Genomic DNA, 57,671 nt, shown 5'->3' with positions numbered 1-57,671 from the left:
GGGTCTCGCGGAACTTGCGCTCGACGTCGTACTCTTCCGCGAAGCCGAAGCCGCCGAAGGTCTGGATGCAGGCATTGGCCGCCTCGAACGAGGCGTCGGCGGCGAGCATCTTGGCCATGTTGGCCTCCGCCCCCGGATTGGCCCCGGCCTCGTAGAGGCGCAAGCCCTCCTGCACCATCAACTCGGCGGCACGCATGTTGGCGTAGGCCTTGGCGATCGGGAACTGGATGCCCTGGTTCTGGCCGATCGGCCGGCCGAACACCTGGCGCTCGCGGGCGTAAGCGGAGGCCTTGGCGATGAACCACTTGGCGTCGCCGATGCATTCGGCGGCGATCAGCAGCCGCTCGGCATTCATGCCCGACAGGATGTAGCGGAAGCCCTTGCCCTCCTCGCCGACCAGGTTCTCGGCCGGAACCTCCATGTTGTCGAAGAAGACCTCGCAGGAATTGTGGTTCATCATCGTGCGGATCGGTCGGATGGTCAGGCCGCGGCCGAGCACCGTCCGCATGTCGACGATGAAGGTCGAGAGCCCGTCGGTCTTCTTCGCCACCTGGTCGCGCGGCGTGGTGCGGGCAAGCAGCAACATCAGGTCGGAATGCTCGGCCCGGCTGGTCCAGATCTTCTGGCCGTTGACGATGAACTTGTCGCCTTCGCGGCGGGCCGTGGTGCGCAGGGCCGTGGTGTCGGTACCGCTCGTCGGCTCGGTGACGCCGAAGGCCTGGAGGCGCAGCCGGCCGGCGGCGATCTCCGGCAGGTAGCGCTCCTTCTGCGCCTGGGTGCCGTGCCGCAGGACCGTGCCCATCGTGTACATCTGGGCGTGGCAGGCCGCGCCGTTGCAGCCCGAGCGCTGCACCTCCTCGAGGATGGCGGCGGCGGCCGAGAGCGGCAGGCCGGAGCCGCCATATTCCTCAGGGATCAGCACCGAGAGATAGCCGGATTCGGTGAGCGCGTTGACGAAGTCGGTCGGGTAGGCGCGCTCGGCGTCGAGGCGGCGCCAGTACTCGTCGGGGAAGCGGGCGCAGAGCTTGGCGACCTCCTCGCGGATCTCGGGGTGCCGCAGGGCGTCGGTCTCGGTCATTCGGGCGTCTCTCCATCCTGCCGCGGCGCTCAGGCGGGCGATGCGGCTCGTCGTTGCCCGGCAGGGTACACCGATCGTGGTGGCGGGAGCCATGCCGTGGGACCGGGCTGCCCTGTCGTCGGGGCCCGACTGCGACCACAGGTCTGACCGGTGGCCTTGCCTTCACGCGCGGCATGGCCTGTATGTCCCTCGATCCTCTCGTACCGAAGCGGATTCCGGGCATCGAGGCTCCGACCACCGAGGCGCCATGCGTGCGGCCGACCTATCTTTCGCTCCCGCCGACTTTCTCCGGCTGACCGAGAATGCCGGGCTGACGGGCAATTGGGGCTGGGTCTTCGCCTCCGACCGGCAGACCTGGTCGCCCGGCCTCTTTCGTCTGCTCGGTCTCGATCCGCTATCCGTGCAGCCGAGCTACGAGCTGCTCACCGACCTCGTCCACCCCGACGACCGGCCCAGCCTGGCGAGCGCCGCCGACCTGCGGCAGGGCCACGCCCTGCCAGGACGCGAGATCCGGATCGTGCGGCCGGACGGAACCTTGCGCACGCTCACGATGCGCACCGAGCTGCACATGACGCCGGAGGGCCGGCCGCAGGCCGCCGCCGGCCTCGTCCTCGACGTGACCGATCCGGCGGCCCTGATGCGGCTGCGCCGGGCCGACCAGCGCCGGCGCAACGCCTGGTTCGCGGCGGCCCGCCTGCTGTTCGTCCCGGTCGACCTCGACGGGACCTTCCGCTTCCCGCCCGAGGCGGCGCGGTTCGCCGGACGGTCCATCGAGGAGATCAATGCCGATCCCTTCGCCGACGTGGTGCCGGAGGAGCGCGCGGCGTTCCGCGACAGCATCGCGCGGCGCGAGGCCGGCGGCGTGTTCCAGGCGGCGCCGCTGCTCCACCACCGGAACCGCGAACCCGAGCGCTTCCGGGTGCTCTCGGTCCCGGTCCATGACGAGCGGGGCTGCCTCATCGAGCGCAACGGGCTCATCTACCCTGCCGCGCTCACCGCTCCCCTGGCGGCGGCCGAGCTGGCCGAAGGGCTGGAGCAGGCGGTGGAGGGCCACCACCTGCGCGCCGCCCGGGCTCTGCTCGACTGGTCGATGACCAATCTGGCGGAGGCGAGCGGCCTGTCGCTCTCGACGGTGCGGCGCCTGGAGGAGAATGCCGAGGGCCAGGGCGCCCGCTCGCGCCACAGGGCGATCGCGGCCCTGCGCGCGGCCGGCATCCGCTTCGTCGTGCTGGACGGCGGCGGGGTGGCCGTCGCCCGCACCTGACGCCGTCTCACGGCACCACCGCGGCGGAGCGGGCAGGGGCGAACAGCCCGGCATCGAGGAAGCGCTCGACCGCCAGCGCCGCGCCGGCCGAGGAGAAATGGCCGGTATCGGCGTAGAGCAGGGTTTCGCCCCGGGCGAAGGGGCAGGTTTCGCCGGCACACAGGGCGGCCTGCGGGTCGATGAAGGTGACGGTCGCGGGCAGGGCCGCCCTCAGGGCCTCGTTCAGGTGCAGATCGGCGACCGGGCGCCAGCGGCCGGCGGCGTCCGGCGGGTCGCGGCGCTGGTGGTAGGCCAGGAAGGCCGGATCGAGGGGGAGTTCCGGCGACTGCCCGACGACCTGGACCCGGGCCCCGAGGGCGGTGATCCGCGCCACGGTCCCGCGCAGCCGGTCGGGCACGTCGCGGTCGCGCTGCGCCCCCCAGCGGGCGGCCAGGACCACGTCGCGGATGCCGAGCCGGCGGATCAGCGCCAGGGCGTTCTCGTTGAAGTCGCGGCAATGCGGCACGACGTGCGAGGCGACGCCCAGCGTCGGCTGGCACCCGGCGGCCGTGTACTGGACGAGGCGACCGGGCAGCCGGTCGGCATGCCGGATCAGGCCGGGCACGTAATGCGCCGCGAAGCTGTCGCCCCACAGCAGGACCAGCCCGTCCTTGCCCCCGGTCCGGGTGCAGGCGGCCGCGTCCCAGGCCTGCCAGGTCTGGTCGGCGAAGAGGAAGCAGGTGCGGTGGTTCCAGGTCTCGGTGCCCGGAACCGGCCGCAGGCGGAAATCGGGGAAGCGGCCCGGAAGCCCGCCGCTCGCCACCCCCGCCCAGCCCAGGCCCGCCATCGCCAGCGTGGCGAGCGCACCGGCGGCGAGGACCGGCCTCAGCCGCGGCGGCTGCGAGGGCGCATGCCGGAAGGGGCGCTCGACGAAGCGGTAGGAGAGGGCGGCGAGGACGAGGGTTGCGCCGATCACCGCGACCGTCTCGGACGGGCCGAACTCCCGCATCAGGGCGATCCGGCCGAGCACGATCAGCGGCCAATGCACGAGATAGGCCGAGTACGAGATCAGCCCGATCGCCACGAGGGGAGGGGCCGCCAGCAGGCGGGTGGCCGCCGCGCGGCGCGCCTCGGCCTCGCCGAGGCGGATCAGCAGGGCGGCGCCCAGGCAGGGCGGCAGGGCGCCGAGGCCGGGAAAGGGCGTCGCCTCGGTGTAGAGGAGCGCCGGGACGAGGATGCCGGCGAGCCCGGCGAGGCCTGCGGTCTGGCGGATGGCCAGGGGCAGCGTTCCCCGCGCGCCCGGCGCCATCGCCAGCAGGGTGCCGACGAGGAGTTCCCAGGCCCGGGTCGGCAGCAGGTAGAAATTCGCCGTCGGCGCGTAGCGGCCGGCATAGACGCTCAGGCCGAGCGACAGCAGGGCGACGAGGCCGAACGGCAGCCAGAGCGGCCGCAGGCGCAGGCGCACGGCCAGGAGCAGCGACACCGGCAGGACGAGGTAGAACTGCTCCTCGACCGAGAGCGACCAGGTATGCAGCAGCGGGCGGTAGAGCGCTGCGGCGTCGAAGTAGCCCGAGGCGCGCCAGAAATAGAGATTGGCCACCGATAGGGCGGAGGCCGCCGCGCTGGCGGCGTAATCCTCGAGCTGGGGCGGCAGCAGGAGCCAGTAGGCGGCGAGCGAGGTGAGCGCGAGGGTCGCGACCAGGGCCGGCAGGATGCGCCGGATCCGCCGCGCGTAGAACGCCGCGATGCCGATGCCGCCGTCGGCCGCCTCCCGCAGCAGGCCGCGGGTGATGACGTAGCCCGAGATGACGAAGAACACGTCGACCCCGACGAAGCCTCCCGGCATCCAGGTGATGCCGACATGGTAGAAGATCACCGCCAGCACCGCGACGGCGCGCAGGCCGTCGATGTCGGGGCGATAGCCTGAGGCCATCGACTGCCCGTTCACGCCAAGCTGCATGATGTGTGCCCCCCGGACGAAGGCCCGCTGTTGTCGTTCCGTGGTCGAGCAGGATCGACTGCTCCGAAAGAGCAGGTTTTGCGATCATATCTCTGTCGCAAACGGACGTTTATTCGTCCTTTTACAGTTCAATCTTAGAAAATGAGCGAACGGGATACAGCACAGCCTTTGTCCGTAAATTTCGGCCGGTCCGGGGGGAAAAGCGCCAGGGGTGTTGCAGGATTGTCCGCCGCGACCGGGGGCGGCCAGCCGCGTCCTGCGCATCAGATCGGGCGGAATACTCCGACGACCGGCGTCACCGCCGTCGAAACGAGGCGCACCGCCCCGCTTCCCGGCGAGAGTGGGGCTGGGGGTGAGGGCGAGACGCGGCTGCAGTAAAGCTCAAGTCGTCGCGCCGGGAATTCTGCCGGCAGCGCTTTCCCCGGAAGCATCCCGCCGGCCTGCAGATCCCTTTGCCATTCGGGCGCGGGCCTCGCGCGACTTGCCCTGATCGCGGCTGGCGGCGCCGGTGATGCGGTCGCCCGGCCCCGGACCGGCGACGAACCCTCGGCGCCGGGCAGAAAGGGCACACCACCCGAGGGCGCATCGTCCGAAAGTGGCACACGCCCTCGCGCGCCGGGAGCCGCGTCAGAAATCGGCGTGGAGGCGGGTGCCGAAGAAGCTGACGGGGCCGCGGTCGCGGTTATAGGCGGGGTTCACCACCAACTGGTAGTTGAACGACACCGTCACCGCCTTGGTGAGGCTGAGCGCGTAATAGGTCTCCAGGGCCCGCTCGGTGCCGTAGTTCAGCCGGCCGTCGCCGATCAGGAGGCCGAGGCCCCCATTGGCGAAGAAGGCGCGGTGCGTCGGCGACAGGCCGTTGATCGCGCCGCCGATGCCGACCGTGTCGCTCGGCCGCTCCCAGGCGGTGCCCTTCAGCGAGAAGCCGCCCGAGATCGACCGGTCGACATCGGTGAAGGACAGGCTCTCGTTGCGCCCGTCCGAGAGGCTGGCCCGGGCGAACAGGCCGAGATCCGGCGTCAGCGCCTGCTCCAGGTTGATGTAGGCGCCGGTCTTGCGCCGGGGCCGGCGCGTGGCGGAGGCGGCGTCGTTGATGTCGTCGTAGATCCCCGCCTGCGTCAGGTCGACGATCTGGCGGTAATTGGCGGTGTTGCCGACATTGCTGAACAGGCCGATGCGCAGCTTGCCCGGCTGGTTCAGCCCGGGGAGGACGTGGCGCTCCTCGACCTCGATGTTGGCGCCGGCGCGCTGGAAGACCCGCGGATCGAGCACGTCGCTCGACGGCTCCTTCGGCACCTGGGTGTAGGCGGCCCGGATGGCGAATTCCGGCCGGTTGTACTCGACCATCACGCCTTGGGTGAAGCCGGGGAGGTTGGCGGGGAAGTCCCAGGCCGAGGAGCCCCAGATCGACCAGTTCATGAAGTCGACCCGGGGGTCGTGGGCGTAGACGTTGCCGTCGAAGAAGTCGCCGAGGGCGAACTTGCCGGCCACGACCGAGATCCGCTCGACGTCGCGGGTCATCGCCACCTGGTTGACGCCGTCCGGCACGTCCTCGGTGGCGCCGCCGAGGCCGAAGGTCTGGCGGATGAAGTAGCGGTTGGAGCGCAGCTTCGGGAACGGCGCGCCGGCCTTCTGGGCCTCGCCGTTGACGAAGCCGGCGACGCCGAGGGTGCGCGACAGGCCGAATCCTTGAGAGAATTCAGGGTTGTAGTAGAGCTCGGTGCTGTCGGTCAGCTTCACGCCGAGGAACAGGGTCGCGGTGGTGGTGGACTGGACCTGGTTCGGCACCAGGCTGTTCTCGCCGCGATAGGGCGCGCGGAAGCCCGGCACGCCCTGCGTCACGAAGGTGGTCTGGCCGTGGAAGGAGTAGCGGCCGGTGTCGCGGCTCGCCGGCGCGTCCTCGGCGGCCTCCGCCGGCAGCTTGAGGCCGTAGGGATACCAGGAGAGCCGCGCCATCATCTGGTGCGACGTGAAGGCGGCCTGGGTGGAGACCGGGCCGAGCCCCGGCACGCTGCCGAGATCGAAGCGGCCGGAGCGGCCGAGATCGACGTAGCGGTAGTCGAGGCCGAGCGCGAGGTTCGGGGCGATGGCGTATTGCACGCCGGCCCCGAGGGTGAAGCCGAGGAAGGACAGGTCCTTGCGCGCCGTCGCCACCGCGCCGGTGGCGAGGTCCGGATAGGTCGCGAGCACCCGCGCGCTGGCCCCGGCGAGCCCGAAGGTGGCGTAGACGAGGTAGCTCTCGAACGCGTAGCCGAGGCGGGCCCGCAGGGCACCGTAGAGGTTGGTCTTGTCCCGGATCACGTTGAAGGGCGGATCGATGCCCTCGTAGCCGAAGCCGAGAGCCGTCGAGGGCACCGGGCGCTTGAGGTTGGCGCCGTAGATGTCGGCCTCCAGACCGTAGAGATACGGGCCGGTCTGCCAGTTATAGCCGCCGAACACCCCGCCGACCGCCGTGGTGGCGGTGCGGCCGGCATCCGAGCGCCTCGTCGAATCGCCGCTCTGGAAGGCCGGGATCGCCCGGCCGCCGACCGTACTCGGCCCGAAGCTGTAATTGCCGAACGAGGCGCCGGCGCTGCCCTCGATGCCGAGATAGGGACCGGACCAGTCGATGGTGGACGGTCCGGCCGGGGATTGGGCCGATGGCGGGCGCAGGTCGGCCGCTGCCGCCAACCCGGCGCACAGGCCGATAGCCACCCCGATCCCCGCTCCGCCCGTCCGCCGCATCGCCGCAACCCACCTGTCGTTCCGGTCGCCAGGTATAGCCAAGGCTATACTCCTGGCAACCGGCCAAGCTTGTCCGGCACAGGCCTCCACGATTTCCGTGACGCCGATGTCACAGCGCGGGTGGGCGGGCGCGCCTTCAGGCTCCGAGGAGCCCGCGGGCGGCGAGATTGCGCATCAGCGCCGCCGCGCCGAAGGTCCAGGGCTCGCAATCCTGGCAGTGGCGCATCCGGTTGACGAGGGCGCCCAGGCCCGGGCTGCGGATCACCACCCGGTCGCCGACCTTGTGGGTGAAGCCCTGGCCCGGCGCCCCCCGGTCCTCCACCGGCGCGAACATCGTGCCGAGGAAGAGCACCGCGCCGTCCGGATACTGGTGGGTGCCGCCCATCATGGCCTCGACGAGGTCGGCCGGGTCGCGGCTGATCTCGGAGAGGGGCGAGGTGCCGGAGAGCCGGAACCCATCCTCGCCCGACACCTCCAGGCTCACCACGGTGCGGCGGACATGGTCGAGGGAGAAGCCGCCGTCGAACAGGCGCAGGAACGGGCCGAGGGCGCAGGAGGCGGCATTGTCCTTGGCCTTGCCGAGCAGCAGGGCCGAGCGGCCCTCGAAGTCGCGCAGGTTGACGTCGTTGCCGAGCGTCGCCCCGACGATGCGCTGGTCGGAGGCCACCACCAGGGCCACCTCGGGCTCCGGGTTGTTCCACTGCGAGCCCGGATGCAGGCCGGCCTCCTGGCCGCAGCCGACGGAGGAGAGCGGCTGCGCCTTGGTGAAGATCTCGGCATCCGGGCCGATGCCGACCTCGAGGTACTGGCTCCAGGCGCCCTGCGCCACCAGCACGCTCTTCAGCGCCATCGCTTCCGGAGAGCCGGGCTTCAGCCGGCGCAGGTCGTCGCCGACGAGGCGCCCGACCTCGAGCCGGATCGCCGCCGCGGCGTCCGGGTTGCCGCGCGCCCGCTCCTCGATCACTCGCTCCAGCATCGAGACCGCGAAGGTCACACCGGCGGCCTTGACCGCCTGGAGGTCGATCGGCGCGAGGAGCCAGGGCTTGGAGGCGTCGCGGGTCTCCGGGGGCGTGTTGGCGAGGATCGCGTCGAGGGAGCCGACCGTCTCGCCCGTGGCCCGGCGCAAGGCGGCGGCGGGATCGGGCGTTTCGCACAGGTCGCGGATGGTCGGGAAGGCGCCGGTGATGTCGACGAGTTCCGGCGCGCCGCCGGTGCCCTCGCGCACCGCGACCACGCTCGGCCCGCTCATGTCCGGCCGCCAGATCCGACCGGCGAGAGCGCCGGCGACGCCGTCCTCCGGCAGGATGGCGCGGGCGTCGAAGGCGTCGAGAATCGGCTGCATGTCAGGTTTCCTCCCGGGCCGGCCCCGTTCGGCGGGCGCGCGGCGTGGGAGGAGACCTAAGCCGATCGGGTGCGGCGGGGAAGCGCCTTGCGAGCGTGGCTCGTTCGATCCGCTCGACGGAATGTCCACCCTCCGCATCATCCCGGGGCCGCGAAAGCGGAGCCCGGGATGACCAGGAGGGTTTCAGATCCCGATGATCGCCCGAGGAAGCCGGTCAGATCGTCTGGTTGTAGGCCCCGACCTGGGGATTCTCGCGCAGCACGCCGTCGACCGCCCGGAACATCTCCTCCAGCCGCGCCCGCGACACCGGGCTCTCGACCACCACCACCAGTTCCGGCTTGTTGGAGGACGCCCGCACCAGGCCCCAGGTGCCGTCCGCCGTCGACACCCGCACCCCGTTCACTGTGACGAGGTCGGTGATCGCCGCCCCGCCCAGGGTCTCAGCCCGCTCGTGCATCTCCCGGAAGCGCGCGGTCACCCGCTCGACGACGCCGTACTTCTCCTCATCGGCACAGTGCGGCGACATCGTCGGCGAGCCGAAGGTGGTGGGCAGCGCCGCGTAGAGCTGCGACAGGCTCTTGCCCGGGTTGCGGTCGAGCATCTCGATCACGGCGATCGCGGTGAGAAGCCCGTCGTCGTAGCCGCGCCCGACCGGCGCGTTGAAGAAGAAATGGCCCGACTTCTCGAACCCGGCGAGCGCGTTCAGCTCGTTGACCCGGCGCTTGATGTAGGAATGCCCGGTCTTCCAGTAATCGGTCTCGACGCCGCGCGCCTTCAGCTCCGGGTCGGAGGCGAACAGGCCCGTGGACTTCACGTCGACGACGAAGCGGGCGTTGGGGTGCTGGAGCGAGAGGTCGCGGGCGAGCATCACCCCGACCTTGTCGGCGAAGATCTCGTGGCCCTGCTCGTCGACCACGCCGCAGCGGTCGCCGTCGCCGTCGAAGCCCAGGCCCACATCGGCCCCGGTCGCCTTCACGGTGTCGGCGATGGCGTGCAGCATCGCCATGTCCTCGGGATTGGGGTTGTAGCGCGGGAAGGTCGCGTCGGCCTCGACGTCCAGCGGCACCACCTCGCAGCCGAGGCGTTCGAGCAGGGCGGGGGCGAAGGCGCCCGCGGTGCCGTTGCCGCAGGCCGCCACCACCTTGAGGCGCCGCGTCAGCGGCTTGGCGCGGGAGACGAGGTCGTCGAGGTAGACCTGCGCGAAGTCGGGCACGAACTGGTACGCGCCGCCGTCCCGGTACTGGAAGGCACCCGAGAGCACGATCTCCTTGAGGCGGCCCATCTCGGCCGGGCCGAAGGTCATGGGCCGCTCGGCGCCCATCTTCACGCCGGTCCAGCCGTTGTCGTTGTGGGAGGCGGTGACCATCGCCACGCAGGGGCAGTCGAGGGCAAACTGGCCGAAATAGGCCATCGGCGAGAGGCAGAGGCCGATATCCTTCACCCGCAGGCCGGCCGCCTGCATGCCGGCGATCAGCGCGAGCTTGATCGAGGCGGAATAGGCGCGGAAATCGTGGCCGGTCACGATGTCGGGGCGCACGCCGAGCTCGTGGACGAGGGTGCCGAGGCCGAGCCCGAGAGCCTGGACGCCCATCAGGTTGAGGTCCTTCGGGAACAGCCAGCGGGCGTCGTACTCGCGAAAGCCGGTCGGCGCGACGAGCGGCAGGGCCTCGAACGCGAAGGTGTTGGGGGTGAGCGCGGCGTGGGGCTTGGGGAACATGGTCGGTCTTTTCTCGTCGGCGGTGAGGGGCGTCGGGGTGCGCCGGAGGTTAGCCCGGCCGGGCCGGGCGCGCAGGGGTTGCGAAAGGGTCAGGCTGCGTCCGTACGGCAGGCCAGGGCCTGCCTCAACGCATGATCGGCGGGAGCCGGACGGCCGAGATGGTAGCCCTGCAGGAGCGGGCAGCCGAGGGCGCGCAAGGCGACGAGGTCCTCGGCCGTCTCGACGCCCTCGGCCACCACTTCGAGGCCCAGCGCCCGGCCGAGGCCGAGCACCGCCTGGATCAGCCCGCGCTTGTCGTCGGAGGCGGACAGGCCGGTGACGAGGCTGCGGTCGATCTTGACCCGGCCGGCCCGCAACTGGCGCAGCGAGGCCAGCGACGAGTAGCCGATGCCGAAATCGTCGAGGGCCACCCGGATCCCCGCCCGGGAGAGGGCGAGGAGCTTGCCCTGCACCGCCTCGATGTCGAGGGCGGTCTCCTCGGTGATCTCGATCTCGAGGAGCGACGGGGACAGGCCCAGCGTCCGCAGGCGGTCGAGCACGATCTCGTCGACCGGGATCTGCGCCATCTCCCGCGGCGAGACGTTCATCGCCACGCGGATGTCGGAGACGCCGGCGGCGCGCAGGCTCTGCATCGCGCCGCAGACCTGCTCCAGGATGAAGCGCAGCAGCGATTCGGTGAGGCCGGCCCGGGCGGCGGCGGCCACGATCTCGCCGGGGGGGACCCAGCCGTGGACCGGATGGTTCCAGCGCACCAGGGCCTCCAGGCCCGCGACGCGGCCGCCGCCCTCGCCGAAGATCGGCTGGAACCAGACCGCGAGGCCGTTCTCCGCGAGGGCATGCGAGAGGTCGCGCTCGCTGTCTCGCCGCATCTCCAGGCGGCCGCGCAGGCCCTCGTCGAAGATCCGGAAGCGGTCCCGCCCGGCGGCCTTCGCGGCGTAGAGCGCCTCGTCGGCGCAGCTCAGCATCTGGGTCAGGCTGGGCCCGTGGGCGTGGCAGAGGCCGATGCTGACGCCGAGGCGGCCCGCATCGAAGCTCTCGAACCGCTCGACCACCACCCCGATCAGCGCCGCCGCCAGGTCGGCGGGCGGCCATTCGGCCGAGGGATCGTACAGGACCGCGAACTCGTCGCCGCCGAATCGGGCCGCCAGCGCCTCCGGCGGCAGGGTCCGGCGCAGGCGCTGCGCCACCTCGGCCAGCACCCGGTCGCCGGTCGAGTGGCCGTAGACGTCGTTGACCGACTTGAAGCCGTCGAGATCGAGCAGCATCAGGCAGGGCGCCGGACCCGGACGGAGGATCCGGGCTTCCGCGGCTTGTGCGAAGCCGGCCCGGTTCATCAGGCCGGTGAGGGCGTCGTGGGTGGCGCGCCGGCGCATCTCGTCGGCGAGCGCGCTCGCCGACGCATGCGCCTCCTGGCGCGCCCGGGCCAGCGCCGTGGCCTCGTTCTTCAGCCGGGAGGTACGGCGAAAGCCCCGCTCGGTCTCGACGGCGCTGCGCAGGAGCGCCGCGAGATAGAGCAGCGTGGTGAGGGCGAGGCAGGTGCGGTCGAACCCGCCGGCCCAGGCGAGGCAGCCGGCCACCGTCAGGAGCGGCGGGGTGATGAAGCTCGCGGGAATCGCCGCGTAGGCCATGCCGTGGGTGACGGCTCCGGCGGTGATGCCGCAGGTGACGACGAGGTAGAACAGGGACTGGGGCGCGGTGTAGCCCTCGCACAGGAGCGCCACCAGGGACCAGACGAGGCCCGACAGGAACGCCGCGAGGGTGGCGAGGCGCAGGTGCCGGTCGACGCAGGCGGCGGCCCGGGCCTGCCAGGGCGGCGAGGCCTCCGGGGCGACGAGGCCGGGGCAGGGCGCCCGGCACAGGCCGAACCGGGCGAGGTTGATGGCCGAGGACAGGGCGAACCAGGCGAGACCGGCGCCCCCATGCCCGGCCTGGGCGGCGACGAGCGCCCCGGTGGCACCGAGGAGCGCGTTGACCGGCATGGCCTGCTGCACGCTGCGGCGGACCGCCTCGAGCTGGTCGCGCCGGATCGAGGCGCCCAGATCCGGGCCGTCGCCATTGCGCGGCATGCCGGAGCCTGGTTCCTGGCTGCCTGGTCCTGACATGTCACCTCGGCGGATCAGTCACGCTGCCGTAACAGGCGGGGGTAAAGAATCGTTGACGGCGGTTCGGGTCAAGGTGGCAAAGATCAAGCCGCTCGAGAACAAGCCTGCCGGGGCCGGCCAGACGGGACGACCACCGATCCCTGTTCCTTCCGGGGATTGCCGCCACGGAACGGTGACCGAGCCTGACCGTTGACGTGTTCGCAGAGCGCGAGGAGGCAACATGCGCAACGTGGCGAAGGCGGCTTTGGTGGCGGTCGTGACGCTGATGGGCGTCGGCGCGGCGGAGGCGAAGGGCTGCATCAAGGGGGCCATCATCGGGGGCATCGCCGGGCATTACCTGGCCGAGCGCGGGGTCGTCGGCGCCGTGGCGGGGTGCCTTGCCGGACGGGCGCTGGCCAAGCGGCGCGCCGCCCGCGACGTCGATTACGGCGCCCGCGTGCGCCCGCGCGACGGTTACGGCTCGCGCCAGAGCTACAGCTATTGAGGCGCCGTCCGGCGGGCTCTGCCTGCCGGACCGCAAGGGCCTGCAGGCGCCCCGCACCTGCCGACGCGGCGATCCGTCCCGTGCCGGCCGGATCGTTCGCCCCATCTGATGCCGCATCCGTCACGCTCCGATCCGGGTGCGCATGGCCGTCTTCTTCACCGCCGACACCCATTTCGGCGATACGCATATCCTGCGCCAGCGCGGCCGCCTGTTCGCCTCGCTCGAGCAGCACGACGAGACCCTGGTGGCCAACTGGAACGCCGTCGTCGGACCCGAGGACGAGGTCTGGCATGTCGGCGATTTCGCGGCCCATGCCGAGCGCGCGCATTGCGCGGCGATCTTCGCCCGCCTCAACGGCGTGAAGCACCTAGTCCGCGGCAACCACGACAGCAACCGCGTCCTCGACCTGCCCTGGGCCGACCCTCCGGTCGAGAGCGCGCGGATCACCCTGCGGGAGGAGGGCCGGGAGTGGCGGCTCTTCCTGGCGCATTACGCCCATCGGGCCTGGCCGGGCCTGTGGCGCGGCACCCGTCACCTCTACGGCCACACCCACGGCACGCTCCCGGACACCAGCCGCTCCTGCGACGTCGGGGTCGATGCCTGGGACTACCGCCCGGTGCGGCTCTCGGCCCTGGCGGCGCGCCAGGACGCGGCGACCCTGGTGCCGGAGGAACTGGCCCGGGACAAGGCGCGGGAGGACGCCGCCGACCGGGACCACGGCCGCGCAGCGGAGCGGTGATCCCACCCGCGACCTCGGGATGAGGGCGCGGATGGGATGAGCGGGGCCGGAGAGGCCGACCCCGGAGGCCGCCGGTCAGCCGCCGATATTGTAGGCGGCGAGCGCCGCCATGTTGACGAGGTCGGAATCGGTGGCCCCGAGCGGGACGATCTGCACCGCCTTGTCGAGGCCGACGATCAGCGGCCCGAGCACCTGGGCGCCGCCGAGTTCCTGCAACATCTTGGTGGAGATCGAGGCCGAGTGGAAGGCCGGCATCACCAGCACGTTGGCCGGCTGCTTGAGGCGGCTGAACGGGTACTGGGCGAGCAGGTCCTTGTTCAGCGCCACGTCGGCCGACATCTCGCCGTCATACTCGAAATCGACCCGCATCCCGTCGAGGATGCGCACCGCCTCCTGCACCTTCTCGGCGCGCTCGGCCTTCGGGAAGCCGAAGGTCGAGAACGACAGCATCGCCACCCGGGGCTCGTAGCCGAGGCGGCGCGCCACGCCGGCGGCCTCGATGGCGATGCCGGCCAGCTCCTCGGCGCTCGGCATCTCGTGGATCGCCGTGTCGGCCACCAGCACCACGCGGCCGCGGGCGAGGCAGAGCGAGACGCCGATCACCCGGTGGCCGGGCTTGTGGTCGATGACGCGGCGCACGTCCTCCAGCGCGATCGAGTAGTTGCGGGTGGTGCCGGTCACCATCGCGTCGGCGTCGCCGAGCGCCACCATCGAGGCCGCGAAGTGGTTGCGGTCCTGGTTGATCAGGCGCTGGCAGTCGCGGAACAGGAAGCCCTTGCGCTGCATCCGGGCGTAGAGGAACTGCGCGTAGACGCTGTTGCGGTGCGACTTGGCGGCGTTGTGGATCTCGATGTTGTCGCGACCCGCGAGATCGATGCCGGCGGCCTCGGCATTGGCCATCACCCGGTCCTCGCGCCCGACCAGGATCGCGGTGCCGAGGCCCTGGTTGACGAAGGAGATCGCGGCGCGGATCACCACCTCCTCCTCGCCCTCGGCGAAGACGACGCGCTTGGGGAACTTGCGCACCCGCTCGAACACCCGGTTCAGCGTGCCGGCGACGGGGTCGCGCCGGGCCGAGAGCTGGGCCCGGTAGCGGTCCATGTTGTCGATGGGCTTGCGGGCGACGCCGGTCTCCATCGCGGCCTTGGCCACCGCCGGCGGGATGGTATGGATCAGCCGGGGATCGAACGGCACCGGGATGATGTATTCGCGCCCGAAGCGCGGCCGCGTGCCTTGGTAGGCCGCCGCCACCTCGTCCGGCACGTCCTCGCGGGCGAGCGCCGCGAGCGCCTCCGCCGCCGCGATCTTCATCTCCATGTTGATCGTGGTCGCGTGCACGTCGAGGGCGCCCCGGAAGATGTAGGGGAAGCCCAGGACGTTGTTGACCTGGTTCGGGTAGTCCGAGCGCCCGGTCGCCACGATGGCGTCGTCGCGGACCTGCGCCACCTCCTCGGGGGTGATCTCCGGGTTCGGGTTCGCCATCGCGAAGATGATCGGCTGCGGCGCCATCGAGGCGATCATCTCAGGGGTGAAGGCGCCCTTGACCGAGAGGCCGAACACGATGTCGGCGCCCTCCAGCGCCTCTTCGAGGGTGCGCTTCGAGGTCGCGACCGCGTGGGCCGACTTCCACTGGTTCATGCCCTCGGTGCGGCCCTGGTAGACCACGCCCTTGGTGTCGCACAGGATCACGTTCTCGGAGCGGAAGCCGAGCGCCTTGACGAGCTCGATGCAGGCGATGCCGGCGGCACCGGCGCCGTTGACGACGAGGCGGGCTTCCGCAATGTCGCGGCCGGTCAGGTGCAGGGCGTTGATGATGCCCGCCGCCGAGATGATCGCGGTGCCGTGCTGGTCGTCGTGGAAGACCGGGATGTCCATCAACTCCCGCAGGCGCTCCTCGATGATGAAGCACTCGGGAGCCTTGATGTCCTCCAGGTTGATGCCGCCGAAGGTGGGCCCAAGATAGCGCACGCAGTTGATGAACGCCTCGGCATCTTCCGTCCCGACCTCGAGGTCGAAGGAATCGATGTCGGCGAAGCGCTTGAACAGGACCGCCTTGCCCTCCATCACCGGCTTGGAGGCGAGCGCGCCGCGGTTGCCGAGGCCCAGGATCGCGGTGCCGTTCGAGATCACCGCCACGAGGTTGCCCTTGGCGGTGTAGTCGTAGGCCAGTTCCGGGTTGTCGGCGATGGCCAGCACCGGCACGGCGACGCCGGGCGAGTAGGCGAGCGACAGGTCGCGCTGCGTCGCCATCGGCTTCGTCGCCACCACTTCCAGCTTGCCGGGACGGCCGTGCTGGTGGAACTGCAAGGCTTCCTGGTCGGTGAAGGTCGGGCGCTTGCGTCGGGTGACGGGGCGGGACTCGCTCATGCCAAGCTCTTCTCTGCGACCAAGGATCAACCCGAGGGCGGGGACACGTCCCTTAGGGCCATGATCCGGCCGGCTCAAGCGGCGCTGCGGCGCTAACACCCGCCCGCGCGCCCTTTTACGCGGGGGATGACGATCCCCATCATCCACGATGTGCCGGTCTGGAGCGTGGCCGCCGGCCTCTGTTAGTCTGAACGACCACTTCGCCGCGGACCCGACGACAGCCCCCTGATCTCATGACGATGGACAGCGACACCGGCCGCCTTCTGCGCAACGAGGCTTACGAGCCCGCCGACGAGGCGCCGCCGCCCTCCCGCGGCCGCCGTTCTGCTGCGCCCGACGACGAGGCCAAGGTCTCGCCGATGATGGCGCAGTACATCGAGATCAAGGCGGCGAATCCTGATTCCCTGCTGTTCTACCGCATGGGGGATTTCTACGAACTGTTCTTCGAGGATGCCGAGACCGCCTCGCGGGCCCTCGGCATCGTGCTGACCCGCCGGGGCAAGCATGCCGGCGCCGACATCCCGATGTGCGGCGTGCCGGTGGAGCGCTCGGACGACTACCTCCAGCGCCTGATCGGGCTCGGCCACCGGGTCGCGGTCTGCGAGCAGACCGAGGACCCGGCCGAGGCCAAGAAGCGCGGCTCGAAATCGGTGGTGCGGCGCGAGGTGGTGCGCCTCGTCACCCCGGGCACGATCACGGAAGACCGCCTGCTCGATCCCGGCCGGGCCAACGTGCTCCTGGCGCTCGCCCGACGGCGCGCCTCGGATTCGGCCTGGGTCTACGGGCTTGCCGCCGTCGACATCTCGACCGGGCGCTTCTCGCTCGGCGAGGTCGAGGGGGCGGGGCTCGCCGCCGAGATCGCCCGGCTCGATCCGCGCGAGATCGTGATGGGCGACGCCATCCATCAGGATCCCGAGCTTGCCCGGCTGTGGCGCGACACGCGGGCCGCCGTCACGCCGGTCGGCCGCGGCGACGTCGATCCGGCCTCGGCCGAGCGGGCGGTGAAGGAGCAGTTCGGCGTCCAGACCCTCGACGGCTTCGGCGCCTTCAGCCGGGTCGAGGTCGCGGCGGCGGGCGCGGTGCTGCACTACATCGCCCGCACCCAGCTCGGCGCCAAGGTCACCTTGAGCCCGCCGACCCGCCAGGCGGCGGGCGCGAGCCTGATGATTGACGCGGCGACGCGCCAGAATCTCGAACTCACCCGCACCCTCTCGGGCGAGCGCTCGGGGAGCCTGCTCGCCGCCATCGACCGCACGGTCGGCGGGGCCGGCGCCCGTCTGCTCGCCGAGCGGCTCGCCGGCCCCTCGACCGATCTGGCGCTGATCCGGCGCCGGCACGACGCCGTCGAGTTCCTGGTGGGCGAGGGGGCCTTGCGGGCCGAACTCCGGGCCGAGCTGGCGCGTGCGCCCGACATGGCCCGGGCCCTGTCGCGGATCTCCCTCGGCCGGGCCGGCCCCCGCGACCTCGCGGCGCTCCGCGACGGGCTCCTGGCGGCTCGCGGCATCGCCACGGCGCTCGCCGGGGCCGGCGCCCTGCCGGGCGAGATCGGCAAGGCGGCCCGCATCCTCGCCGGCCTCGACGAGGCGCTGGCCGACGACCTCGCCGCGGCGCTCGCCGACGACCTGCCCTTGCAGCGCCGCGACGGCGGCTTCGTGCGCGAGGGCTACCGGGCCGAGCTGGATGAATCCCGCACGCTCCAGCGCGACTCGCGCCAGGTCGTGGCCGGGCTCCAGGCCCGCTACGCGTCCGACACCGGCTGCCGGACCTTGCGGATCAAGCACAACAACCTGCTCGGCTACTACATCGAGGTGCCCCAGGCCTTCGGCGAGACCCTGCTGAAGGATCCCTGGCGCGCCACCTTCGTCCACCGCCAGACCATGGTGGACGCGATGCGCTTCACCAGCGTCGAGCTGGGCGAGCTGGAGACCAAGATCGCCAATGCCGCCGGGCGCGGCCTCGCCCTGGAGCTCGAGATCTTCGAGAGCCTGTCCAAGGCCGTGATGGCGGAATCCGACTCGATCGTGGCGGCGGCGGGCGCGCTCGCCGCCCTCGACGTCGCCGCCTCGCACGCGGAACTCGCCGTCGAGCTGAACTGGACCCGGCCGGTCGTCGACGACGGCCTCGCCTTCCGGATCGAGGGCGGGCGCCACCCCGTCGTCGAGGCGGCGCTGACGAAGGCCGGCGAGGCCTTCATCGCCAATGCCTGCGACCTCTCCGGCGACACGGCCGGCCAGATCCTCCTCGTCACCGGCCCGAACATGGGCGGCAAGTCGACCTTCCTGCGCCAGAATGCCCTGATCGCGGTGCTCGCCCAGATGGGCGCCTTCGTGCCGGCGACCTCGGCCCATCTCGGCCTCGTCGACCGGCTCTTCTCCCGCGTCGGCGCCGCCGACGACCTGGCGCGGGGCCACTCGACCTTCATGGTGGAGATGGTCGAGACCGCCGCGATCCTGAACCAGGCGACGCGGCGCTCGCTGGTGGTGCTCGACGAGATCGGCCGCGGCACCGCGACCTTCGACGGCCTGTCCATCGCCTGGGCCTGCCTGGAGCACCTGCACGGCACCAATGGCTGCCGCGCCCTGTTCGCGACCCACTTCCACGAGCTGACCGGGCTGGCGCAGCGCCTCGACCGGCTGTCCAACGCCACCCTCAAGGTGACGGAGTGGAAGGGCGACGTCGTCTTCCTGCACGAGGTGGTGCCGGGCGCCGCCGACCGCTCCTACGGCCTCCAGGTCGCCCGCCTCGCCGGCCTCCCCGCCCCGGTGATCGCCCGTGCCAAGGCGCTGCTCGCTGAACTGGAGAAGGGGGAGGGCGGTGCCGGCCGGCGGAAGGCCCCGGCGGAGTTGCCGCTCTTCGCCGCCGTGCCGGCCGCCCCGCCGCCGGCCCCGGTCGAGAGGCCCGATCCGGTCGGCCTGCTCCTCGACGGGATCGACCCGGATTCCTTGAGTCCGCGGGAGGCGCTGGATGCCCTCTACCGGCTCAAGGCGGCGCGAGCGGAGAGGTGACGCGGCCGCGACGAGGGATCGAGGCGTGAGATGCCCTCGCGATCACGGCCCGGACGCATTGCGACCGGGCCGTGATGAACAGGGTGCCGGTTCACCGAGAGATTCCGTCGGCGCCAGCGGTGTTTTCCGCGAAGGTGCTAGTGCGGCACCTTCTCGTCCATTTCCGGGAACTGGAAGGTCGCTTGCGGCCGAACCGTCTCGACTCCGTCGACCGATTTGAACGCACCGACCAGCGCAGCGTCGCTCGTCCCGACGATCGTGCGGAAGCGCGGGATCGTCTCCTGAATGTGCAGGCCCTTCTCTGCGAGGGACTTGGCGACCTCCGCGATGGCCGCCCGCTGTCCTTCTCGACCATGGTCACCATTCCGACGTCGGCCATGGTGCGCCTCCGTCTTGACAAAAGTTCTCATGTCAATGTCGGCGGATTCGATTCCCTGCGCGAGCTGGCACGAAGCCCGAGGCCCGGGTTGTCATCCCGTGTTGTTCGGCCTCGTCGCCCGCGCCGCCTGAGCGGTGCGGGCGAGTGTCCGGTGCCCCGAGCCGGCTTGCGTTGGCAGGCCGGCGCTTCATCCGCTCAGGTCCTTGTCGTCTTGCACGGCCGGCCGCTCCTCGTGCGATATCTCCTTGGGGAAGCGGGGCGAAGCCGGCGAGATTCTCAGGTCGAAAGGCGGCCGTCGGAGATCGGGTTGTTCGATCTACGGTGCCGGCGCCAGCACCATCCCGTCCGGCGGCTCGGTCGGCACGCCGCCGTGATAGCGCCCGCTCACATAGGCGAGGGCGGCGCGGATCACCCGCTCGGAATACGGCTTGGCGACAATCCCGGCCGCTCCGGCGAAGTCCGGCGGGACGCGCTTGGCGTTGGCGGTGGTGAACAGCACCGTGGTCCCGGGCCGGGCGCTGAGCGCTTGCGCCACCGTGACGCCGGTGGGACCGTCGGCGAGATGGATGTCGACGAGGGCGACGTCCGGGGCGAGGTCGCGGGCCAGCGCGATCGCCTCGCCCGAGCGGGTCGCCACCCCGACGGGCAGGTGGCCGGCCTCCTCCAGCAGGCATTCGAGCTCGAGGGCAATGAAGGCCTCGTCCTCCACGATGAGGACCCGCAGGCCTCCCGGGCTCAACGGGTAGTCCCCAGGGGCAGGACGACGTGGGCGTGGGTGCCGGGGTTCAGCTCCTCGAAGGTGAGGCTGCCGCGCAACTGGCGCACCAGCATGCCGACGAGATCGCGGCCGAAGCCCTCGGGGTTGTCGGGCTGCGCCGCGAGGCCGACGCCGTCGTCGCGGATGTCGAGGATCAGGTGCTCGTCCTCCGCCCGGGCGGTGATGGCGACACGGCCGCGGCGCTCGTCCGGGAAGGCGTGCCGGACCGCGTTGACGGCGAGCTCGTGCACCAGCAGCGCCAGGGGCGCGGCCATCGAGACCGGCACCGCCACCGCCTCGACATCGATCGAGAGGGCGATCCGGTCGGGGTCGAGCCCGGCTTCGAGGTCGGTGGCGAAGTCGGCGGCGAAGTCGCGCAGGTCGAACCGTGCGACGTCGCTCACCGCGTAGAGCAGGCGGTGGGCGGTGGAGAGCGCGCCGATCCGGTCGGCCATGCTGCGCAGCGCCTCGCGGCAGGCGGTGTCGCGGGCGCGCCGGGCCTTGAGTAGCACCAGGGAGGAGATGACCTGAAGGTTGTTCTTCACCCGGTGGTCGACCTCGTGCAGCAGGGCGGTCTGCTGGTCGAGGGCGGTCTGGAGCGCCCGGTTGCGCGCCTCGAGATCCTGGGCGAGGCCGTCCTTCTCCCGCACGAGCGCCCGCTCGGCCTGGCGGGTCCGGGTGACGTCGGTGAGCACGGCGAAATAGGAGCGCACCGTGCCGGCCTCGTCCCGCACCGGAGTGAGCGTCATGGCGTTCCAGAACGGCCGACCGTCCTTGCGATAGTTCAGGAGGTCGACCCGGATCGGCTCGCCCTGGGCGACCGCGTCCCGCACCCGGGCGATGTCGCCGGGATCGGTGTCGGGTCCCTGCAGGAAGCGGCAATTGCGGCCGAGCACGTCCCCCGCCGCGTAGCCGGTGAGGCGGCAGAAGGCGTCGTTGACGAAAACGACCGGGTTGTCGGCCTGGGCCGGGTCGGTCATCACCATCGGTGCCTCGCTGGCGCTGAAGGCGGCCAGGAAGGGAGCATCGGAGAACGGCGCATTCGAGTACGGCACCTTGGCCGTGCGCCCGTTCCCCGTCCCGGCCTCCCTCGGAGCGTCCAAACCGATCATCCGCCACCCGCCCGTTCGCGGCCGGCCCCGCCCGGCCGATCCGGGCGGAGCGGGACTGTTATCCCAACTCTCCTCAGCGAACCCATGACCGCGGGCGGGGTTCCCGATGGTCACGTAAGCTGCGGTGGACACAATGTTAATCCGTCATCCACCATGATGCCGCCCACATGCTGGGGTCGATTGCGCGGTGGTGGCCCGGCACGGCGTCTCGCGCCGGGGCCGGCGAAGCGTTGGACGGCCAACGCTTCGCCGGCTCAGGTTCTTGGGCCGCCGCAGAGGTTTCGTCGCGAGACCGGCCACGGCTTTTGCGAAATCTGCTCAGGAGACGACGATCACGATGACGACGACGGCCGGGAGAGAGGGCGCGGGCTGGCTCGCCCGTACCAGCGCCACCCTGCGGGACGTGACGGCGGACCGGCGGATGGCCATGATGCTGGTGCTCGGCTTCGGCGCCGGGCTACCGATCCTGCTCGTCTTCGCCACCCTGTCGGCCTGGCTGCGCAGCGCCGGCATCGAGCGCTCGAGCATCGGGCTCCTCAGCTACGTCTCGCTCGCCTACACGCTGAAATTCCTCTGGGCTCCCGTCATCGACCGGCTCGACCTGCCGGTCCTGTCGCGCCTTCTCGGCCGCCGCCGGGCCTGGATGCTGCTGGCCCAGCTCGCCGTGGCGGCGGGCCTGATCGCGATGAGCCAGGCCGATCCGGCGAACGCGCTCGGCTACACCGTGGTCTGCGCGCTGGTCATCGCCTTCGCCTCGGCGACCCAGGACATCGTGGTCGACGGCTGGCGCATCGATTCCGCCCCGACCGAGCGCCAGGGCATGATGCTGGCCTCCTACCAGCTCGGCTACAGCCTCGCGCGGATCTGCGCCGGCGCGGGCGCGCTCTTCGTCGCCGACGCGTTCGGCTGGGCCCCGGCCTATGGCAGCATGGCGCTCCTGATGATCGTCGCCATCGCCGGCACGCTGGCGGCACCGAAGGTGCAGGCGCGCGATCCCGGCCCCCGGCGCGGCTGGCGCCATGCCCTGCGCGAAGCGGTCGTCGATCCCTTCGCCGACCTCGTGGCCCGCAAGGGCACGGGGCTGGTGCTGATCCTGGCGCTGATCACCGTCTACCGCCTGCCCGACATCGTGTCGGGCATCATGGCGAACCCCCTCTACATCGACATGAAATTCTCCCTGTCGGAGATCGCCACGGTCTCCAAGGTCTACGGCGTCTGGGTCGGCATCGCCGGGGCCTTCGCGGGCGGCATCGCGGTGAGCCGGATGGGCCTCTACCCGGCGCTCCTGATCGGCGGCATCGCCGCCTCCGCCTCGAACCTGATGTTCGCGTGGCTGGCGCTTGCCGGCCACGACCTGCCGCTCCTGGTGGCCAGCATCAGCATCGACAATTTCGCCGGCGCCTTCGCGGGGACGGCGCTCATCGCCTACATGTCGAGCCTGACCTCGCCGGCCTTCGCGGCGACGCAATACGCGCTGCTCTCCTCGCTCTACGCCCTGCCGGGCAAGTTCGTCGGCGGCCTGTCCGGATTCGCCGTCGAGTCGCTGGGCTACCCGGCCTTCTTCGTCATGACCGCCGCCGTCGGCATCCCGGTGACCCTGCTCTGCCTCGGCCTCCGGATGCTGCCGGGCGAGACCGAGCCGGCGCCGGCCCAGGAGCTGCCGGCCCGAGCTTGACGGCCGGGGCGCCGGCCCCGGTCGCCGCCCCTTGCGGAACCCGCACCCGGCGCCCCAGCTTTAATCCCGAGCTGCATGTTGTCCGCGAGGGAGCGCCCGTGTCCGAGATCGTCGCCGTCGAGCCCGTCCCGTCCCCCGTCCCGGTCGGGGCGCCGGAGCCGTTGAGCGTCGAGGACCGCGCCGCCTTACGCCGGGCGGTCGCGGCCCTGGAGCGCCCGACCCTCGCCGGCCGACTCTCCGCCATGGCCGGCGCCCCCCTCGACCTGATCACCCGCGCCCTGCCGACCCCCGTCGTCGACGCGGTCGGCCACGCCACCGAGACGGCGATGCGCGGCGCCCTGCACGTGGCTTTGGCGACCCTGCCGAAGGCGGCGGAGGCGCCCCCCGAACACGGCGCCCTCGCGCCGCTCGGGCCCGACCTCTCGCCCTCCTGGCGCAGCAGGGCCATGGAGCTGCTGGAGCGCTTTCCGCCCGGCGACCGCGGCCACAAGGCGCTGGCGGCGGTCTCGGGCGCCATCGGGGGCGCCTTCGGCATCACCACGCTCGCGGTCGAGCTACCCCTCTCCACCACCCTGATGCTGCGCTCGATCGCTGAGATCGCCCAGCGCGAGGGCGAGGACCTGAGCGACCCGGAGGCGGCCCTCGCCTGCATGCAGGTCTTCGCCCTCGGCGGTCGGGGCTCCACGCAAGGCGAGGGGGCCACCGGGAACGCGGCCGAGAGCGGCTATTTCGCGGTGCGCGGCGCGCTTGCCAAGGCGATGTCGGAGGCGGCCCGCTACGCCGCAGGCCGAGGCCTCCTCGACGAGAGCGCGCCGGCGCTGATGCGCTTCGCCGGCCAGGTCGGCGCCCGTTTCGGGGGCGTGGTGTCGCAGAAGCTCGCCGCCCAGGCGGTGCCGGTGCTCGGCGCCCTCGGGGGTGCCGCCGTCAACACCGCCTTCATGGACCATTTCCAGGCCATCGCCCGCGGCCACTTCACCGTGCGGCGGCTGGAGCGCCGCTACGGCAAGGCGGTGGTGCGGGAGGCCTACGAGGCGGAGCGGGTGTCCCTCGCCGCCGCGTAGTGCATCTTGATTGGAGGCGCGCGCCGTAGCGCATCTTTATACCCCCGCGCCTTCGCATCGACACGTCGATGCGAAGGCGTCCGGCGCATCAGCGCCGACGCCCGTTCGGGCTTGCCTCGCGCCTTCGAACAAGTCTGTTCGAAGGCGCGACGGTATTATTGGCTTCGCGCGCCATAGCGCGCCCGGAGCAGGGCGTAGACGAGGCGTGCGGTCTGCACCTCGCCGCCCTCCGGCCGGCCGGGCTTCGTGCTCGGGTTCCAGCCGTAGAGATCGAGGTGGACATGGGCCTTGGCCTCCGGCGCGAAGCGGCGCAGGAACAGGGCCGCCGTCACCGCCCCGGCGAAGGGGCCGCCCGAGACGTTGTTGAGGTCGGCGACCTTCGAGTCGAGCAGGGAGCCGTAGGGCGCCCAGAGCGGCATGCGCCAGACCGGATCGTTGACGGCGAGCCCGGTCGCGGCCAGCTCCGCCGCCAGCCCGTCGTCCTCGGTGAACAGGGCCGGCAGGTCGGGGCCGAGCGCAACCCGGGCTGCACCCGTGAGGGTCGCGAAGTCGAAGACCAGCTCGGGCGCGTCCTCATCGGCGAGGGCGAGCGCGTCGGCCAGGATCAGCCGGCCTTCCGCGTCGGTGTTGCCGATCTCGACGGTGAGGCCGCGCCGGCTCGCCAGCACGTCGCCGGGGCGGAAGGCGTCCCCGGCGATCGCGTTCTCGACCGTCGGGATCAGCACTCGCAGGCGCAGGTTCAGGCCCGTCCCCATCACCATCTCGGCGGCGGCGAGCGCCACGGCGGCCCCGGCCATGTCCTTCTTCATCAGAAGCATCGCGGCCGAGGGCTTGATGTCGAGGCCACCGGTATCGAACACCACGCCCTTGCCGACGAGGGTGACACGCGGCGCGTCGGACGCTCCCCAGGTGAGGTCGATCAGGCGCGGCGCCCGCGGCGAGGCCCGGCCCACCGCGGCGATGAGCGGGAATCCCCGCTCCAGGTTTTCGCCGGACACCACCTCGATGGCGGCGCCGAACCGCGCGGCGAGGGCCCGGGCCGCCGCCTCGATCTCCGCCGGGCCGAGGTCGTTCGCCGGCGTGTTGACGAGGTCGCGGCCCGCCGCCACGGCATCGGCGATGCGGTCGATCTCGGCGGCATCGATGCCCTCGGGCGCGACCAGCCGGGCCTTCGGCGCCGCCCGCTCGCGGTAGCGGCCGAAGCGGTAACCCGAGAGCCGCCAGGCCAGCGCCGCCAGCGCCGGATCGCCGGGAAGCGCCTCGAGACGGTAGGTCCCCTGGGGAAGGGCTTCGGGCAGGCGCCCGACCGCGAACGCATCGGCGCGCTCCCCGGTCTCGACCCCGAACAGCACGGTCGCCAGCGCCCCGTCCGGCCCCGGCAGCAGGGCGATCTTGCCGGGCTTGGCCTCGAACCCGGAGGCCCGCGCGAAGGCGGCGGCGAGGGGCGGCAGCTCGGCCGCCACGGCCGGCCAGCCGGCGGCGTCGACGCAGCGGATCGGGATGGCGTCCTCGGTCGCGGGCAGGAGCGTGGTCACGCGGGGCATCCCTTCCTTCAACGCGCGGGGAAAGGCCGGAGGGGGAGCCAAGACGGAGCGGTTGTCAATGCTCGCCGCCGGCCCCGGGAACCCCGGACGCCCGCCCGGCGTCACCCCGGACGACACCGCAACACGCGAAGGAGATTCCCATGGTGGAGGACAACTCGGCCGAGGGTCGGAAGCCCATCAACCCGCTTGAGCGGCGCGAGACCATCGGCATCGAGGACGGTGAAAGCCATGCCGGCGAGCCGGTGACGCCGAGTCGCCACGGGACCGGCACCGACCGGGGCGGGGCGAAGGCACCCCAGCCCGCCCCGAAGGCGACCCCGTCGGACACGCCGCAGCGTTAACGTCGAGTTAGGGTTAACGATCTATCACCACGGTCACGAGGGCCGTGGGAGCGAGGTGACCACATCCCAGGCCCGCCCCTGGAGTGGCCGATGCCCGCGACCGTCGAGACCCGTCCCGTCCGCTCGAACCCCCTGCGGCGGCTCGTCGTCGTCGCGGCGGTGGCGCTGATGGCGTCGGGCTGCCTGTCGCGCCAGCCTCTCACCACCGGTTCGATCGATGCCAGCGCCCCGGCGGACACCGCCCGGCGCGACATCGGCCGCCTGGCCGCACGCTACGAGAAGGATCCGGCCGAGATCGGCACGGCCATGGCCTATGCCCAGGCCCTGCGGGCGACCGACCAGGGCGCCCAGGCCGCGGCGGTGTTGCAGCAAACGGCTCTGCGCAACCCGAAGAACCCGGCAGTGCTCGCGGCCTACGGCAAGAGCCTGGCCGAGATCGGCCGCTTCACCGAGGCGGCGGAGGTTCTGCGCAACGCCCACTCGCCGGCCAATCCCGACTGGCGCGTGCTCTCGGCCCAAGGCGCCGTGGCCGACCAGATTGGCGACCACGTCCAGGCCCAGCGCTACTACGAGGCGGCCCTCAAGATCGTGCCCGGCGAGCCGGTGGTCCTGTCGAATCTCGGCCTGTCCTACGCGCTCGCCAAGCGCCTGCCCGAGGCGGAATCCACCTTGCGCCAAGCGAGCGCCGATCCCCGCGCGGATGGGCGGGTGCGCCAGAACCTCGCCCTGGTTCTCGGCCTGCAGGGCCGCTTCACCGAGGCCGAGCAGGTGCTGACCCGCGACCTCGGCCCGGCGGAGGCGGCGCAGAACGTAGCGGCCTTGCGCGCCGTCGTGTCCCAGCCCAACGCCTGGAAGGCGATCAGGTCGGCGGAGAAGAAGTCGCCGCATGGGGCCGCGGCATCGGCGATGTGACCGCCCGCCCGCAGAGCGGGCAGGGCTCACGATGCAGAGGTGTCGCGACCGGCGGCGCCTCACGCCGAGCGCGCCAGCTCCGCCGCGTCGCGCCCGACGACGTCGGCGAGGCCGTGGAGCCCCTCCGCCTCCATCCGGCGCACCAGCCCCGCCTTGATCTCCTCGACCAAACCCGGGCCCGCATAGACCAGTGCCGAGTAGAGCTGGACCAGGCTGGCCCCGGCCCGGATCTTGGTCCAGGCGGCTTCCGCCGAATCGATCCCGCCGACGCCGATCAGCGGCAGGTCGCGTCCGACCCTCCGGTAGGTCTCGGCCAGGAGCCGGGTCGATGGCGAGAAGAGCGGCCGGCCGGACAGGCCGCCGGTCTCGCCCCTGGCCGCCCCGGTGAGGCTCGCCGGCCGCGCCACCGTGGTGTTGGAGACGACGAGGGCGTCGACGCCCCGGCGCCGGGCGGTGGCGGTCATCGCGTCGAGGCCGTCGAGGCTGAGATCGGGAGCGATCTTGAGCAGCACCGCCGTGCCCGTCCCGGCTTCGTCGCGGGCGGCGACCACACGGGCGAGCAGGTCGTCGAGGAACGCTTCGCCCTGGAGGTCGCGCAGGCCCGGGGTGTTGGGCGAGGAGACGTTGACGGTGATGAAGTCGACGAGGCCGGCGAGGCCGCGGGTGCAGGCGACGTAGTCGGCGAGGCGGTCGGCCGCGTCCTTGTTGGCCCCGATATTCACCCCGACGATCCCGGGACGGTTGCGCCTGGCCTCGAGGCGGGCCCGCACCACCGCCAGCCCCTCGCTGTTGAGGCCGAACCGGTTGATCACCGCCCCATCTTCCGGCAGCCGGAAGACCCGCGGGCGCGGGTTGCCCGGCTGCGGCCGGGGCACCACGCCGCCGACCTCGACGAAGCCGAATCCGAGCCCGAGCAGCGCGTCCGGGGCCCGCGCTCCCTTGTCGAACCCCGCCGCCAGACCGACCGGGTTGGGAAAGGGCCGGGACATAACGGTTACGCAGAGGCGGGGATCATCGGCGGGCGCATGTCGCAAAGGAAGGCGCGCAAGTGCCGCAACAGTCAGGCTGTGGGCGGATTCGGCGTCGAGGGCGTGCAGCAGCGGGCGGACGAGCGGAAAGACGGCCGAGAGCACGGTCAACCTCTTGTAAGATCTGGGAAAATATGGATCCCGTCAGGCCCGGCCGGCAGCGGCGCGACGCTGCGGACGGCGGCGAGCGGCAGCGGGCCGTAGAGGTGCGGGAACAGGGCGCCGCCGCGGGACGGCTCGTAGCGCAGAGCCTTCCCCAGTGCCTCGGCGTCGACCGCGATCAGGAGAAGATTGTCCTGGCCCGAGAAGTGCTTGATAGCCGTCTCGGGGGCTTGCGCGGCAGTCGAGAAGTGGATGAAGCCATCCGTCAGATCGACCGGCGCGCCGTCGAAGCGGCCCGCCGTCTCGGCTTCACGCCACAGGTCGGCCGGGCATATCTTGTAGATGAGGGTCATGAGGGACGAAGGCCTCCTCGGGCGGGGTGGCGGGCGAGCGATAGCGGCCCTGGGACGAAGCGGCAACGCCGTTGCCTTTCGGTGAGGGTGCGGTACTTTACATTTGTTAGTTCTGTAGTGAACACCGCCCGCGTCAGGCCAGGTCCCCATGCTGTCCCACGAGCGTATCTGGTCCGCGATCGACCACCTCGCCCAGCGCAACAACCTGACGGCTTCCGGCCTCGCGAAACGCGCCGGGCTCGACGCGACGAGCTTCAATCGCTCGAAGCGGGTCAGCCCGGACGGGCGCAAGCGCTGGCCGTCGACGGAGTCGGTCGCCAAGATCCTGGCTGCCACCGGCTCCTCCCTCGACGAGTTCCTGCGCCTGATCGAGCCGCTGGCCTCCGAGTCCCGCATCATGGTGCCGCTGATCGGCAGCGAGGATGCGATGGGGCATATCGGCGCCAACGGCCTGCCGGGGAACGGCGGCGTCCTGCAGGAGATGGAGCTTCCGGGTCTCGGACCGGAAGGCTGCTTCGCCATCCAGGTGCGGGGCGGCGACCTGACCCCGCTCTACCGGGAGGGCGACGTGCTGGTGGTCTCCGCCACCGCGGCGATGCGCAAGGGCGACCGGGTGGTGACCTGCCTGGGCGGCGGCGGCATCCTGGCGGCGGAGCTGAAGCGGCGCACCGCCCAGGCCGCCGAGTTCAGCCTGCCGGTTCCCGGCGAGCCCGACCGGGTGATCCCGACCTCCGAGATCGCCTGGATGGCCCGGGTGATGTGGGTGCGCCACTGACGAAGACCTATTCCGCCGCCGCTCGCTCGCCGCGCCACCGGGTCAGCAGGGCGCGGAGCGCCGCCGGCTTGAGCGGCTTGCCGAGCACCTGAACCCTCTGCGCCGCGGCGGCATCGCGCACGTCCGGCGAGCGGTCGGCGGTCAGGAGCACCGCCGGGATGTCGGCGGCCAAGGCCGCCCGCAAGCCCGCGATCAGGTCGAGCCCGGTACCCTGGTCGAGGTGGTAATCCGCCACGATCACGTCCGGGCGCACGCCGCCGCCGAGCACCAGGGCCAGGGCCTCGCTGAGCGACCCGGCGGTGTGCAGCGCGCAGCCCCAGCTGCCGACCAGCACCCGCATCCCGTCGACGATCGCCGGCTCGTTGTCGATGGCCAGCACCGTCAATCCGGCGAGCGGCACGGTGGCCGGGCGCGGCGCCTCTCCCTGGGCCTCGACGACGGGGCGCAAGGGAGCGCTCGGGACCGCGACCGAGAAGGCCGAGCCGTGGCCCGGCCGCGAGGCGAGGGTCACCGGGTGGTCGAGGAGCCGGGCGGTCCGGTCGACGATCGACAGGCCGAGGCCGAGGCCCCGGGCGACCCGCGCGCCCTGGTCGAGGCGCTGGAACTCGCGGAAGACCAGCTTCTGCTGCGCGGCCGGGATGCCGAGGCCGGTATCGCACACCATCAGCACCACCCGGTCGCCCCGCCGCCGCGCGCCGACCAGGACGCGGCCTTGCGGCGTGTACTTGATGGCATTCGACACGAGGTTGTGCAGGAGCCGGCGCAGCAATTGCCGGTCCGAGCGGAGCGCCAGCGACGAGGGCATCACGGTCAGGCGCAGGCCCTTCTCCCGCGCCATCGGGCCGAACTCGCGCTGGACCTGGCGAAAGAGCTCGGACACCCGGACGATCGAGAGCTGGGGCTTCAGGGCCCCGGTATCGAGGCGCGAGATCTCGAGCAGGGCGGTCAGGATCTCCTCGACGGCGTCGAGGGAGGCGTCGACATTCTCGGCGAGCGTCGGGTCGGTGCCCCGGTCGCGCTCGACCAGCGCGCTGGCATAGAGCCGGGCGGCGTTGAGCGGCTGGAGGATGTCGTGGCTCGCCGCCGCGAGGAAGCGGGTCTTCGAGGCGTTGGCCTCCTCGGCCTCGGCCTTGGCACGGGTTAGCGCCGCGTTGAGGCGGGTCAGCTCCTCGGTGCGCTCGCGCACGCGGCTCTCCAGCTCCTCGTTGAGGCGGGTGCGGGCCTCCTCGGCGGCGACCGAGTCGGTCACGTCGGTATAGGTCGCCACCACGCCGCCATTCGGCAGCAGGTTGGCGCGGATCTCGATCACCCGGCCGCTCGGATGCAGCCGCAGGCGCTGCGGCCCGGATTCGAGCCGGAAGGCGGCGATGCGCTCGCGCACCAGGGTGTCGGCGTCCCGCGCCCCGTAGGCGCCGCGCCCGGCATTGAAGCGCACGATGGCCTCCAGCCCGATCCCGGTCTGGATCATGTCCGGCGGCAGGTCGTAGAGGTCGGCGAAGGCGCGGTTCCAGACGATCAGCTTCATGTCGCGGTCGAAGACCGTGATGCCCTGCTTGGCGTGATCGAGCCCGTGCTGGAGGACGTCGCGGCTGTACTGGAACGCCGCGGAGGCGTCGTCGAGGAGCTTGAGCGCGGCCTTCGGCGAGACGTTGCGCCGGCGCAGCAGCAGCGACAGGGCGAGCCGGGCCGAGGACGCCCCGATCGCCGAGGCGAGCAGGTGCTCGGCGTGGCGCAACTCCGGCAGGCCGGCGACCGCCTCGTCCCGCACCGGCCCACGACCCTGTCCCTGAGCGAATTCCTCGAAGGCCCGCACCGCCCGCTCCTCGCCGAGGAAGCGCGCCACCGTCGCGCGCAGCTCCCCCAGGGTCACGGCGCTGCGAAACAGCCGGAAGCTCGGTGCCACGGGCCCGGCCTCGTCGAAGTCCGAGACCTGCCCGAAAGCCTCGGCCTGCAGCCGCTCGATCGCGGTCGGCGGGCGCAGGAGCGAGCCGACGATGTAGGCCAGCGTGTTGAGGCCGAGGCTCCACAGCGTGCCGTGGACGAGGCGGGGAAAGTCGTCGACGCCCATCAGCGCCGTCGGGCTCAGGGAGCCGATGCCGAACGGCCCTTCGGCGATGAGCGTCGCGGCCCAGCCGTCGCCGGTGACGAGGCTCGGCAGCAGCAGGGTGTAGAGCCAGACCGCGAAGCCGACGATCAGCCCCGCGGCGGCACCCGAGCCGGTGCCCCGGCCCCAGGTGAGCGCGCCGACGAAGGCCGGGCCGATCTGCGCCACCGCCGCGAAGGACAGGAGCCCGATCGAGGCGAGCGCCACCTCGCCGGCGATCCGGGAATAGATGTAGGCCACCAGCACGACCGCCACGATGGCCGCGCGCCGCACCACCAGCACGTAGCCGCCGAGATCCGGAGCGCCGGGCTCGGGGGAGGGGGCGGCGCCCGCCACCAGGTTGCGCCGGCGCAAGGCGACCGGGATGACGAGGTGGTTCGAGATCATGATCGCCACCGCGACCGACTCGACGATGACCATCGCGGTCGCGGCGGAGAGGCCGCCGATGAAGGCGATGAGCGCGATGCCGTCGGCCCGCTCGTGCAGCGGCAGGGCGAGCACCGTCATGTCGCGCTGCACCGTGCCCTCCGGGAAGAGGGCGAGGCCGGCCAGAGCCAGCGGCACCACGAACAGGTTGATGAGGACGAGGTAGAGCGGGAAGGTCCAGGCCGCCCGCCCGACATCGGCGACCGCCCGGTTCTCCACCACCGCCATGTGGAACTGGCGCGGCAGCAGCAGCACGGCCGCGGCCGAGAGCAGGGTCTGGACGATCAGCGTCGCGGGGCCGGAGGTCTGGCCGGCGAGCGTCCCGAGGCCGTGCACGGCGGTCGAGGATTCCGGCAGGTCGCGCAGCATCCAGCCGACCACGAAGCCGCCGACCGTGAGGAAGGCCAGGAGCTTGACGAGGGATTCCAGCGCCACCGCCAGGGTCAGCCCGTCCTGGTGCTCGGTGGCGTCGGCGTGACGGGTGCCGAAGGCGACCGCGAAGCCCGCCAGCACCAGGGCCACGAACAGGCCGAGATCGCCCAGCATGCCCGCCGGCGCCCCGACCCCGTCGGTGGCCTGCAGGAAGACCTGCAGCGAGGCCGTCACCGCCCGCAATTGCAGGGCGATGTAGGGCACTGCGCCCACCACCGCGATCAGGCAGACCAGGGCGGCGATGCGCTCGCTCTTGCCGTAGCGGGCGGCGATGAAATCGGCGATCGAGGTCGAGTTCTGGGCTTTCGCGATCCGCACCACTCGGGCGACCAGCCGGTAGCCGAAGCCCACGACCAGGATCGGGCCGACATAGATGGTGAGGAAGTCGAGCCCGGCATGGCTGGCGAGGCCGACCGAGCCGAAGAAGGTCCAGGAGGTGCAGTAGACCGCCAGCGACAGGGCGTAGATCGTCGGCCGCACCCGCGCGTCGCGCATCAGGGCCCGCCCGGCGACGTCGCCCCAATGCGCCACCGCGAACAGGGCGCAGATATAGACGAGGGCCGCCAGCACCACCGTCCAGCCCGCGATCATCGGATTCGTCCATCCCCGGCCCGGGGGACCGGGCGTTGCTCGTCTTGACGGGGCTTTAGCACTATCTGGGCAGGGTTCGCGATAAATCCGTCTGCATCAACGACTAAGCGCAAAGCCTCGTTTCCGCCAAGTCGTTGATCTGATTCATAATTCGGCTTTGTGCCGAGGCGGTGCCAGAACCTGTCTCAGGCAGAGACCGTGAGCGGAGTGGCGGCTGTGACAACGTCGAGGGGATCGGGGCCGAACGGATTCGGCCCCCGTGTGCCACGCAGGAAGCCGCTCTCGATCATGTACCAGAGCTGTCCGATGACCGGAATCAAGACGATGAGCTGAAACCAGCCCGACCGGTTCCGATCATGGCAACGCTTGGCGTTCACGCAAATTCCCGACCAGATGGACAGGATCGTATAGCCGAGCGAGAGCAGGATATACGGGAGGGCAGCGATCCCGGTGACCGTCACAGCACCGTTTTCTCCAACGGTCCCGGTAAACAGGGAATTCAGCAGGCGCACGACCAATGCGGCGGCCACGGCGACGCCGAAGTAGATCAGTATGGCGAGCCAATACTGGCGGCGTGGGATGCGGCCCTCGATCGTGAAGAGGAGCTTTCTCATATGCGATTCCTGTGCCGGGCACGTGGAACGAAGCGGGCGCTCGCCGATCAGCGCGTGTAAGTGAAGGTCGAGATTTCGCAGACGTTGACGTTCCGCTTGACACTCTCGCCGCCGTTCTGGAACACAGCCCGGAAGTCGAAGCGGCAGGCCCCCGTGCCGTCGTCAATATTGATATCAAAAGTCTCGCCGTTGGCGATTGTGTCGCGGCCCAAAATATCCTCCTCCCAATTATTAGATCCAGTGCTCGATGCGTAGAACTCCTTGAGTGTCATCCCAGTCTTATTGACGATATCGACATGCCGATTGGCAGCCATTGTCGCTTGACTGGAGATAAGCAGGAGAATGGCAGAACTGAAGATGATGCGGGTCATGTGAGGTCTCGTTATTGCCACGTTGCCCCCATGACACATCGGTGATGGGTTTCCAACGATGACCGGCGGCGGGTCAAGATATTGGGACGCCCTGTCAAATTCTCGGGTGTACCGTGCCGTGTTGCAGGGCGCGCATGACCATCCAAACAACTGGTCCTCGGCGGCGACGCACCGCGCGACGTACTCCACCCATTTGCCGCCGATGTCGGCGATCTCCTGTCCGACCTTCACACCCATACCCGAGCGACATCCTCGCCCAGGCGCCGCTGAAGTGGATCATGGACAAGGGCAGCCCGGCGCCGGCGCGCCTTCCGCCCCAGGTTGCTCATCATCGTCCGGACGCACCCGCATCGCCTCGACCGGCTGCCAAGAGCAACTCCCCGCCTCGTGCAACTTGCCGAGGGGGTCGCGCCGGGAAGCCTCGGACGCATGGCGGCGATCGCTGGTTGCGTAGGGACGCCGCTCAAGCTCGGCGGGGAGCGTGCCCAAACTCGGACGGCAGATCGGACGGGAGACTTGGTGCAAAGCGGTATACCGGTCTCCGCTTCGTCACCCGCTGCCGTGCGACACCCGGCGTAGCGACGGAGCGGCTTTCCCGAAGGTGCGATCTTGCGTTGCGTGATCTTTCTGCCCTAAAGTCAAAGAACGATAAATCGGTCGAGCCATCTATGCCCGAAATAAGATCTCTGGGCCGCCAAGCAATGACTTTGCAATTCTCAACCGACGTGGCAGCGCCATGCGGTCAGTGCGGCTTCGAGGCGTATCACGATCTCTACGCGTCGGCGGCCGATGCGGTCAGGCTGGACGAGACCTTCGCCGTCGCGGTCACGGCCGAGCGAGTCGGCGGCATGATCCTGTTCGACCGACAGCTTTGGGGCGTCGCGCACGTGCGCCCGCGCCGGCGGGTTCAGCGCAATGGCTTTGACCATTTTACGGCACAAATCGTCCTCAAGGGAGCCCTGGCGGTCGATACGCCGGACGGCAGCCGGATCGTTGGGCCAGGCGAATGTGCCCTCATCGACATGAGCCAGCCTATGGAGACGAGGGCAAGTCAGGCCCGCGTCATCACGCTATCTACCCCCCGCGACGTCATTGAAGCGGCCGTGCCCGAGCCCGGGCGCCTGCACGGTGCGGTCCTGCCGCAGGACCGCGCATGCCTGCTGACTGGGTTCCTGCGCTCTGCGCTCGACGAGATACCTCGTCACGGCGCGGGCGACCGCCAGCGGTTGGAGCGTGTGACCGCAGAACTTCTCTCTCTCGCCCTTGCAGGCCACGCCCCGCCGGCGGCGGAAGTGGTGCGGACGGCGAGCGAAGCGGTCTGCCGCCGCCGGGCACTACGCTACATCGACGCGCATTTGGGGACGACGCCCGACGATATCGCTCGGGCCATCGGCGTGTCGCGTTCAGTGCTCTACCGGGCCTTCGAGCCGAGGGGTGGCGTCGCCAGCGTGATCCGCTCCCGCCGGCTCGCCCGCTTGCGTGCCCTGCTGGCGCGCCCCGACGAGGGCGGTCGGATCTCCGATCTCTCCCGGGCCTGCGGCTTCTCGAGCGTGTCCGATTGCAGCCGCGCATTCAAGGCGGCCTACGGCCTATCGCCGAGCGACTACCGCCACCTCAGATGGGCCGAGGGAAGGCCAAGCGCCGCCTCCCCTCAAGGCCTCGCCGAATGGTGGGACGATCTGCGCTGAACCGTCGCTGATACTGCACCACGACAGAGTGTCACGGTGTTCGGGCCTCGGCCCGGCTCCAAGAAATGTTAGAGCATGTGGGGGGCGTAATCACGCCCCCGGCATCGTTCAGCCGTGGCAGGTGCAGCCGGCGTGGTCGCAGCCGGCCTGGTGGGGATGGCCCTCGGCGCACTCGTCGCAGCAGAAGGCCTTCCCGTCACGGGACACGGCCTTCGCGACCGGCACCACGCAGACGCAATCCTCACAGGCGCACTTCACCATCTCGACGTTGACGCTGGCCATGGTCACGGTTCCTCTTCGTGTGTGTGGTCGTGGTCTCGGGCGTGATCATGCGGCTCGGTGAAGTGGGCGACCATGTTGCGCAGCACGTCGCGCACGTGATCGTCGTCGATCGCGTAGGCGACGTGCCGGCCGTGGCGCACCGCCCGCAGGATGCGGGCGGTGCGCAACAGGCGCAGGTGGTGCGAGGTCAGCGACTGCGACAGGCCGAGCGCCTCGCCGATCTCGCCGACCGTGCATTCCGCTTCCAGGCAGGCGAGCACGATGCGCAGCCGGTTCGGCTCCCCGAGGAGCCGGAAGACCTCCGCCACGTCCGTGACCTGCTCGGTCGACAGGAGCCGCACGTCCCGCCTCGTCTCAACACATGAACACGTGCTCATGTGTTACTGACGCAGCGGCACATGTCAAGGCGAGGTTTCCACGGCGAGGTCTCTGCCGATTCCGGATCCGCTAGGCCTCGAACGCGAACGACCCCGCGGCGCCGTTCGCGCCGCGGGGTCGTCGAGGCATGCCGATGAGGGGGAAAATCAGGCGGCGGCGCGCGCCCGCATCAGGTCTGCGCCGTTGCCGACGACGCGGGTATAGAGCGACGAATACCCGTCGGCGGCCTGGTTCCAGCCGAACTCACGGGCCATCGCGCTGCGGCGCATCGCGCCGAGGCGGCGCTTCGACGCGAAAGTGTCGAAGGCGCGGCGGATCGCGCCGCTCAGGCCCTTGAGCGAGGCCTCGCCAAAGAGGAAGCCGGTGACCCCGTCCTCGACCGTGTCGGCCAGTCCCCCGGTGCGGTGGGCGATCGGCAGGGAGCCGAAGCGCTGGGCGTACATCTGGGCGAGGCCGCAGGGCTCGAAACGCGAGGGCATCAGCAGGAAGTCGCTGCCGGCGAACATCCGGTGGGCATCGGTCTCCTCGAAGCCGACCCGCACCCCGACGGCGCCGGGATGGCGCCGGGCGAGGTCGAGGAACGCGGCCTCGAAGCGGGGCTCGCCCTGGCCGGTCACTACGAGCTGCCCGCCCTCGGCGACGATCGATTCGGCCGCCGCCAGGGTCAGGTCGACGCCCTTCTGGTGCACGAGGCGCGACACGATGGCGAAGAGCGGCCCGCGCGAGACGCCGAGGCCGAAGCGGGTGCGCACCGCGTCGGCATTGGCGCGCTTGCCCTTCCAGTCGTCGGGCTCGAACCGGGTGGCGAGGTGGGGATCGGTGCGGGGGTCCCAGCTCTCGTCGATGCCGTTGAGGATGCCGGCGAGCCGCCCCTGATGGGCGCGGGTGCGCAGCAGGCCGTCGAGGCCGCAGCCGAATTCCGGCGTGGTGATCTCGTGGGCGTAGGTCTCGCTCACGGTGGTGACGTGCGAGGCGTAGAACAGGCCTGCCTTGAGGAAGGACAGCTTGCCGTAGAACTCGACACCGTCGATCTGGAAGGCGCTCTCCGGCACGCCGAGGCGGCCGAGATTCTCCCAGGCGAACAGCCCCTGATAGGCGAGGTTGTGGATGGTGAGCACGCTCGGCGTGCGCAGGCCGCGCCAGGCGAGGTAGGCAGGGGCGAGCGCCGTCTGCCAGTCGTTGAGGTGGAGGAGGTCGGCGCGCCACTCCGGATCGACGCCCTGGGCGATTTCCGCCGCCGCGAGGCTCAGGCGCCCGAAGCGCAGGTCGTTGTCCGGGAAATCGACGCCCTGGTCGCCGTAGGGCGAGCCGTCGCGCTCGTAGAGGGCGGCGCAGAGGATCACGTAGACCGGCAAGCCGTCGCCGGTCTCGATCAGGCCGAGGTCGCAGGGCGGCATCTCGGCGCTGCCGGCGAGATGGGCCACCACCGTGATCTCGGGATAGCGGTCGACGACCTGGCGGTAGCCCGGGATCAGGATGCGCACGTCGTAGTGCTGGCGCAGGGCGCGGGGGAGGGAGGCGGCCACCTCGCCGAGGCCGCCGGTCTTGATGAAGTCCGCCATCTCGGGGGTGGCGTAGAGGATCCGCGGCTTGAGCGAGCCGCGCAAGCGCTCGACGGCCTCTCTCGGGGAGCCGCCTGACGGCAAAGCCGGCGCGTGGGAGGCCGACCGTGCCGACGCCGGAAATGTCATGAATGAGCCCCCTCGCCGCGAGCCGAACGGGATGCGGGCGGGCAATGCCGCGGCGAACTGCGTCGTCAACGCGCCACTCCCGCTTCGGTTCCAGTGCACTGCACAATATCATGTCGGGCGGGAGTGGCAAGACGAATTTGATTAACGGAAAGCAAAAACTCCGATTGTCGTGATTTCCCGGAGCTGTACCAGCCGGGGCTCGGAGCTTAGGCGGGTAAAGGTCCGCGTCAGCCGTTCGCCGCCGGAGCGCGCCGGATGAGCATCAGGGCCTCGTCTCCCGCAAGTGCGAAGCGCCCGTCCTGCGAGCCCTCGCCGCGCCGGCCGCCGGCGCTCGACAGCATGACCTCCCAGGCGGCCTCGCCCGGCACCGGGACATGGCAAGCTTCATGCCCGAAATTGAGGGCGACGCGGACGACCTCGTCGCCGTGCAGGCGCTCGTAGACGAGGACGTCGCCGGAGGCCGAGATCGCCCGGTAGGCGCCGATGCTCAGCGCCGGGTGGTCCCGCCGCAGCGCGATCAGGCGACGGTGCAGGGTCAGGATCGAGGCGGGATCATCGCGCAGCACCTCGACGTTGCGGGTCTGGGCTTGGGGGTCGAGGGGCAGCCAGGGCTCGACGGTGGAGAAGCCCGCCTGCGGGCCGGGCGCCCACTGCATCGGGGTGCGCTCCGGGTCGCGGCCGCGGCCGGGCTCGTTGTGTTCCCAGGGGTCGCGCAAGCGCTCCGGCGGGATCGGCACCCGGCTTAAGCCGATCTCGTCGCCGTAATAGAGCGTCGGGGTACCCCGCAGGGTGAGGAGCAGAACGGCGGCCACCCGGGCCTGCGCATCGCCGACCCGCGCGGCGATGCGGGGCTGGTCGTGGTTGCCCAGCACCCAGTTGGGCCAGCCGCCCGCCGGCAGGGCCGCCTCGTAGTCGGCGATCAGCCGCGCCACGGATTCGGCGTGCCAGGGCGTCTGGATCAGCTGGAAATTGAACGGCAGGTGCGCGCCCGACAGATCGACGCCGTAATAGGCCACGAGCCGTTCCAGCGGCAGGTAGATCTCGCCGATCAGCACCCGCGCGTCGTACTCCTCCAGCACCGCCCGCATCTCGGCGATGACCTGCATCACCTCGGGCTGGTCGGCGGAGTGAAGCTGGACCAGGCTGTTGATCTCCGGCTCGCCCGGCCGGTAATCCGGGTTGACCGGATTGTCGCGGAGGCTCTCGTCCTTCATCAGGTGCCAGATCACGTCGACCCGGAACCCGTCGACGCCGCGGTCGAGCCAGAACCGCAGCACGTCGAGCATCGCCCGGCGCACCTCCGGATTGCGCCAGTTGAGGTCCGGCTGCTCGCGCAGGAAGGCGTGATAGTAGTATTGCCCGGTCGCCGGATCGAGGGTCCAGGCCGGGCCGCCGAAATTGCTGATCCAGTTGTTCGGCGGACCGCCATCGGGGGCGGGATCGCGCCAGATGTACCAGTCGCGCTTCGGGTTGTCGCGGGACGCCCGCGCCTCGCGGAACCACGGATGCTCCTCCGAGGTGTGGTTCGGCACGAAATCCATGATGACCCGCAGGCGGCGGCGATGCGCCTCGGCCACCAGGACGTCGAAATCGGCCAGCGTGCCGAAGAGCGGGTCGATGTCGCAGTAATCGGAGACGTCGTAGCCGTAATCGGCCATCGGCGAGCGGCAGACCGGCGACAGCCACACCGCGTCGACCCCGAGCCAGGCCAGGTAGTCGAGGCGGGCGGTGACGCCCTTCAGGTCGCCGACGCCGTCGCCGTTCGTGTCCTGGAACGAGCGCGGATAGACTTGGTAGACGACCCCCGCCTTCCACCACAGCTCGCCCGCCAGCAGGCGTTCGGGGGTCGCGTCCTCGGTCATGCGGGGCTCCTGGGCCATGGTCGCGGAGATGTGGCCGCCGGTTTCGCGACGAAACCCTGCGGCATCGGGTAATGGTCGGGGGGGCGACGCACCGGCCGCCTCGCGATCGGCCGGGAGCGCCGGGGTTGAGCCGGTGGGCGGCGGCCTTTATATGAGCGCCCGCGGCGGCGCCCACCCGGGGAAGCCGCCTCGTCGCATCCGGTTCCCGCGCCCACATGCGCGGGTCCACCAACGTGGCAACACTGCATCACCGGCGGCCACGACATCATCATGACGACACGGGCGGGGAGAGGGCGCAGCCGCGCCCGAGCCAGGGGCGACGCAGCCTGGTGGTCCGCCGGAAGAGCGGTCCATCGCCGTCGAAGGGTTAGATCCAAGGTGCAGCCCTGCCCTGACGGTTGGCACTTCCCCTAGGGTATCGATTAACCCTAAGGTCCCTCGTGCAGGTGGTCTCGATCGCGTTCACACTCGCTTCAGGCCGCTTCGCCAAAATCAAGTCTTGTTTCCATGAGACGTGTCGGGACAGCCACACGCGGTCCACCAAACGCTCAAGCTTGTCCCGGCGTCTCGACATCGCCGTTTCACAGCCACACGATGCTGCCGTGGCCGAAGGTTTGCTGCACGGCACGCGACGGGAGATCGCGCTGCAGCGACGAGAGACCTGCGGCAGGGAAGGGGGTTCCAAGGTGCTGAACGAAGTTGTTCTGTCCGGTCGCCAGCGCGAAGACGCTCCGCGGGATGCGCAAGCCCCGCAAGCCGTGGATTCGACGCGCTCCTGGATGCCGCAGGCCGCGCCCGCCGCGCCCGCCGGCGACGAGGTCACGGTGATGCGCACCGCGATCCTCGCCAAGCTCGCCTACGCCCTGGGCAAGACTCCCGCCACCGCCCGCGACCGCGACTGGTTCGTGGCCACGGCCCTGGCCCTGCGCGACCGTGCGGTCGCCGCCAGCGCCATCTCCGCCGGGATCGTGCCGCCCAAGCGCGTGCACTACCTCTCCCTCGAATTCCTGATCGGGCGCCTGCTCTCCGACGCGATGGGCAATCTCGGCGTCGCCGAGACCGTGCGGGCGGCTTTCGCCGGGCTGAACGTCGACCTCGACGCGGTGGCGGGTGCCGAGCCCGATGCGGCGCTCGGCAATGGCGGTCTCGGGCGGCTGGCCGCCTGCTTCATGGAGAGCATGGCGAGCCTCGCGATTCCCGCCTACGGCTACGGCATCCGCTACGATCACGGCCTGTTCCGGCAGGTGATCGAGGACGGGGTGCAGCGCGAGGTGCCGGAGACCTGGCTTTCCGAGGGCAACCCTTGGGAGTTCGAGCGGGCCGAGGCCGCCTGCGAGGTCGGATTCGGCGGCGACGTGGCGATGAGCATCCAGCCGGACGGCACCCTGCGCCGGGTCTGGCGCCCAGCCGAGACCGTGCGCGCCGTGCCCTACGACACGCCGGTGATCGGCCGCGGGGCCAAGCACGTCAACGCGCTCCGCCTCTGGGCGGCCCGGGCAGTCGAGCCCGTGGACCTTGCCCGCTTCAATGCCGGCGATCATGTCGGCGCCGTGGCCGAGCGCGCCCGGGTCGAGGCGATTTCGCGGGTGCTCTACCCGAGCGACGGCACGCCGGCCGGCCAGGAGCTGCGCCTGCGCCAGGAATTCTTCTTCACCTCGGCCTCGCTGCAGGATCTGGTGCGGCGCCATGTCGCCGAGCGCGGCGACCTGCGCTCGCTGCCCGACCACGCGGCGATTCAGCTCAACGACACGCATCCGGCCATCGCCGTGCCGGAGCTGATGCGGCTCCTCGTCGACGTGCACGGCCTGTCCTGGGAGGATGCCTGGCACGTCACCACCCAGACGCTGGGCTACACCAACCACACGCTGATGCCGGAGGCCCTGGAAACCTGGCCGGTGGAGCTGATGGAGCGGCTGCTGCCGCGCCACATGCAGATCATCTACCTCATCAACTGGATGCACCTGGAGGAGGTGTCGAAGCACGGCGCCTCGGTCGAGCAGCTCGCCGAGGTCTCGCTGATCGACGAGAGCCACGGCAAGCGGGTGCGGATGGGCCACCTCGCCTTCCTCGGCGCACGCCGCGTCAACGGTGTCTCGGCGCTCCACACCGAGTTGATGCGCCAGACGGTGTTCGCGCCGCTCCACGCCCTCGACACCGACAAGATCGTCAACAAGACCAACGGCATCACCTTCCGCCGCTGGCTCCACAACGCCAATCCCGGCCTCACCCGGCTCGCCGTCGAGGCGGTCGGCCCGAAGGTGCTCGACGATCCGCGCCACCTCGAGGGGCTGGCGGCCTTCGCCGAGGATGCCGGCTTCCAGGAGCGCTACGCGGCGGTGCGCCGTGAGCGCAAGGAGGCGCTCGCCCGGGTGGTGGAAGAGCGCACCGGCATCACCCTCGATCCGGAGGCGCTGTTCGACGTCCAGATCAAGCGCATCCACGAATACAAGCGCCAGCTCCTCAACATCCTGGAGACGGTCGCGCTCTACCAGGCGATCAAGGCCGAGCCGCACCGCGACTGGACACCCCGGGTCAAGCTCTTCGCCGGCAAGGCGGCGCCGAGCTACCACCAGGCCAAGCTGATCATCCGGCTCGCCAGCGATGTCGCCAAGCGCGTCAATTCCGATCCGGACGTGGCCGGGCGCCTGACCGTCGCCTTCGTGCCGAACTACTCGGTGAGCCTCGCCGAATCGATCATCCCGGCCGCCGACCTGTCGGAGCAGATCTCGACCGCCGGCCTGGAGGCCTCGGGCACCGGCAACATGAAGCTGGCGCTCAACGGCGCGCTCACCATCGGCACGCTCGACGGCGCCAATATCGAGATCAAGGACCATGTCGGTCCCGACAACATCTTCATCTTCGGCCTCGACGCGGCCGGCGTCCAGCGCACGCAGAGCCAGCCCGGCTATGCGGGACGGGCCATCGCGGCCTCGCCCCGCCTGCGCGGCGCCCTCGATCTGATCGCGGCGGGCGGGTTCTCGCCCGAGGAGCCGGGCCGCTTCCGTCCCCTCGTCGACGAACTGACCCACGGTGACCGCTTCCTGCTCACCGCCGATTTCGACGATTACTGGCGCGTTCAGCGCGAGGTCGACGCGGCCTGGCGCCGGCCCCGGACCTGGTGGCGCTCGGCCATCCTCAACACCGCCCGCACCGCGTGGTTCTCGTCGGACCGGACGATGCGGGAATATGCCGAGGAGATCTGGCAGGTGCAGGTGGGCTGAAACGGCCCGACCGCATGACGAAAAGAGAAGCCCCGCGGCGCGAGTCGCGGGGCTTTCTTCTTCAAGAACAATGAGTCGCTTACCTTTGCGCGTCACCGCGTCATCCCGGGTTCTCGCCTATGGCGAGCCCCGGGATGACGATGGAGCGAGCGAAACTCGCCGAGGCAGGCTCACGCCGCCGGGATGTACTGGTACGTCCAGGTCTCGCTCAGGATTTCATCCCCGCGGCGCAGGAACAGCCGCAGCTCGACCGGCTCTGCGCCCGTCACCGCCAGGTCGAACTCGGCGCGCCAGTGGCCCGGCACGTCGTCCGGCACGGCCTCGGTGCGGGCGAGGGGGAAGGTGCCGCGGGAGGTGGTGAGCACCGGTTCCGGCTTCACGCCCGCGGGCAGGCGTCCCAGGGGCTCGCCCAAAAACTCGACCACGAACTTGCGCACGCCCTTCGGCCGGTCGGTGCCGGCCTGGCCGCCATTGCCCTCCCGGGTGGCGACCACGCGGGCGAGGTTGCTCGGATAGGGCTCGTCCGCGACCCAGTGCAGGCGATAGGCGAGGTCGTGCGAGGTGCCGGCGCGGGCGGGCTCCGCCGGCACCCACATCGCCACCACGTTGTCGTGGATCTCGTCGTCGGTCGGGTTCTCGACCAGCTGCACGCTACCCTTGCCCCAGTCGCCGAGCGGCTCGACCCAGAGCGAGGGGCGGCGGTCATAATAGACGCCGTCCTGGTAGTGGTCGAACAGGCGGTCGCGCTGCATCAGCCCGAAGCCGCGGGGGCGCTCGTCGGAGAAGGCCGAGACCATGGTGCGGGGCGGGTTGCGCAAGGGGCGCCACAGCCGCTCGCCGGTGCCGGTCCAGAGGGCCAGGCCGTCCGAATCGTGCACCTCCGGCCGCCAGTCGACCGCGGTGGGCTTGGCGGTCTCGGAGAACCAGTACATCGAGGTCAGGGGCGACAGGCCGAAGCGGCCGACATCCTTGCGCAGGTGCAGGCTCGCCTCGATCTCCATCACCACGGACTTGGTGCGGCGCATCTTGAATCGGTAGGCGCCGGCGGCCGAGGGGCCGTCGAGCAGCGCGAGCACCGTGACGGTGTCGGACTCCGCCGCCGGTGTCTCGAACCAGACATGGGTGAAGTCCGGGAACTCCTCCGGCCTGTCCGGCATCACCGTGTCGAGGGCGAGCCCCCGGGCCGACAGGCCGTACTGGTAGAGCTCGCCGATCGCCCGGAAATACGAGGCGCCGAGGAAGGCGACCCAGTCGTTGCGGCGCCAGTCGAGGGGGCCGCCGCGGCGCTCCTGGAAGCGAAAACCCGCGAAGCCGGGATTCGGCGGAAGGCGCCGGGCCGGCGAGTCCGCCGGCATCTCGAAGGCGGCCGGATCGTAGATGATCTCGCGGGCCTGGCCGCCCTCGACCACGTGCATCCGCACCGGCTTCTGGAAATAGCGGCCGAGATGGAAGAAGGTGACCGGGAAGGCGCTCGGGCCGTCCGCCCACAGCGCGTGGTCGGGCTTGTATTTCAGCTTGCCGTGGGCGTCGTAGTCGATCGCCTGCAGCACGTCGCGGTCGGGGATGGCCGGCGCGGCATAGGGCCGGCCGGCGAGGTCCCGCGCCCGGGCCTTGAGGGCGTCGAAGCCGAAGGCTTCCGGCCGGCCGAGGGGCAGCGCGGCAGCCAGCACTTCGGGGCCGGTACCGAGCAGGAGCGCGGCGCCGGCGAGCAGCGTGCGACGGTCGATCATCTCTGCGTCCCTAGAGCATTTTCCGACGAAGCGGATACCGGTTCGTCGTAGAAAATGCGGCAAAATCAAACACCTGGAGCAGCGCTCGATGGCAACGTGATCGGGCGCCGCTCTAGCGGATCGGCTCGATGCTGGTCGCCCGGCGCCAGAGCTGGACCATGATGTAGAGGGCGAACAGGCTGAACAGCACCATCAGCACGTGCCCGACGGTGTCGCCGAGCTCGAAGATGCCGGCCAGGGCCCAGCCCGCCGCGATCGCCACCGCGAACACCTCGACGCCGACCAGCACCATGATGCTGAGGATGGTGACGACGCTGCGGGGCTTGAGGGATCCTGATGCGGGCACGCGGCCTGACCCTTGTCCTGTGTGGCGGGGCGATCGGCGCGAAGAGGCGCCTATCGTTTCATGGCTCCGGGGACTAGCCTGAACCGGCGGGCCGGCGCAACCGCGCGCAACCCCACGCGTCGATATCGTGACGTCATCGTCAGCCCAGAGTCATCCAAGCTCGCAGATGCCCGAGACCCCCGTCTTCTCCCGCGCCGCCTGCGCGGCTCCCCACCACCTGGCGGCCGAGGCCGGCCGGGCGATCCTCGAAGAAGGCGGCAACGCCGTCGAGGCGATGCTCGCCATGGCGGCGACCATCGCGGTCGTCTACCCGCACATGAACGGCCTCGGCGGCGACGGCTTCTGGCTGGTGCGCGGCCCGAACGGCGTGGTCCGGGCGATCGAGGCCTGCGGCCCGGCCGGCAGCCTCGCGACGATCCGGCGCTACCGCGACCAGGGCTACGACGCGATCCCCGAGCGCGGGCCCGACGCGGCCCTGACCGTGGCCGGCGCGGTCGGCGGCTGGGCTCTGGCGCAGGACATCGCCCGCGACCTCGGCGGCCGCCTGCCCCTCGACCTGCTCCTCTCCGACGCGGTCCGGCATGCCCGCGAGGGCGTGGCGGTGTCTCCGTCCGAGGCGCGCTACGTGCCGAAGGAACTCGATACGCTCCACGACCAGCCGGGCTTCAAAGAAACCTTCCTGATCGACGGCAAGATCCCGAAGGCCGGCACCCTGCGAAAGCTGCCTGCTCTCGCCGCCACCCTGGAGCAGCTCGGTCATGCCGGGCTGGAGGACTTTTATCGCGGCGATATCGGCCGCGAGATCGCCGCCGACCTGGAGCGGGCCGGCAGCCCGGTCACCCGCAGCGACATCGAGCGCTACCGGGCGGTGTCGCGGGCGCCGCTGTCGCTGAAGCTTTCGGGCGCGACGGTCTACAATTGCCCGCCGCCGAGCCAGGGCCTCGCGGCGCTCATCATCCTCGGCCTCTACGAGCGCCTGGGCGCCGTCCGGCCCGAAACGGCGGCGCATTACCACGGGTTGATCGAGGCGACGAAGCGCGCCTTCCGCATCCGCGACGCGGTGGTGACCGATTTCGACCGCCTGCGCCACGATCCCGCGAGTTTCCTCACGCCGGAGCGCCTGGAGGCGGAAGCCGCGGCGATCCGGATGGATCGGGCCTCGCCCTATCCGGTACGGCCGGTCGGCGACGGCGATACGGTGTGGATGGGGGCGATCGACCAGAACGGCGTCGCGGTCTCCTACATCCAGTCGGTCTACTGGGAGTTCGGGTCGGGCGTCGTCCTGCCGCGCACCGGCCTCACCTGGCAGAATCGCGGCGTCGCCTTCTCGCTGGACCCGAAGGCCGTGAACCCGCTGGAGCCGGGGCGGCGGCCGTTCCATACCCTCAACCCGGCCATGGCCGTCCTCGCCGACGGGCGGGTGCTGTCCTACGGCAGCATGGGCGGCGACGGGCAGCCGCAATTCCAGGCCCAGGTCTTCACCCGCTACGCGCTGTACGGGATGGGCGTCGCCGAGGCGGTGGACGCGCCGCGCTTCCTGTTCGGCCGCACCTGGGGCGCTGAATCGATGACCGTGAAGGTCGAGGACCGGTTCGAGTCGTCCTGCATCGCGGCGCTGTCGCGGATGGGCCACGAGGTCGAAGAGCTGGGCGGGTCTTACATCGACTCGCTGGGCCATGCCGGCCTGCTGGTGCGCCACCCCGGCAACGGGCGGGTCGAGGCCACGCACGATCCGCGGTCGGATGGCGGGCCGGCAGGTGTCTGAGCATCGTTGCTGCGCCGTGCAACTCTGCTTGGTCCGCCTCAGGGCTTCACCGCCTCGTAGACCAGCATCTGCAGCCGGGCGGTCGCCGGCTCGCCGAGCGTCCCACGGAGGCGGCGTGCCAGCTCCGGCACGAGCGTCTCCGGCTCGAGGCCGCGCTCGTGCAGCAAGGTGGCGGTCGGGTTGCCGAGGAGCAGTCCGGCCGCGAACAGCCCGAGATCCGGCACCGGCGCGGCGAGGCGGACCACCTCGGCGCGAAAGCCCGTGAACCCCGCCTCCTGCGCCAGCACACGGACCTCGTCGAGGCTCGTCATGCCATAGGCGAGGCCGAAAACCCCCGTCTCGCCGGTCGCCTCGACGACGAGATCGGCCGCGACCTGGGCATATGGATTGGTCTCACGACCGTCCCAGGTGGTGAACAGGAACCTCCCGCCGGAACCGAGCACCCGGGCCGCCTCCCGCATCGCGCGGGCGCGGTCGGGAAAGAACATCACACCGAACTGGCAGAGCACGAGGTCGAAGGACGCATCCGCGAAGGGGAGGGCCTGGGCGTCGGCCGGGCGCAGCGCGACGCCCGAGCCCTCCGGCAGGCCTGTGGTGGCGCGTTCCAGCATCGCGGGGGAGAGGTCCGTGGCGGTGATCGCCGTCCCGGCCGGCAGGCTCGCGGCGAGGCGCCGCGTCAGCTGACCGGTGCCGCAGGCGGTCTCGAGTACGCGGCCAGGGCCGAGTTTCGCCACGCGGGCCGCAACCGCCACGGCAGCGGGCGCAAAAATGACCGGCGCCATGCCGCGCTCGTAGAGATCCGGGATCGCGCCGCCGAACTTCCGAAGGTCGTCGCTCATCGCGTCACCCTCCCTGCAACCTCGGGAAGGATATCGGTCCCGACCCGACGCGGAACGATCCGGGCGTTACATCCGGTGACGGACGATCGTCCCCGACAGCATGACGGGCCCGGCACCTCCCGGCGCCGGGCCCGCCTCGTTCTCCCGCGTCACGACCTCAGCGCGGCGCGCGCTTGGCGAGAATCCGCTGCAGCGTGCGCCGGTGCATGTTGAGCCGGCGCGCCGTCTCCGAGACGTTGCGGCCACACAGCTCGTAGACGCGCTGGATGTGCTCCCAGCGCACCCGGTCGGCCGACATCGGGTTCTCGGGCGGGTCGGCCCGCTCGCCGGGCTCGGCCATCAGCGTGCCGTGGATCTCGTCGGCGTCGGCGGGCTTCGCCAGGTAGTCGAAGGCGCCGAGCTTCACCGCGGTCACGGCGGTGGCGATGTTGCCGTAGCCGGTGAGGATCACGCCGCGGGCCTCGGGCCGGCGCTCCTTCAGGCGGGCGATGACGTCGAGGCCGTTGCCGTCGCCGAGCCGCATGTCGATCACCGCGAAGGCGGGCGGCTGCGCCTCGACCGCCGAGACGCCCTCGGCGACGCTCTCGGCGACGTGCACCCGGTAGCCGCGCGCCTCCATGGCCCGGGCGAGGCGGGTCGAGAACGGCTTGTCGTCATCCACGATCAGCAGGCTGCGGTCGGCGTGGTTGAGGAGGGCGTCGCCCTCCGGGATGGTGCCGGCCGGGGCCTCCGGGCTCAATGTTCCGTACTGCGTCATCAGGCGACGCTCCTCGCGAATTTCAGTCAGTCTCTTCAGAGCGTTATATAGGAACGTCGCGCGCCTGCGTCAGGGGTGCGGCGTCCCCCGTGCCCGGGTTTCGGTGGCCTTTGGCCTCCCTCTCGAAAACGTGACGGGGCCAGACGATCCGCACCACTGCCCCGGTCGAGGGATCGACCGCGTTGGCGAGGCTCAGCTGCGCCCCGGACCGCTCGATCAGCGTCTTGGCGATGAAGAGGCCGAGGCCGAGCCCGGTCCCGCCGTCCGGCCCCTCCTTGTCCGAGGCGGCCTTGGCGGCGCTGCGGGTGCTGACATAGGGCTCGCCCACCCGCAGCAGCACGTCCGGGGCGAAGCCCGGCCCGTCGTCGCGGATCTCCAGCGAGACCTTGTCCGGGCTCCAGCGCGCCTCGATCGCCACGCAGCTTTCGGCGAAATCGACCGCGTTGTCGACGATGTTGCCGAGGCCGAACATCACGCCCGGGTTGCGCCGGCAGGCCGGCTCCGGGCCCTCGCCCTTCGTCGTCACGTCGAGCACGATGCCGAGCGCGCGCTGGGGCGCCACCAGCTCCTCGACGAGGTGGCTCAAGGAAATGGTCTCGATGAAGCCGCCCTGGTCGGCGTCGAGCGAGGTGAGCTTGGAGAGGATGCCGCGGCAGCGCTCGACCTGGTCGCGCAGCAGCGCCAGATCCTCGGCGACGCTGGGGGAGGCCGTGGGGCCGAGCTGGCGGTCGAGTTCCTTGGCCACCACCGTGATGGTGGCGAGCGGCGTGCCGAGCTCGTGGGCCGCCGCCGCCGCCAGGCCGTCGAGCTGCGACAGGTGCTGTTCGCGGGCGAGAACCAGCTCGGTCGCGGCCAGCGCCTGGGCGAGCTGGCGCGCCTCCTCGGCGACGCGCCAAGCATAGACGCCCGTGAAGGCGGTGCCGAGCAGGATCGCGGTCCAGACGCCCGACACGTACAGGAACGGCAATTCGAGCTTCTCGCCCGCGAACCACGGCAGCGGCCGGTAGACGAGGGCGAGCAGCGTCGAGAGCCCGACCGCCAGGAGCCCCAGAGCCAGGGTCCGGGCCGGGGGGAGGGCGGTGGCGGAGATCAGCACGGGCGCGAGGAACAGGAGCGCGAACGGGTTCTGCAGGCCGCCGGTGAGGAAGAGGAGCGCGGCGAGCTGGATGATGTCGAAGGCCAGCAGCAGCACCGCGGCGTCGTCGCTGAGCCGGTGGCTCGCCGGGTAGCGGATGCGCAGGGTGAGATTGAGCCACGACGAGGCCGCGATGACCAGGAAGCACCAACCGAAGGGCAGCGGCAGGCCGAGCCCCAGATGGGCCCCGGCCACCGCCGCACCCTGGCCGGCCACCGCGAGCCAGCGCAGCCGCACCAGGGTGTCGAGGCGCAGGTGGCGGGCATCGCGCACCAGGTCGGTCGGCGAGGGTTCGAACATGGTCGAAACCATAGTGCGCCGTGGCCCGCCGGCCAGGGCGATGCGCCGGAAACCCTTCGCCGTCCAGTGCGTTGCCTAGAACGGTGAATTAACCGGATCAGGATCGGCCTCACGGCGATGCCGGGTCGTTTGCCGCACTGCACAAGGCACATGTGGGAGTTGAGGTAAAAAGGGCACAGTTCCACCTTTTGACACCTTGGATTTCCGCAGATGTTGCCCTTCTATATCGGTAATCTATTGTCCTGGCTCCCAATCGGGACAGGCGTCTCCCGGCGGCGGTGCGCGCGCCTCTGGGTCAATCGTGGACGGTGGCGTCATGGATCTCTCCTATTTCTGGTATGAAGCCGCGCACTGGATGTTGACGCCTGCCCGAGCGGCCGCCGACGCCACGCAGCTCGTGTTCAAGAATCCCGTCAACCCGATCACCTACACCCCCTATGGCCGGACCGTGTCGGCGGCCTGCGAGATGTTCGAGCGCACGACGCGCCGCTACGGCAAGCCGGCCTTCAACCTGCCCCGCACCGTCGTCGAGGGCACGGTGACGGACGTGACCGAACGGGTCGTGTGGTCGAAGCCGTTCTGCCAGGTGATCAAGTTCGACCGCGCCCTGAAGCGTCCGACGCTGCAGGCCCAGCCGAAGGTGCTGGTGGTGGCGCCGATGTCGGGGCACTACGCCACGCTGCTGCGCGGCACCGTCGAGGCGCTGCTGCCGGCCCACGAGGTGATGATCACCGACTGGACCGATGCCCGCATGGTCCCGCTCGATGCGGGTCACTTCGACCTCGACACCTACATCGACTACCTGATCGACATGTTCCAGGCCTTCGGGCCGGACCTGCACGTGATCGCCGTCTGCCAGCCCTCGGTGCCGGTCTTCGCCGCGGTCGCCAGGATGGAGGCCGACGGCCTGCCCGGCGTGCCGACCTCGATGACCCTGATGGGCGGCCCGATCGATACCCGCCGCTCGCCCACCGCCGTGAACTGCCTCGCCGCCGAGCGCGGCTCGGATTGGTTCAAGCGCAACTGCATCACCGTCGTGCCGCCGGGCTATCCCGGCACTTGGCGCGAGGTCTATCCGGGCTTCTTCCAGCTCTCCGGCTTCATGGGCATGAACCTCGACCGTCACCTGACGGCGCATTGGGACATGTTCAAGCACCTGGTGCGCAACGACGGCGACTCGGCCGAGAAGCACCGCGAGTTCTACGACGAATACCTGTCGGTGATGGATCTGACGGCCGAATTCTACCTCCAGACCGTCAACACCGTCTTCGTCGAGCACGCCCTGCCGAAGGGCGAGATGCGCCATCACGGCGAGCTCGTCGATCCGACCGCCATCCGCCACTGCGCCATCATGGCGGTCGAGGGCGAGAACGACGACATTTCCGGCGTCGGCCAGACCCTGGCGGCCCACGACCTCACGCCGAACCTCGCCGCCGAGCGCAAGCTCTACCACCTGCAGAAGGGCGTCGGCCATTACGGCGTCTTCAACGGATCGCGCTTCCGCGCCCATATCGCGCCGCGCATCTCCGCCTTCATGCACGAGATGCAGGGCACGCAGCAGGTTCCGGACCTGCGCGAGGCCTCCTGATCCCGACGCGGCGCCGCCCGGGCGGCGCCGTCTCCGCATGACGACGTCGCCGACCCGTCGCTTGCGCGCCTGGTTCCAGCACCTGCTCTGCCTCGCGCGACGAACCGGGCCGCTGACAGGCTCCGGGTCTCCCGGGTACAAGGCTGGCATGCGAGTCGCGCTCCTGCGCCGTTCGGCGCCCGAACCCACCCACGTCACCGTCATCCACGCCGACACCTGCTACCCGGTCACCGTGCGCCGCCGTGCGGCCGCCCGGCGCATCACCTTGCGGGTGTCGAGTGCCACCGGCGAGATCGTTCTCACCTTGCCGGAACGCACCGACCTGTCCACCGCCCAGCGTTTCGCCGATTCCCACGGCGCCTGGATCGCCGCCAGGGTGGCGAAGCTGCCGGAGCGCGTCGCCTTCGTGCCGGGCGCGACCGTGCCCCTGCGCGGCGTGCCACACCGCATCCTGCACTGGTCGACCGCCTCAGGCCCCACCGTCGCCACCACGGCGCCGGACGGCGCCCCGGTGATCGCGGTCTCGTGCGGGCTGCCCCATGTGGCGCGCCGGGTGCGTGATTTCCTCGAGGCCGAGGCCCGCCGCGACCTGACCGCGGCGGTGACCCGCCATGCCGGGGCCCTGGCCCGGACGCCGAAGCGCCTGACCGTGCGCGACACCCGCAGTCGCTGGGGCTCCTGCTCGGCCGCGGGCCACCTGAATTTCTCCTGGCGCCTGATCATGGCGCCGCCCGCGGTGCTCGACTACCTCGCGGCGCACGAGGTCGCCCATCTCGCCGAGATGAACCACTCGGACCGGTTCTGGCGCGTGGTCGCCGGCCTCTACCCCGATTACGAGGAGCCGGAAGCCTGGCTGAAGCGGCACGGCACCGAGCTGCACCGCTACGGCTGAGACCAACGGTCGTCGAAAGCGACCCTTGGTTCCGTTCTCGAATTTTCGTCAAGCCCAAGGTCCCTGACTACTGGGCTTGGCATCCTTCTGGGCTTGGCATCCTTCTGGACTTGGCATCGAAAAGTTCGAGATGGATCGATGGCTCGATGCGTCAGCATCCTGGGCCGTTGGTACGAGACCGAGCCGTCAGCCCTTCGTGCGCACCACCACGACGCGCTCTGCCGGCCAGGCCGGACGCGGATCGACCTGGCCCGGATAGAGGGTCCGCGGCGCCACGCTGTCGCAGAGCTCGCGCTGGCGCAGGATGATCTCGCCGTTCTCGCCCCGGCGCCGGATCACCCCGCCGTCGCGGCAGAAGCCGGCGATCTCGGCCGAGCGCGAGGCGCGGCGCCCGCGCGGGTTGCGGGCGACCGGCGGGTGCTCGACCGTCAGCGTCGCGTCCCGGTTGAGCGAGCGCTCGACATAGGTGGTCTCGTCGACGGGCAGCGACTGGGCGGCCGCGTGGCCGGGGATCTGCCCTGCGGCCAGGACCAGGAGGGCGAGGGAAGTGGCGGCGAGTCTCATCGGGCGGCTCTCGCGAGGAGGGGGAGGGGGTCGATCGACGATCGTCCCGGACGGCGCGGGCTCCCGGCCGGGGGCACGTCCCATCGGTATGGACCAGAAACCGTGCATAACCTCTAACGTCGCCGGGCGGCGGGCGTCGCTCGGCCGTTCCCACTGCTAAGCCGGTTCGCCGGCTCGGGTTCCCGGTTGCGACGGGCCGAAGCCGGCGCCTCGGCTTGACAGCATCCCTGCCTCGTGTTCGGAACGCCCCCGGGCCGGCGGAGAGCCGGGGCAGCGGAGCGGTGAGCGGCGTGGGAGACAGCGTGCGACGGATCGGACGCCGGGTGCGGGCCGCCACCCTCGGGCTCGGGCTCGGTCTTGCCTTTGGCTTCGGGCTGGGTCTGCCGGCCACCGGTGCCCTGGCGCAGGGCGCGGTCAAGCAGACCTTCAACGACTGGCAGCTGCGCTGCGAGACGCCCGCCGGCGCCAAGGCCGAGCAATGCGCCCTGGTGCAGTACGTCGCCGCCGAGGACCGGCCGAACCTCTCCCTGGTGGTGATCGTCCTGAAGACCGCCGACAACCGCGGCACCCTGCTGCGGGTGGTGGCGCCCCTCGGCGTGCTCCTGCCCTCCGGCCTCGGCCTGAAGGTCGACCAGGCGGAGATCGGCCGCACGTCCTTCGTGCGCTGCCTCTCCACCGGCTGCGTCGCCGAGGTGGTGATGGACGACAAGCTCATCAGCCAGCTCAAGTCCGGCCAGCAGGCCACCTTCATCGTCTTCCAGACTCCCGAGGAAGGGGTGGGCATCCCCCTGTCCCTCAAGGGGTTCAAGGACGGCTTCGACAGCCTGAAGTGATCGATCGGGAGAGGATTGTGACGGCTCGTTGTCTGCGCACGCTCGGCCTCGGCACCCTAGGTCTCGTCTTGGCGCTGGGCACGCCCGCCGCCCCGGCACGGGCCCAGAATGCGGCGCCGCCAGACGAGGGCAATCCCTTCACCAACATCTTCAAGTATGGCGGCACCACCAAGCCGCCGGAGGCGCCGCCGAGCCTCGACGACGTCTATTGCCCGATCATCGACATCACCGAGGGCGGCTCCTCGCTCCAGACCCTGGCCGGCGGCACCGTCCGGACGCAGATCCGCCTCGGCCAGCTCAGCCGCTCGTGCCGCCCGGCCGAAGGCGGCAGCACCGTCGTCACCGTCGGCGTGCAGGGCGTGGTCCTGCTCGGGCCCGGTGGCGCCCCCGGCCGCTTCACCGCCCCCGTCACGGTCACGGTGAAGAACGGGACCCAGGTCGTCGGCCGGCGCAGCCGCCAGGCCGTGGCGACGATTCCGCCGGGCGAGGCCAGCGGCACCTTCACGGTCGTGGAGGAGGGGTTCGTGGTGCCGGCCGCCCTGGCGAAGGATTTCGAGATCGAGGTCGGCCTCGGCGCTGCACCGAGGCCTGCGCGGGCGCCCCGGCGCAAGCCCGCCGCCCCGCCGCCGGCCGACGGTTGACGGCGCGGTCGGCGCCCGGCGCCTGCCGCATCGCCCCCCGCTCGGACGATCCGGACTTCACCCGCGCGCTGATCTTCGAACGGCCGACGGCCGGGCGCTGGCTCGCCCTCGACTACGCCCTCGACCGCTTCGCCGTGCCTGTCCGGCCGCTGCTGCGCTTCTCGCAGGCCGGCGGCACCCACGAGGACGCTCTGCTGCCGGGCCCGGTCCTCGGCCGCGCCTCCTGGCTCGGACCGGTCCCGCCCGGCACCGAGGAGATCCTGCTCGCCGCCCCGGCGGAGGGGTTCCGCATCGAGTCGGCGCGACTCCTCTCCCGCATGGCGGTGCTCGCCCTCTGCGCGCGCCGGCGGCCGGACACGCTGCCGGTCGCGCTCTATCAGTGGCTGCGCCGCGATGCGCGCCGGCTGCGCAACACCCTGCGTATCGCCGCCGGCGTGAGGCCCCTCGCGCAGTACCCGGTCTGGAAGGCCGAGCATGCGCGGCCCTTCGAGCCCGCCTTCGACCGGGCGCCGTCCGGATTGCCGCGCCTCGGCCTGATCCTCGAGGCGACATCCGGGGAGGCGGGGGCGGTGCGACGCACCCTCGCTTCCCTGCAGGCCCAGCGTCACGGCGACTGGCGCCTCTCCCTGCACTGGCAGGGTCCGGAACCCGCTTGCCTCCCCGGCGATCCGCGGATCTCCGCCGGCGGCTTGCCGGGGGGAGCCGCGGTCGGCGTCCTGCGCCCCGGCGATCAGCTCGCGCCCGACGCACTCACCCACCTCGCCGCCGCCTTCTCCGGCCCGGAGCCCGCCGACCTCGCCTATGCCGACAGCGAGGCCGAGACGCCGGACGGCCTGCGCCCGTGCCTCAAGCCGGGCTGGAGCCCGGACCTCGCCCTGACCACGCTCTATCCCGGGCGCCCGCTCCTGGTCGCCAGGGATCTCGTGACGCGCGTCGGCTGGGCGCCGGGGCAGGGCGCCCGCGCGCTCCTGCTCGCCGCGGCCCTGGCGGGACCGGCCCGCATCCGGCGCATCCCCCGCATCCTCTGCCGCACGGCGCCCGAGGCGCCGGATCCAGACGGCCACGCCGCGGACCTGACGGCGGCCCTGCGCCGCGCGGGCTCGCCGGCCGTCGTCGCGCGGACGGGCGACGTTCTCGACCTCGACTGGCCGCTGCCCGATCCGCCGCCCCTCGTCTCCGTCATCGTCCCGACCCGCGACCGGCCGGACCTGCTGCGCGTCGCCGTGCGGGGCATCCTGCACGACACCGCCTATCCAGCCCTCGAACTCGTCATCGTCGATAACGGCTCGACCGATCCGGCCGTGGCCGCCCTCTATGCCGAGTGGGCGTCGGACCCGCGGGTGCGCCGGCTCGACCGGCCGGGGCCGTTCAATTTCTCGCGCCTCGTCAATGACGGGGCCGCCGCGAGCCGCGGCGAGGTCCTGCTGCTCCTCAACAACGACATCGAGGTGCTGCACCCGGACTGGCTCGTCGCGATGGTGCGCCAGGCCCTGCGCCCGCAGGTCGGCGCGGTCGGGGCCAAGCTCCTGTTCGGCAGCGGCCGTATCCAGCATGCCGGAGTCGTGGTCGGGCTCGGCGGCCGGGCCGGGCACATCCTGCGCAACCGCCCCGCCGATGCGCCGGGCCATCTCGGCCGGCTCACCGTGGCGCACGAGGTCGCGGGGGTGACCGCCGCCTGCCTCGCCGTGGCGCGCCACAAGTTCGAGGCGGTCGGCGGCCTCGACGCCGAGGCGTTCCCGGTCGACTTCAACGACATCGATCTCTGCCTGCGCCTGAGGGAGAGGGGATGGACATCGGTCTGGACTCCCCGGGCGGTGCTGGCCCACCACGAATCGGTCAGCCGCGGTCCGAGCGTCGGTCCGGCCCGGGCCCGGTTCGAGGCGGAAGCGAACCGCTTCGCCGCGCGCTGGCGGGCGGTGATCCGGGACGACCCCTATTACCACCCGGCCTTCTCGGTCACGACCTTCGGGGAGGAACTGGAATGAGGCTCCCGCCTCATCCGGCCTTCGACGCGTTGCGCTTCGCGGACGGCCAGCCCGGTCCCGCCCATCGCTGGCTCGTCCGGCTGCTCCTGGCGCTGAAGCGCCCGGGCGAGGCCTGGGAGGTCGCCAAGGCGATCCTTGCCGGCAAGCGGGTGCGGGCGCGCGACCGCGCCGCGATCCTCTGGGGCGCCCGCCACGCCCTGACGCCGCCGCCGCTCCCCGCGGGCACGGTCGAGGCGGTGCCGGGTTTGCGCATCGCGACTCCGGCCGAGATCCTGTCCGGCGGCGCCGGAGCGGCCGCGCTCGTGGTGCTGACGGCGCCGGGTCACCGGCTCGTCCCGGGAGCGCCCCGAGCCATCGTGGAGGCCTTCGCGGCCGATCCCGGCCTCGGCGCCCTCTACGGTGACGCCGTGGTGACCGGGCCCGGCGCCGCGCCGCTACTCCCGGTGCTGCGCCCGGCCTTCGACCCCGACTACCTGCTCGCCGCGGATTACATCGGCCCGGTCGTCGCCATCCGCCGGGCAGTGCTGGACCGGCTCGGGCTCGACCCCACCCTTCCGGGCGCCGAGACCGCCGACCTGCTCTTGCGGCTCGCGGCCGAGAGCCCGCATGCGGTGCGCCACCTGCCGCGCCTGCTCTCGACCTGGTCGCCCTCCGCGGCGGTCGCACCCGAGGGTTGGGCGTCGTCGCGCCGGGCCCTCGCCGAGCGCCACCTCGCCGGGTCGGGCCGGGCCGCGGCCTCGGGCGGCATCCTCGCCCTGCGTCGCGACCTGCCCGTGCCGCTGCTCGCCAGCCTCATCATCCCGACCCGCGACCGGGTCGAGCTGCTGCAGGCCTGCATCGAGAGCATCCGGGCCCACACCGACTGGCCTTCCCTCGAGATCATCGTCTGCGACAACGACAGCCGCCATCCCCGCACGCTCGCCTATCTCCAGCGGCTGGCGGGGGAGGGGGTGCGGGTGCTGCCCTGCCCCGGCCCGTTCAACTTCGCGGCGATGAACAACCGGGCTGCCGCGCAGGCACGGGGCAGGCTCCTCGTCTTCGTCAACAACGACGTGGTGGCCTATCGGGGCGACTGGTTGCGGCGCATGGCCGAGGAGGCCCTGCGGCCGGATGTCGGCGCCGTGGGCGCGAAGCTCCTCGATGTGCGGGAGCGGATCCAGCACGGCGGCATCGTGCTCGGCACCGGCGGCCTCGTCACCCACGCCCACCGCCACTTCCCCGGCACGGCGCCCGGCTATCTCGCCTCACTCCGGGCGACGCACCGGGTCTCGGCGGTCACGGCGGCCTGCCTCGCGGTGGAGGCCCGCAAATTCCAGGCGGTCGGCGGGTTCGACGAGGCGGCCTTCGCGGTCGATTTCAACGACGTCGACCTCTGCCTACGCCTGGAGGCGGCGGGATACCGGACCCTGATGGTGCCGGGCGCGGTGCTCTATCACCACGAGGCCGCGAGCCGGCGCTGGAATCCGGAGGCCCGCTCCCGCCACGAGGCCGAGGTGGCGGCCCTGCGGGCGCGCTGGGGGGCGCGGCTCGACGCCGATCCCTGGTACCATCCGGGATTCGACCCGCGGGCGGGGACCTATGTGCGGCTCAGGGCGTGGGAGGGGGCAAGCCCGCGCTGAGCCTGCCTTCGCTCGCCTCAACTCAATCCAGTCAAGCGCGGGATCCCCTCGCCAGGCATGCCGGGCTTGCCCGGTATCGCTACGAGGAGCGGGAGAGGGCAGGGGCGATCGACGATCGCGCAGGGTGACACGCTGCCGTGCAAAGTGCTGAGCTTAGAGCTGCCGGCACGACGGTCACAGCTTCAGGCGGAAGCCTGTCACCCTCACCTCTAACCCC

44 protein-coding genes (1 of these 44 running past the window's edge) are annotated in these 57,671 nt (G+C 71.2%); 18 read left to right on the top strand and 26 right to left on the bottom strand.

All coding sequences use genetic code 11. The annotated features are described in order from the left end of the window. A protein-coding gene (locus VQ03_RS00610) for an acyl-CoA dehydrogenase family protein (protein ID WP_048448906.1) crosses the window boundary here: on the bottom strand, window positions 1-1,078 show its 5' portion. 86 nt of this gene lie to the left of the window's left edge; 1,078 of the gene's 1,164 nt are visible here — the first part of the coding sequence; the start codon lies at window positions 1,076-1,078; the stop codon falls past the left edge of the window. Window positions 1,079-1,325: 247 nt separating this feature from the next. Here VQ03_RS00610 and VQ03_RS00605 point away from each other — a divergent pair, with 247 nt between their 5' ends. Then, complete coding sequence (locus VQ03_RS00605) at window positions 1,326-2,342, top strand: PAS domain-containing protein (protein ID WP_048448905.1); 1,017 nt, start codon at window positions 1,326-1,328, stop codon at window positions 2,340-2,342. A 7-nt stretch (window positions 2,343-2,349) separates the two neighbouring features. Here the strand turns inward: VQ03_RS00605 and VQ03_RS00600 are convergent, their stop codons facing one another. The 5 genes from VQ03_RS00600 to VQ03_RS00580 form a co-directional block, all read right to left on the bottom strand. Continuing rightward, window positions 2,350-4,281 (bottom strand): acyltransferase family protein, encoded by a 1,932-nt coding sequence (locus VQ03_RS00600; protein ID WP_053078342.1) that lies wholly within the window; start codon window positions 4,279-4,281, stop codon window positions 2,350-2,352. A 627-nt stretch (window positions 4,282-4,908) separates the two neighbouring features. Further along, window positions 4,909-7,005 carry a carbohydrate porin gene (locus tag VQ03_RS00595; RefSeq protein ID WP_083467685.1) on the bottom strand — a complete coding sequence of 699 codons (2,097 nt, stop codon included), beginning with the start codon at window positions 7,003-7,005 and terminating at the stop codon, window positions 4,909-4,911. A 136-nt stretch (window positions 7,006-7,141) separates the two neighbouring features. Continuing rightward, window positions 7,142-8,347: a fumarylacetoacetate hydrolase family protein gene (locus VQ03_RS00590; protein WP_048448904.1), complete on the bottom strand. Its 1,206-nt coding sequence runs from the start codon at window positions 8,345-8,347 to the stop codon at window positions 7,142-7,144. A 214-nt stretch (window positions 8,348-8,561) separates the two neighbouring features. After that, entirely contained in the window at window positions 8,562-10,064 is a 1,503-nt protein-coding gene (locus VQ03_RS00585; RefSeq protein WP_048448903.1) for a phosphomannomutase/phosphoglucomutase, read from the bottom strand. 89 nt (window positions 10,065-10,153) lie between these two features. Further along, entirely contained in the window at window positions 10,154-12,130 is a 1,977-nt protein-coding gene (locus tag VQ03_RS00580; protein ID WP_048448902.1) for a putative bifunctional diguanylate cyclase/phosphodiesterase, read from the bottom strand. Window positions 12,131-12,386: 256 nt separating this feature from the next. On the opposite strand from VQ03_RS00580, the gene VQ03_RS00575 reads away from it, so the two are divergent. After that, a complete protein-coding gene (locus VQ03_RS00575) occupies window positions 12,387-12,650 on the top strand; it encodes a hypothetical protein (RefSeq protein WP_048448901.1) in 264 nt (87 codons plus the stop codon). Window positions 12,651-12,792: 142 nt separating this feature from the next. Further along, the gene (locus tag VQ03_RS00570) at window positions 12,793-13,389 is read left to right on the top strand and encodes a metallophosphoesterase (protein WP_048448900.1); all 597 of its coding nucleotides are present in this window, start codon (window positions 12,793-12,795) and stop codon (window positions 13,387-13,389) included. Window positions 13,390-13,464: 75 nt separating this feature from the next. Here the strand turns inward: VQ03_RS00570 and VQ03_RS00565 are convergent, their stop codons facing one another. After that, window positions 13,465-15,756: an NADP-dependent malic enzyme gene (locus VQ03_RS00565; RefSeq protein WP_048448899.1), complete on the bottom strand. Its 2,292-nt coding sequence runs from the start codon at window positions 15,754-15,756 to the stop codon at window positions 13,465-13,467. A 239-nt stretch (window positions 15,757-15,995) separates the two neighbouring features. Between VQ03_RS00565 and mutS the strand changes: the two genes are divergently transcribed. Continuing rightward, window positions 15,996-18,761: a DNA mismatch repair protein MutS gene (mutS, locus tag VQ03_RS00560; protein WP_425350013.1), complete on the top strand. Its 2,766-nt coding sequence runs from the start codon at window positions 15,996-15,998 to the stop codon at window positions 18,759-18,761. Between the two features lie 137 nt (window positions 18,762-18,898). Here the strand turns inward: mutS and VQ03_RS00555 are convergent, their stop codons facing one another. The 3 genes from VQ03_RS00555 to VQ03_RS00545 all read right to left on the bottom strand — a co-directional run bounded on the left by VQ03_RS00555 (window position 18,899) and on the right by VQ03_RS00545 (window position 20,952). Further along, window positions 18,899-19,171 (bottom strand): hypothetical protein, encoded by a 273-nt coding sequence (locus VQ03_RS00555; RefSeq protein ID WP_048448898.1) that lies wholly within the window; start codon window positions 19,169-19,171, stop codon window positions 18,899-18,901. 285 nt (window positions 19,172-19,456) lie between these two features. Further along, complete coding sequence (locus VQ03_RS00550) at window positions 19,457-19,879, bottom strand: response regulator (protein WP_048448897.1); 423 nt, start codon at window positions 19,877-19,879, stop codon at window positions 19,457-19,459. Continuing rightward, complete coding sequence (locus VQ03_RS00545; RefSeq protein WP_048448918.1) at window positions 19,876-20,952, bottom strand: PAS domain-containing protein; 1,077 nt, start codon at window positions 20,950-20,952, stop codon at window positions 19,876-19,878. Before VQ03_RS00545 ends, VQ03_RS00550 begins: the two co-directional genes overlap by 4 nt. A gap of 394 nt (window positions 20,953-21,346) precedes the next feature. On the opposite strand from VQ03_RS00545, the gene VQ03_RS00540 reads away from it, so the two are divergent. Further along, window positions 21,347-22,684: an AmpG family muropeptide MFS transporter gene (locus VQ03_RS00540; RefSeq protein WP_048448896.1), complete on the top strand. Its 1,338-nt coding sequence runs from the start codon at window positions 21,347-21,349 to the stop codon at window positions 22,682-22,684. A 98-nt stretch (window positions 22,685-22,782) separates the two neighbouring features. Continuing rightward, window positions 22,783-23,745 (top strand): EcsC family protein, encoded by a 963-nt coding sequence (locus VQ03_RS00535; protein ID WP_048448895.1) that lies wholly within the window; start codon window positions 22,783-22,785, stop codon window positions 23,743-23,745. Between the two features lie 155 nt (window positions 23,746-23,900). Here VQ03_RS00535 and VQ03_RS00530 read toward each other — a convergent pair whose 3' ends face one another. Continuing rightward, window positions 23,901-25,289 carry a leucyl aminopeptidase family protein gene (locus VQ03_RS00530; RefSeq protein ID WP_048448894.1) on the bottom strand — a complete coding sequence of 463 codons (1,389 nt, stop codon included), beginning with the start codon at window positions 25,287-25,289 and terminating at the stop codon, window positions 23,901-23,903. Window positions 25,290-25,429: 140 nt separating this feature from the next. On the opposite strand from VQ03_RS00530, the gene VQ03_RS00525 reads away from it, so the two are divergent. Next, window positions 25,430-25,630, top strand: coding sequence for a hypothetical protein (locus VQ03_RS00525; RefSeq protein ID WP_048448893.1), 201 nt, complete (start codon window positions 25,430-25,432; stop codon window positions 25,628-25,630). A 90-nt stretch (window positions 25,631-25,720) separates the two neighbouring features. Next, window positions 25,721-26,542 (top strand): tetratricopeptide repeat protein, encoded by an 822-nt coding sequence (locus VQ03_RS00520; protein ID WP_048448892.1) that lies wholly within the window; start codon window positions 25,721-25,723, stop codon window positions 26,540-26,542. Window positions 26,543-26,601: 59 nt separating this feature from the next. Here the strand turns inward: VQ03_RS00520 and VQ03_RS00515 are convergent, their stop codons facing one another. Together VQ03_RS00515 and VQ03_RS00510 are read right to left on the bottom strand one after the other, a co-directional pair. Further along, on the bottom strand, window positions 26,602-27,675 hold the full coding sequence (locus VQ03_RS00515) for a quinone-dependent dihydroorotate dehydrogenase (protein WP_048448891.1): 1,074 nt from the start codon (window positions 27,673-27,675) through the stop codon (window positions 26,602-26,604). A gap of 2 nt (window positions 27,676-27,677) precedes the next feature. Next, a complete protein-coding gene (locus tag VQ03_RS00510; protein ID WP_048448890.1) occupies window positions 27,678-28,025 on the bottom strand; it encodes a DUF952 domain-containing protein in 348 nt (115 codons plus the stop codon). Window positions 28,026-28,173: 148 nt separating this feature from the next. Between VQ03_RS00510 and VQ03_RS00505 the strand changes: the two genes are divergently transcribed. Continuing rightward, window positions 28,174-28,800 carry a S24 family peptidase gene (locus VQ03_RS00505; protein WP_048448889.1) on the top strand — a complete coding sequence of 209 codons (627 nt, stop codon included), beginning with the start codon at window positions 28,174-28,176 and terminating at the stop codon, window positions 28,798-28,800. A gap of 7 nt (window positions 28,801-28,807) precedes the next feature. On the opposite strand, the gene VQ03_RS00500 is transcribed toward VQ03_RS00505, so the two are convergent. From VQ03_RS00500 to VQ03_RS00490, 3 genes are all read right to left on the bottom strand, one after another. After that, window positions 28,808-32,353, bottom strand: coding sequence for a PAS domain-containing hybrid sensor histidine kinase/response regulator (locus VQ03_RS00500; protein ID WP_048448888.1), 3,546 nt, complete (start codon window positions 32,351-32,353; stop codon window positions 28,808-28,810). Between the two features lie 185 nt (window positions 32,354-32,538). Then, a complete protein-coding gene (locus VQ03_RS00495; protein ID WP_048448887.1) occupies window positions 32,539-32,967 on the bottom strand; it encodes a DUF805 domain-containing protein in 429 nt (142 codons plus the stop codon). A 47-nt stretch (window positions 32,968-33,014) separates the two neighbouring features. Continuing rightward, window positions 33,015-33,338, bottom strand: a complete 324-nt coding sequence (locus VQ03_RS00490; protein WP_048448886.1) for a hypothetical protein — start codon at window positions 33,336-33,338, stop codon at window positions 33,015-33,017. A 614-nt stretch (window positions 33,339-33,952) separates the two neighbouring features. Between VQ03_RS00490 and VQ03_RS31375 the strand changes: the two genes are divergently transcribed. Continuing rightward, complete coding sequence (locus VQ03_RS31375; protein WP_167376041.1) at window positions 33,953-35,026, top strand: helix-turn-helix domain-containing protein; 1,074 nt, start codon at window positions 33,953-33,955, stop codon at window positions 35,024-35,026. Between the two features lie 108 nt (window positions 35,027-35,134). Here VQ03_RS31375 and VQ03_RS00480 read toward each other — a convergent pair whose 3' ends face one another. From VQ03_RS00480 to VQ03_RS00465, 4 genes are all read right to left on the bottom strand, one after another. Beyond that, the gene (locus tag VQ03_RS00480) at window positions 35,135-35,308 is read right to left on the bottom strand and encodes a metallothionein (RefSeq protein ID WP_048448884.1); all 174 of its coding nucleotides are present in this window, start codon (window positions 35,306-35,308) and stop codon (window positions 35,135-35,137) included. 2 nt (window positions 35,309-35,310) lie between these two features. Then, complete coding sequence (locus tag VQ03_RS00475; protein WP_245291910.1) at window positions 35,311-35,649, bottom strand: ArsR/SmtB family transcription factor; 339 nt, start codon at window positions 35,647-35,649, stop codon at window positions 35,311-35,313. 183 nt (window positions 35,650-35,832) lie between these two features. Next, window positions 35,833-37,377 carry a glycogen synthase GlgA gene (gene glgA, locus VQ03_RS00470; protein ID WP_048448883.1) on the bottom strand — a complete coding sequence of 515 codons (1,545 nt, stop codon included), beginning with the start codon at window positions 37,375-37,377 and terminating at the stop codon, window positions 35,833-35,835. Between the two features lie 227 nt (window positions 37,378-37,604). Continuing rightward, a complete protein-coding gene (locus VQ03_RS00465) occupies window positions 37,605-39,239 on the bottom strand; it encodes an alpha-amylase family glycosyl hydrolase (protein WP_048448882.1) in 1,635 nt (544 codons plus the stop codon). 686 nt (window positions 39,240-39,925) lie between these two features. On the opposite strand from VQ03_RS00465, the gene VQ03_RS00460 reads away from it, so the two are divergent. Then, complete coding sequence (locus tag VQ03_RS00460; protein WP_048448881.1) at window positions 39,926-42,460, top strand: glycogen/starch/alpha-glucan phosphorylase; 2,535 nt, start codon at window positions 39,926-39,928, stop codon at window positions 42,458-42,460. Window positions 42,461-42,630: 170 nt separating this feature from the next. Here VQ03_RS00460 and VQ03_RS00455 read toward each other — a convergent pair whose 3' ends face one another. Together VQ03_RS00455 and VQ03_RS00450 are read right to left on the bottom strand one after the other, a co-directional pair. Beyond that, the gene (locus tag VQ03_RS00455; RefSeq protein ID WP_048448880.1) at window positions 42,631-44,190 is read right to left on the bottom strand and encodes an OpgD/OpgG family glucan biosynthesis protein; all 1,560 of its coding nucleotides are present in this window, start codon (window positions 44,188-44,190) and stop codon (window positions 42,631-42,633) included. A 112-nt stretch (window positions 44,191-44,302) separates the two neighbouring features. Beyond that, on the bottom strand, window positions 44,303-44,482 hold the full coding sequence (locus VQ03_RS00450) for a hypothetical protein (RefSeq protein ID WP_048436295.1): 180 nt from the start codon (window positions 44,480-44,482) through the stop codon (window positions 44,303-44,305). 220 nt (window positions 44,483-44,702) lie between these two features. Here VQ03_RS00450 and VQ03_RS00445 point away from each other — a divergent pair, with 220 nt between their 5' ends. Beyond that, a complete protein-coding gene (locus tag VQ03_RS00445; RefSeq protein WP_048448879.1) occupies window positions 44,703-46,301 on the top strand; it encodes a gamma-glutamyltransferase family protein in 1,599 nt (532 codons plus the stop codon). Between the two features lie 38 nt (window positions 46,302-46,339). Here the strand turns inward: VQ03_RS00445 and VQ03_RS00440 are convergent, their stop codons facing one another. The 3 genes from VQ03_RS00440 to VQ03_RS00430 all read right to left on the bottom strand — a co-directional run bounded on the left by VQ03_RS00440 (window position 46,340) and on the right by VQ03_RS00430 (window position 49,332). After that, entirely contained in the window at window positions 46,340-47,140 is an 801-nt protein-coding gene (locus VQ03_RS00440; protein WP_048448878.1) for a class I SAM-dependent methyltransferase, read from the bottom strand. A 157-nt stretch (window positions 47,141-47,297) separates the two neighbouring features. Further along, window positions 47,298-47,897: an ActR/PrrA/RegA family redox response regulator transcription factor gene (locus VQ03_RS00435; RefSeq protein WP_157063886.1), complete on the bottom strand. Its 600-nt coding sequence runs from the start codon at window positions 47,895-47,897 to the stop codon at window positions 47,298-47,300. Window positions 47,898-47,940: 43 nt separating this feature from the next. Continuing rightward, window positions 47,941-49,332, bottom strand: a complete 1,392-nt coding sequence (locus tag VQ03_RS00430) for an ActS/PrrB/RegB family redox-sensitive histidine kinase (RefSeq protein WP_048448876.1) — start codon at window positions 49,330-49,332, stop codon at window positions 47,941-47,943. 316 nt (window positions 49,333-49,648) lie between these two features. Between VQ03_RS00430 and VQ03_RS00425 the strand changes: the two genes are divergently transcribed. Beyond that, the gene (locus VQ03_RS00425) at window positions 49,649-50,920 is read left to right on the top strand and encodes a polyhydroxyalkanoate depolymerase (protein ID WP_048448875.1); all 1,272 of its coding nucleotides are present in this window, start codon (window positions 49,649-49,651) and stop codon (window positions 50,918-50,920) included. A gap of 148 nt (window positions 50,921-51,068) precedes the next feature. Next, window positions 51,069-51,812, top strand: coding sequence for a M48 family metallopeptidase (locus tag VQ03_RS00420; protein WP_048448874.1), 744 nt, complete (start codon window positions 51,069-51,071; stop codon window positions 51,810-51,812). 186 nt (window positions 51,813-51,998) lie between these two features. Here VQ03_RS00420 and VQ03_RS00415 read toward each other — a convergent pair whose 3' ends face one another. Next, on the bottom strand, window positions 51,999-52,376 hold the full coding sequence (locus tag VQ03_RS00415) for a hypothetical protein (protein ID WP_048448873.1): 378 nt from the start codon (window positions 52,374-52,376) through the stop codon (window positions 51,999-52,001). Window positions 52,377-52,750: 374 nt separating this feature from the next. On the opposite strand from VQ03_RS00415, the gene VQ03_RS00410 reads away from it, so the two are divergent. Genes VQ03_RS00410 through VQ03_RS00395 form a run of 4 tightly spaced genes read left to right on the top strand, consistent with a single transcriptional unit; the run spans window position 52,751 to window position 57,454 of the window. Beyond that, window positions 52,751-53,209, top strand: coding sequence for an invasion associated locus B family protein (locus tag VQ03_RS00410; protein ID WP_245291912.1), 459 nt, complete (start codon window positions 52,751-52,753; stop codon window positions 53,207-53,209). Between the two features lie 17 nt (window positions 53,210-53,226). Beyond that, window positions 53,227-53,850: a hypothetical protein gene (locus tag VQ03_RS00405; RefSeq protein ID WP_053078341.1), complete on the top strand. Its 624-nt coding sequence runs from the start codon at window positions 53,227-53,229 to the stop codon at window positions 53,848-53,850. After that, window positions 53,847-55,835, top strand: coding sequence for a glycosyltransferase family 2 protein (locus tag VQ03_RS00400; RefSeq protein WP_048448871.1), 1,989 nt, complete (start codon window positions 53,847-53,849; stop codon window positions 55,833-55,835). Before VQ03_RS00405 ends, VQ03_RS00400 begins: the two co-directional genes overlap by 4 nt. Further along, a complete protein-coding gene (locus VQ03_RS00395) occupies window positions 55,832-57,454 on the top strand; it encodes a glycosyltransferase family 2 protein (protein ID WP_048448870.1) in 1,623 nt (540 codons plus the stop codon). Before VQ03_RS00400 ends, VQ03_RS00395 begins: the two co-directional genes overlap by 4 nt. Window positions 57,455-57,671 lie beyond the last annotated feature (217 nt).

The organism is Methylobacterium tarhaniae, from assembly GCF_001043955.1.
In the GTDB taxonomy this organism is placed as follows: domain Bacteria; phylum Pseudomonadota; class Alphaproteobacteria; order Rhizobiales; family Beijerinckiaceae; genus Methylobacterium; species Methylobacterium tarhaniae.
This window is presented reverse-complemented; position numbering and strand designations above follow the sequence as displayed.

Excerpts from the sequence above, each read along its gene's own strand:
- VQ03_RS00605 (WP_048448905.1), top strand. The coding sequence starts at position 1,326 with ATGCGTGCGGCCGACCTATCTTTCGCTCCCGCCGACTTTCTCCGGCTG.
- VQ03_RS00600 (WP_053078342.1), bottom strand. The coding sequence starts at position 4,281 with ATGCAGCTTGGCGTGAACGGGCAGTCGATGGCCTCAGGCTATCGCCCC.
- VQ03_RS00595 (WP_083467685.1), bottom strand. The coding sequence starts at position 7,005 with ATGCGGCGGACGGGCGGAGCGGGGATCGGGGTGGCTATCGGCCTGTGC.
- VQ03_RS00590 (WP_048448904.1), bottom strand. The coding sequence starts at position 8,347 with ATGCAGCCGATTCTCGACGCCTTCGACGCCCGCGCCATCCTGCCGGAG.
- VQ03_RS00585 (WP_048448903.1), bottom strand. The coding sequence starts at position 10,064 with ATGTTCCCCAAGCCCCACGCCGCGCTCACCCCCAACACCTTCGCGTTC.
- VQ03_RS00580 (WP_048448902.1), bottom strand. The coding sequence starts at position 12,130 with ATGCCGCGCAATGGCGACGGCCCGGATCTGGGCGCCTCGATCCGGCGC.
- VQ03_RS00575 (WP_048448901.1), top strand. The coding sequence starts at position 12,387 with ATGCGCAACGTGGCGAAGGCGGCTTTGGTGGCGGTCGTGACGCTGATG.
- VQ03_RS00570 (WP_048448900.1), top strand. The coding sequence starts at position 12,793 with ATGGCCGTCTTCTTCACCGCCGACACCCATTTCGGCGATACGCATATC.
- VQ03_RS00565 (WP_048448899.1), bottom strand. The coding sequence starts at position 15,756 with ATGAGCGAGTCCCGCCCCGTCACCCGACGCAAGCGCCCGACCTTCACC.
- mutS (WP_425350013.1), top strand. The coding sequence starts at position 15,996 with ATGGACAGCGACACCGGCCGCCTTCTGCGCAACGAGGCTTACGAGCCC.
- VQ03_RS00555 (WP_048448898.1), bottom strand. The coding sequence starts at position 19,171 with ATGAGAACTTTTGTCAAGACGGAGGCGCACCATGGCCGACGTCGGAAT.
- VQ03_RS00540 (WP_048448896.1), top strand. The coding sequence starts at position 21,347 with ATGACGACGACGGCCGGGAGAGAGGGCGCGGGCTGGCTCGCCCGTACC.
- VQ03_RS00530 (WP_048448894.1), bottom strand. The coding sequence starts at position 25,289 with ATGCCCCGCGTGACCACGCTCCTGCCCGCGACCGAGGACGCCATCCCG.
- VQ03_RS00525 (WP_048448893.1), top strand. The coding sequence starts at position 25,430 with ATGGTGGAGGACAACTCGGCCGAGGGTCGGAAGCCCATCAACCCGCTT.
- VQ03_RS00520 (WP_048448892.1), top strand. The coding sequence starts at position 25,721 with ATGCCCGCGACCGTCGAGACCCGTCCCGTCCGCTCGAACCCCCTGCGG.
- VQ03_RS00510 (WP_048448890.1), bottom strand. The coding sequence starts at position 28,025 with ATGACCCTCATCTACAAGATATGCCCGGCCGACCTGTGGCGTGAAGCC.
- VQ03_RS00505 (WP_048448889.1), top strand. The coding sequence starts at position 28,174 with ATGCTGTCCCACGAGCGTATCTGGTCCGCGATCGACCACCTCGCCCAG.
- VQ03_RS00500 (WP_048448888.1), bottom strand. The coding sequence starts at position 32,353 with ATGATCGCGGGCTGGACGGTGGTGCTGGCGGCCCTCGTCTATATCTGC.
- VQ03_RS00495 (WP_048448887.1), bottom strand. The coding sequence starts at position 32,967 with ATGAGAAAGCTCCTCTTCACGATCGAGGGCCGCATCCCACGCCGCCAG.
- VQ03_RS00490 (WP_048448886.1), bottom strand. The coding sequence starts at position 33,338 with ATGACCCGCATCATCTTCAGTTCTGCCATTCTCCTGCTTATCTCCAGT.
- VQ03_RS00480 (WP_048448884.1), bottom strand. The coding sequence starts at position 35,308 with ATGGCCAGCGTCAACGTCGAGATGGTGAAGTGCGCCTGTGAGGATTGC.
- glgA (WP_048448883.1), bottom strand. The coding sequence starts at position 37,377 with ATGACATTTCCGGCGTCGGCACGGTCGGCCTCCCACGCGCCGGCTTTG.
- VQ03_RS00465 (WP_048448882.1), bottom strand. The coding sequence starts at position 39,239 with ATGACCGAGGACGCGACCCCCGAACGCCTGCTGGCGGGCGAGCTGTGG.
- VQ03_RS00455 (WP_048448880.1), bottom strand. The coding sequence starts at position 44,190 with ATGATCGACCGTCGCACGCTGCTCGCCGGCGCCGCGCTCCTGCTCGGT.
- VQ03_RS00450 (WP_048436295.1), bottom strand. The coding sequence starts at position 44,482 with ATGGTGCTGGTCGGCGTCGAGGTGTTCGCGGTGGCGATCGCGGCGGGC.
- VQ03_RS00445 (WP_048448879.1), top strand. The coding sequence starts at position 44,703 with ATGCCCGAGACCCCCGTCTTCTCCCGCGCCGCCTGCGCGGCTCCCCAC.
- VQ03_RS00440 (WP_048448878.1), bottom strand. The coding sequence starts at position 47,140 with ATGAGCGACGACCTTCGGAAGTTCGGCGGCGCGATCCCGGATCTCTAC.
- VQ03_RS00435 (WP_157063886.1), bottom strand. The coding sequence starts at position 47,897 with ATGACGCAGTACGGAACATTGAGCCCGGAGGCCCCGGCCGGCACCATC.
- VQ03_RS00430 (WP_048448876.1), bottom strand. The coding sequence starts at position 49,332 with ATGTTCGAACCCTCGCCGACCGACCTGGTGCGCGATGCCCGCCACCTG.
- VQ03_RS00425 (WP_048448875.1), top strand. The coding sequence starts at position 49,649 with ATGGATCTCTCCTATTTCTGGTATGAAGCCGCGCACTGGATGTTGACG.
- VQ03_RS00420 (WP_048448874.1), top strand. The coding sequence starts at position 51,069 with ATGCGAGTCGCGCTCCTGCGCCGTTCGGCGCCCGAACCCACCCACGTC.
- VQ03_RS00415 (WP_048448873.1), bottom strand. The coding sequence starts at position 52,376 with ATGAGACTCGCCGCCACTTCCCTCGCCCTCCTGGTCCTGGCCGCAGGG.
- VQ03_RS00395 (WP_048448870.1), top strand. The coding sequence starts at position 55,832 with ATGAGGCTCCCGCCTCATCCGGCCTTCGACGCGTTGCGCTTCGCGGAC.